The organism is Devosia lacusdianchii, assembly GCF_022429625.1.
GTDB classification, from domain to species: domain Bacteria; phylum Pseudomonadota; class Alphaproteobacteria; order Rhizobiales; family Devosiaceae; genus Devosia; species Devosia lacusdianchii.
This window is the reverse complement of the sequence record NZ_CP092483.1, coordinates 1,475,612-1,533,282: the sequence shown is the minus strand read 5'-3', so window position 1 is coordinate 1,533,282 and position 57,671 is coordinate 1,475,612. Positions and strand designations below refer to the sequence as shown.

The 57,671-nt window shown below is 62.9% G+C and carries 34 protein-coding genes (2 of these 34 running past the window's edge); 16 read left to right on the top strand and 18 right to left on the bottom strand.

Annotation, left to right across the window (positions count from 1 at the left end; translation table 11 throughout):
• Positions 1-728, bottom strand: partial view of an ABC transporter substrate-binding protein gene (locus MF606_RS07325; protein WP_240233153.1) — the beginning only. It extends 1,258 nt beyond the left edge of the window; the window shows 728 of its 1,986 coding nt (coding positions 1-728); the start codon lies at positions 726-728; its stop codon lies off the left edge, out of view.
• A 234-nt stretch (positions 729-962) separates the two neighbouring features.
• Here MF606_RS07325 and MF606_RS07320 point away from each other — a divergent pair, with 234 nt between their 5' ends.
• Together MF606_RS07320 and MF606_RS07315 are read left to right on the top strand one after the other, a co-directional pair.
• Positions 963-1,991, top strand: a complete 1,029-nt coding sequence (locus MF606_RS07320; protein ID WP_240233152.1) for a LacI family DNA-binding transcriptional regulator — start codon at positions 963-965, stop codon at positions 1,989-1,991.
• 230 nt (positions 1,992-2,221) lie between these two features.
• A complete protein-coding gene (locus MF606_RS07315; protein WP_240233151.1) occupies positions 2,222-3,490 on the top strand; it encodes an HAD family hydrolase in 1,269 nt (422 codons plus the stop codon).
• Between the two features lie 5 nt (positions 3,491-3,495).
• Here the strand turns inward: MF606_RS07315 and MF606_RS07310 are convergent, their stop codons facing one another.
• From MF606_RS07310 to MF606_RS07285, 6 genes are all read right to left on the bottom strand, one after another.
• A complete protein-coding gene (locus MF606_RS07310; RefSeq protein WP_240233150.1) occupies positions 3,496-4,590 on the bottom strand; it encodes a pyridoxal-phosphate-dependent aminotransferase family protein in 1,095 nt (364 codons plus the stop codon).
• 2 nt (positions 4,591-4,592) lie between these two features.
• On the bottom strand, positions 4,593-5,372 hold the full coding sequence (locus tag MF606_RS07305; protein WP_240233149.1) for an ATP-binding cassette domain-containing protein: 780 nt from the start codon (positions 5,370-5,372) through the stop codon (positions 4,593-4,595).
• Complete coding sequence (locus tag MF606_RS07300; RefSeq protein ID WP_240233148.1) at positions 5,369-6,139, bottom strand: ABC transporter ATP-binding protein; 771 nt, start codon at positions 6,137-6,139, stop codon at positions 5,369-5,371. The genes MF606_RS07305 and MF606_RS07300 overlap by 4 nt, the downstream gene beginning before the upstream one ends.
• The gene (locus MF606_RS07295) at positions 6,136-6,960 is read right to left on the bottom strand and encodes an ABC transporter permease (protein WP_240233147.1); all 825 of its coding nucleotides are present in this window, start codon (positions 6,958-6,960) and stop codon (positions 6,136-6,138) included. Before MF606_RS07295 ends, MF606_RS07300 begins: the two co-directional genes overlap by 4 nt.
• Positions 6,957-7,946: an ABC transporter permease gene (locus tag MF606_RS07290; RefSeq protein WP_240233146.1), complete on the bottom strand. Its 990-nt coding sequence runs from the start codon at positions 7,944-7,946 to the stop codon at positions 6,957-6,959. The genes MF606_RS07295 and MF606_RS07290 overlap by 4 nt, the downstream gene beginning before the upstream one ends.
• Positions 7,947-8,143: 197 nt before the next feature.
• Positions 8,144-9,754 (bottom strand): ABC transporter substrate-binding protein, encoded by a 1,611-nt coding sequence (locus MF606_RS07285; protein WP_240233145.1) that lies wholly within the window; start codon positions 9,752-9,754, stop codon positions 8,144-8,146.
• 158 nt (positions 9,755-9,912) lie between these two features.
• On the opposite strand from MF606_RS07285, the gene pdxY reads away from it, so the two are divergent.
• Positions 9,913-10,740 (top strand): pyridoxal kinase, encoded by an 828-nt coding sequence (gene pdxY / locus MF606_RS07280; protein ID WP_240233144.1) that lies wholly within the window; start codon positions 9,913-9,915, stop codon positions 10,738-10,740.
• Here the strand turns inward: pdxY and MF606_RS07275 are convergent.
• Positions 10,737-11,771, bottom strand: coding sequence for a LacI family DNA-binding transcriptional regulator (locus MF606_RS07275; protein ID WP_240233143.1), 1,035 nt, complete (start codon positions 11,769-11,771; stop codon positions 10,737-10,739). The two genes, pdxY and MF606_RS07275, sit on opposite strands and share 4 nt — an antisense overlap.
• A gap of 258 nt (positions 11,772-12,029) precedes the next feature.
• On the opposite strand from MF606_RS07275, the gene MF606_RS07270 reads away from it, so the two are divergent.
• The 7 genes from MF606_RS07270 to MF606_RS07240 all read left to right on the top strand — a co-directional run bounded on the left by MF606_RS07270 (position 12,030) and on the right by MF606_RS07240 (position 19,242).
• Positions 12,030-13,064 carry a Gfo/Idh/MocA family protein gene (locus tag MF606_RS07270; RefSeq protein WP_240233142.1) on the top strand — a complete coding sequence of 345 codons (1,035 nt, stop codon included), beginning with the start codon at positions 12,030-12,032 and terminating at the stop codon, positions 13,062-13,064.
• Positions 13,065-13,075: 11 nt separating this feature from the next.
• A complete protein-coding gene (locus tag MF606_RS07265; RefSeq protein ID WP_240233141.1) occupies positions 13,076-13,978 on the top strand; it encodes a sugar phosphate isomerase/epimerase family protein in 903 nt (300 codons plus the stop codon).
• A gap of 70 nt (positions 13,979-14,048) precedes the next feature.
• A complete protein-coding gene (locus MF606_RS07260) occupies positions 14,049-15,275 on the top strand; it encodes an ABC transporter substrate-binding protein (RefSeq protein ID WP_240233140.1) in 1,227 nt (408 codons plus the stop codon).
• Between the two features lie 72 nt (positions 15,276-15,347).
• Positions 15,348-16,250 (top strand): carbohydrate ABC transporter permease, encoded by a 903-nt coding sequence (locus MF606_RS07255; protein WP_240233139.1) that lies wholly within the window; start codon positions 15,348-15,350, stop codon positions 16,248-16,250.
• Positions 16,247-17,074, top strand: coding sequence for a carbohydrate ABC transporter permease (locus tag MF606_RS07250; protein WP_240233138.1), 828 nt, complete (start codon positions 16,247-16,249; stop codon positions 17,072-17,074). The genes MF606_RS07255 and MF606_RS07250 overlap by 4 nt, the downstream gene beginning before the upstream one ends.
• Positions 17,071-18,138, top strand: coding sequence for an ABC transporter ATP-binding protein (locus MF606_RS07245; RefSeq protein WP_240233137.1), 1,068 nt, complete (start codon positions 17,071-17,073; stop codon positions 18,136-18,138). The genes MF606_RS07250 and MF606_RS07245 overlap by 4 nt, the downstream gene beginning before the upstream one ends.
• A gap of 267 nt (positions 18,139-18,405) precedes the next feature.
• Positions 18,406-19,242 carry a Crp/Fnr family transcriptional regulator gene (locus tag MF606_RS07240; protein WP_240233136.1) on the top strand — a complete coding sequence of 279 codons (837 nt, stop codon included), beginning with the start codon at positions 18,406-18,408 and terminating at the stop codon, positions 19,240-19,242.
• Positions 19,243-19,278: 36 nt separating this feature from the next.
• Here MF606_RS07240 and MF606_RS07235 read toward each other — a convergent pair whose 3' ends face one another.
• The 5 genes from MF606_RS07235 to MF606_RS07215 all read right to left on the bottom strand — a co-directional run bounded on the left by MF606_RS07235 (position 19,279) and on the right by MF606_RS07215 (position 32,670).
• Entirely contained in the window at positions 19,279-19,941 is a 663-nt protein-coding gene (locus MF606_RS07235) for a response regulator (protein ID WP_275693133.1), read from the bottom strand.
• 134 nt (positions 19,942-20,075) lie between these two features.
• Positions 20,076-21,416 (bottom strand): HlyD family type I secretion periplasmic adaptor subunit, encoded by a 1,341-nt coding sequence (locus MF606_RS07230; protein WP_240233134.1) that lies wholly within the window; start codon positions 21,414-21,416, stop codon positions 20,076-20,078.
• Positions 21,417-21,440: 24 nt separating this feature from the next.
• Positions 21,441-23,717 carry a calcium-binding protein gene (locus MF606_RS07225; protein ID WP_240233133.1) on the bottom strand — a complete coding sequence of 759 codons (2,277 nt, stop codon included), beginning with the start codon at positions 23,715-23,717 and terminating at the stop codon, positions 21,441-21,443.
• Positions 23,714-25,420, bottom strand: a complete 1,707-nt coding sequence (locus tag MF606_RS07220) for a type I secretion system permease/ATPase (protein WP_240233800.1) — start codon at positions 25,418-25,420, stop codon at positions 23,714-23,716. Before MF606_RS07220 ends, MF606_RS07225 begins: the two co-directional genes overlap by 4 nt.
• A 113-nt stretch (positions 25,421-25,533) precedes the next feature.
• Positions 25,534-32,670 (bottom strand): peroxidase family protein, encoded by a 7,137-nt coding sequence (locus MF606_RS07215; RefSeq protein ID WP_240233132.1) that lies wholly within the window; start codon positions 32,668-32,670, stop codon positions 25,534-25,536.
• A 413-nt stretch (positions 32,671-33,083) separates the two neighbouring features.
• Here MF606_RS07215 and MF606_RS07210 point away from each other — a divergent pair, with 413 nt between their 5' ends.
• A complete protein-coding gene (locus tag MF606_RS07210) occupies positions 33,084-34,472 on the top strand; it encodes a sensor histidine kinase (RefSeq protein ID WP_240233131.1) in 1,389 nt (462 codons plus the stop codon).
• 15 nt (positions 34,473-34,487) lie between these two features.
• The gene (locus tag MF606_RS07205; protein WP_240233130.1) at positions 34,488-35,138 is read left to right on the top strand and encodes a LuxR C-terminal-related transcriptional regulator; all 651 of its coding nucleotides are present in this window, start codon (positions 34,488-34,490) and stop codon (positions 35,136-35,138) included.
• 14 nt (positions 35,139-35,152) lie between these two features.
• Here the strand turns inward: MF606_RS07205 and MF606_RS07200 are convergent, their stop codons facing one another.
• From MF606_RS07200 to MF606_RS07185, 4 genes are read right to left on the bottom strand one after another with little or no spacing between them, the layout of a single operon-like run.
• On the bottom strand, positions 35,153-35,752 hold the full coding sequence (locus tag MF606_RS07200; protein ID WP_240233129.1) for a hypothetical protein: 600 nt from the start codon (positions 35,750-35,752) through the stop codon (positions 35,153-35,155).
• A 30-nt stretch (positions 35,753-35,782) separates the two neighbouring features.
• Entirely contained in the window at positions 35,783-37,177 is a 1,395-nt protein-coding gene (gene pelG / locus MF606_RS07195; protein ID WP_240233128.1) for an exopolysaccharide Pel transporter PelG, read from the bottom strand.
• Between the two features lies 1 nt (position 37,178).
• A complete protein-coding gene (gene pelF, locus MF606_RS07190) occupies positions 37,179-38,702 on the bottom strand; it encodes a GT4 family glycosyltransferase PelF (RefSeq protein WP_240233127.1) in 1,524 nt (507 codons plus the stop codon).
• 50 nt (positions 38,703-38,752) lie between these two features.
• The gene (locus MF606_RS07185; protein WP_240233126.1) at positions 38,753-39,412 is read right to left on the bottom strand and encodes a hypothetical protein; all 660 of its coding nucleotides are present in this window, start codon (positions 39,410-39,412) and stop codon (positions 38,753-38,755) included.
• A 176-nt stretch (positions 39,413-39,588) separates the two neighbouring features.
• Here MF606_RS07185 and MF606_RS07180 point away from each other — a divergent pair, with 176 nt between their 5' ends.
• The 4 genes from MF606_RS07180 to glmS all read left to right on the top strand — a co-directional run bounded on the left by MF606_RS07180 (position 39,589) and on the right by glmS (position 48,947).
• Complete coding sequence (locus tag MF606_RS07180) at positions 39,589-40,527, top strand: MJ1477/TM1410 family putative glycoside hydrolase (protein ID WP_240233125.1); 939 nt, start codon at positions 39,589-39,591, stop codon at positions 40,525-40,527.
• A complete protein-coding gene (locus MF606_RS07175) occupies positions 40,511-41,200 on the top strand; it encodes a tetratricopeptide repeat protein (protein WP_240233124.1) in 690 nt (229 codons plus the stop codon). The genes MF606_RS07180 and MF606_RS07175 overlap by 17 nt, the downstream gene beginning before the upstream one ends.
• 12 nt (positions 41,201-41,212) lie before the next feature.
• Complete coding sequence (locus MF606_RS07170) at positions 41,213-46,966, top strand: cadherin-like domain-containing protein (RefSeq protein ID WP_240233123.1); 5,754 nt, start codon at positions 41,213-41,215, stop codon at positions 46,964-46,966.
• A gap of 157 nt (positions 46,967-47,123) precedes the next feature.
• Positions 47,124-48,947, top strand: a complete 1,824-nt coding sequence (gene glmS, locus MF606_RS07165) for a glutamine--fructose-6-phosphate transaminase (isomerizing) (RefSeq protein WP_240233122.1) — start codon at positions 47,124-47,126, stop codon at positions 48,945-48,947.
• Positions 48,948-49,073: 126 nt separating this feature from the next.
• Here the strand turns inward: glmS and MF606_RS07160 are convergent, their stop codons facing one another.
• Positions 49,074-57,671, bottom strand: partial view of a DUF5801 repeats-in-toxin domain-containing protein gene (locus MF606_RS07160; protein ID WP_240233121.1) — the 3' portion only. Its footprint extends 4,932 nt past the window's final position; 8,598 of the gene's 13,530 nt are visible here — the last part of the coding sequence; its start codon lies beyond the right edge, outside the window — the gene reads right to left on this strand; it ends in the stop codon at positions 49,074-49,076.

The window sequence follows — 57,671 nt, the reverse complement described above, 5'->3', positions numbered from 1 at the left end:
CCAGCGGCAGCCATCAATTCGGCGACGCCTTCCGGGTTCAGATCGATATCGAACTGCTCCAAATAATGCTTGGGGAACTGCACGGCGCGCTGGCCGTAAGGGCCGGCCATCTGTTGCAGGAACAGGCCATTAGGCTTGCTCCAGGAGAAGCTCACCGCATAGTCGTTGACCTTGGTCACAACCGGGATTTCGCCATCGACCTTGTACTCGTTGCGCGGGCCGCCGGTGATGACTTTGACATTGTTCTCGACCCGGTCCCACCAGAACAGGATGTCGTCGGCGGTGAAGGGGTGGCCGTCGGACCACTTCATGCCTTCGCGCAGGTGGAAGGTGTAGGTCTTGGCGTCGTCGCTGATTTCCCAGCTCTTGGCGATGCCGGGAACGACCTGCGAGCCATCGACGCTCCAGCGCACGAGCGGCTCATAGCCGAACTGACGGATATCGGCGAGGTTGCCACCACCCCAGCTATCGATGAACTGACCGCCATAGACGCCCTTGCCCTCGGCCGGCTGGATGACCAGCGGCTCGAGCGGCAGGCGCTCGGCGGCCGGCGGCAACGTGCCGGCGTCGACCTGCGCCTTGAGCTGCGGCGCTTCAGTGTAGCTCGCGCAGGCAGCGGCGTCCTGAGCCTGCGACGGCAGCACGATGGCGCCGGGCAAGGCCGCGGCGCTCAAGAGCGCCGACGTCACCGCCAGCAACCGGGTTACGCCGAGAAATTGGTTCTGCATATGCTTCCCTCCCACGAAATGAAAACTTCGCATCCTCCGAGGTCCGGTCGGTGGGTTGAGCCGGAAGCCTCATTCCAAGGGTGCTGACGCACCTCGTAATTAGTACCCACGTTTAGCGGTTCAATGACGCTATCTTGTAAACGTTTTCAAAACAAGATATGAAAACCGACATGGTCGAAAGCGCGAAAAAGCGTTATCCGACAAGCCCCTTAGGTGACGCGAAATGTTAGCAGTGTGGTAACAATCAAGGACGTGGCGCGGGCCGCCAATGTGTCGATCGCGACGGTGTCGCGCGTGGTGAACGGGTATGCCCATGTGCGCCCCGCCGTACGCGACGCGGTGAGCAAGGCCATCGCGGAATTGGGCTATCGACCCAACGGCCTGGCAAGCTCGTTCCGCACGCAGCAATCCAATATCGTGGGCGTGCTGCTACGCCAGCAGCGCACGCCATTCAGCAGCGCCCTGGCCTATGCCATCGAAACAACCATGTTTGACCAGGGCTATCGCGTATTGCTCTGCTCGACCAACGGCGACGCCGATCGCGAACAAGCCTATATCGAAACCATGCTCGACATGCGCGTTCAGGGCATCATCATTCGCCCCTCCTCCGCCACGGTCCGCACAACCAAGCAAGTCACCACCCTGCGCGAACGGGGCATTTCCGTCGCCTTTGTCGACATGAGGCCCAAGATCGCCTCGATCAGCTCGGTGGTTTGCGACAACTTTTCGGGCGGTTATCAGGGCATGCGCCACCTGATCGAGCTCGGCCATCGCAAGATCGGCATCATCGCCGGCAGCATTGCCCAGCGCGGCGGCGGCCAGGATGTCGGCAGCGAGCGCGTTCGTGGCATTCGCCAAGCGGCTACGGATCTGGCCGATGATGTGGAGCTCCTATTCTCGCACCCCTTTGAGAACGCCAGCTTCGATGTGGGTCGCGAGGCGGGCCACGCGATGATCACCGGAAACCCGGGCATGACGGCGGTTTTCGGCACCACCGACATGCTCGCCATCGGTGTGATGCACGCCGCGCACGCGCTAAATCTCGACCTGCCCCGAGATCTGTCGATCCTGGGCTATGACGGCGTACTCGAATCGACCGTGACCTTCCCGACGCTGTCGACCATCGCCCAGCCCATCCATGAAATGGGCCAGCTCGCCGCCACAACACTGATCGATCAGATGACCGGCGTCAGCAAGTCGCCGCGCCAGGTGGTGCTGGAAAACACGCTGGTCCAGCGTGGCTCCACCATTCCCCTACCCTGAACATTCCCATCCATATGTGCGGCGCGATCTGACGGAGAGCGGGACCATCTTGAGCCTATCAACGTTCGCCGTGCGCGACGGCATCTCAGGATGGATTCCGGCCTTCGCCGGAATGACATCGTGGGCGGGGACGCCTGCCGGGCAAAATTACAGTACAAGGCGGCTTGCGGCGAAAAGCTGAAAACGATTACAATATCTGGAACAAGTCCAGAGTCCCAGGAAACGTTGAAATGCCGTCATCCCTTCGCGCCGCCGATGTCGAAAGCACAGCTCAGCTTAGCGACGCCGATCTGGCTCTGGCCAAGCGGCATGCGCCCATCATCCAATTTTGCGACAACGAACCGTTCCTGCCCTCACGGGTCGGGGTTTCAGTGCTGACCGAGGCCGGGCAGTCCCCCTCGGCGCCGCTCGCGATCACCTTCGACGCCGGCGTCACCAAGGTCATCGAATATGCGATCTGGTGGGACTGGGATATTCAGCACCTCTACGAGCTAGAGCATATCTGGGTAAAGCTGGGTGCCAGCGACGAGGTTGTCGCCGTCAGTGCAAGTGCCCATGGCTCGCTGTTTGACATGCGCAATGCTGATAGCTCGCTGCCGCTGATCGACGGGCGCCCGACGCTGCTCTCCACCCCCGGAAAGCACGCCTTCACTGTATCCGTACTGGAGCAGACCAAAACTGCACAGCACACGGCGGCCGCATGCCAGGAATTGGCAGGCCGCGCCGGAATTTTGATCAACGACATGTTCCGCGACCAGCTTCAGGGCATCGGGCCGGAGGATCACCGGGCGGTGAAGCGTTATCTGCAGGCGCGCTCGTTCCTGCCCACATTCACTTTCGGGCGGCACTTCGATCTGGCGCAGGTGGAATTCTGCAGCTGGGACGATCTCGCGAGCTGGATTCCCGGACGGGTAAAGGCGGTGCTGGCCGAGGTTCGCGCCGAACAGCCGCTGCTCAAGGCGGTATTCCTCGATAGCGGCGACACGCTGGTGGACGAGGCGACGGAAAAGTTCGACGCCGAGGGCTACGTCATTGAAGCCGGGCTCATACCGGGTGCTTTGGAGATGATCCGGTCGCTGGCGGCGGATGGCTACCGGCTGGCGCTCGTGGCCGACGGGCGGGTGCGCAGCTTTGCCACCATTCTTGGCGGCCACGGCATCAGCCCGCATTTCCACGCGCAGGTGATTTCGGAGGCCGAGGGTTGCGAAAAGCCGGATCAGCGCATGTTCCAGAAGGCGATGACCGCGCTGGGCCTCGGCAGTGACGACGCGGAAGCTATCGTGATGGTGGGCAACCACCTGGAACGCGATATCGGCGGCGCCAATAGGCTGGGCATTATCAGCATTTGGCAAAGCTGGTCGAAAAAGCGCAGCCACGTTCCCGCCGACAGCCATGAAGTGCCGCGCTATACGATCCGCTCGCCGGGTGAATTGCCTGGCCTATTGGCTGATATCGAGCGGCAGATGGCGCGGGCGAAGTCTAATCCGCGGACGATCTAGGACGGTCATTCCCTGCCGTAGGCGGCGGCAACGGCGCGGGCTGCCGCGCCGAGGTCGGCTTCTGCGCCTAATGCCGACAGCGCGCCGCCAAGGGCGACGACATTGGCGAGGACCTGCTCAAACGCTGCGTTTGGACCCGTGTGGTTGAGGCGCACCAGACGTTCGGCGATGCTCCCCACGCCTGCTGAAAGACCGGGTGCGTCCCCTGCGGCGGCAAGGACCTGTGAGGCCGTGAGGTGGTCCGGCAACAAGGCCGCGGTGACCAGGTTGGAAGCGTGTTCGGGCGCAACCCAAGGGGCGAGACCCAGCGCGGCCAACCCGAGACGTGTGGCATCGGCGGCCCGGACATGGCGAGCGATGAGCGCCGGCAGGGTCTCGGCTTCGACGCGGTCGAGGGCGGCGGCAAGGGCCCAGAATTCCAGGGCGGAGGGCATGCCCGGCAAGACGCCCCTACCGGTAGCGAGCCAGAGGCGGCGGTGATCGAGCAGCGACAGAATGGAGCCGGCGGGCGTTGCCGGGTGATCGGCTAGAACCCAGGCGGCTGGGCTGAGCGCTATGGTCGACAGGCCCGGGGAGCCGCCGAGCGATTTTTGTGGGCCGGTGACGACCACGTCGAGGCCGAGAGCATCGACATCGAGGGCGTGGCCGCCGGCCGAGGCGACGGCGTCAACCACGGTGAGCAGACCGCGCCCACGGGCAAGCGCGACGATATCTTCGAGGGGATTGAGGATGCCGCTGGCGGATTCGGCGTGGACGAGAGCGAGCAAACCGGCCTGCGGATTGCCGTCGAGGGCGGCTTTGACGGCGTCGACGGCAATGGGCAGGCCTGGTTCGGCGATCACGTCAATCACCGTGGTTCCGGCGCGGCGAAGCCAGCTGGAGAACATGAGACCGTAGGGGCTGGTGACGATGTTGATGGCGTGGAGGCCGGGTTGGCCCAGGCTGGCCGCTACCGCTTCGAGGGCGACGATGGCCTCGCCCTGGACGAGGAGCACGTCGTTTTTGGTGCCAAGCAGCGCGGCGAGACGGTCGGCGACGTCGGCGTAGCCAGTGGCCGGAAATGGCGGCAGATCGAGCAGCGCGTTTGGGGCGGTCGGCATGGTCAGTCCTGTGGCTGGAGGAGGCGCGGCACGGCGGCGAGGAGCGCCCTGCCCGTCTCCGATTGTGGCGCGGCGATTACCTGGGCGGTCGGGCCGGTTTCGACGATGCGGCCGCGCTCCATGATGGCGACGCGATGCGCGATGGCGCGGACCACCGCGATATCGTGCGAGACGAAGATGTAGCTGACGCCGGTTTCGGCCTGGAGATCGACCAATAGCCTGAGGATATGGGCGCGGACGGAGACGTCGAGCGCGGAGACGGCCTCGTCGAGCACGATCAGGCGCGGCTGGGTGGCGAGGGCGCGGGCGATAGCGACACGCTGGCGCTGGCCGCCGGAGATTTCGTGGACGGCGCGGGTGGCGAGGTTTGTTGGCAGGCCGACGCGGTCGAGCAGGCGGGCGATGGCGGCGGGGCGATCGGCGCGGGTGGCAAGGCGATGGACGCGCAGGGGATCGGCGATGACGTCGGCGACGCTGGCGCGCGGGTTCAGCGCGGCGAGCGGGTCCTGAAACACCATCTGGAGGCGCTTGCGCGTGGCGCGGAGGGCAGCGCCGCGGAGGGCGAGAAGATCGATGCCCTCGAATTGCAGGGTGCCGCCATCGGCTTCGACCAGCCGCATGATCAGGCGCGCGAGCGTGGTCTTGCCGCTGCCAGAGGGGCCGACGATGCCGAGAGTTTCGCCTGACGCGATGGAGAAGCTGGCGTCGGTCACGGCGGCGAGACGTGCGCCGGAGCGGCGGAAGGATTTGCTGAGGTTCTTGGCGGTGAGAAGGTCGGTCATGCGCCAGTCCCGATCAAGGGGGGCGTGCTCAGGTCGAGATGGGCTCCGAGGAGCGCGGCGGTGTAGGGCTCGCGCGGGCGCAGGATAATGTCGGCGGTTGGGCCGCGTTCGACGAGCCTGGCCTGGCGAAACACGGCGATGCGGTCGGCGAGGCCGGAGGCCAAGGCGATGTCATGGGTGATGAAGAGCAGGGTCATGCCCGCTTCGTCCACGAGGCTGGTCAGCAGCGCGACGATTTCGGCTTGCACGATGGTGTCGAGGGCGCTGGTGGCCTCGTCGGCGATCAGGAATTTGGGGTTGGCCGCGATGGCAGCGGCGATGGCGACGCGCTGGCGCTGGCCGCCGGAGAGCTGGTGCGGATGGGCGCGGAGCAGGCTATCGGGATCGGGCAGTTTTACGCGGGCCAGCAGGTCGCGGGCGCGGAGGTGGGCGGCTTTCCAATCGGAACCGAGATGAGCGACGGCGCCTTCGGCGACCTGTTCGCCAATGGTCAGGACTGGATCGAGGCTGGAGGATGGATCCTGGAAGACCATGCCGATATCGCGGCCAAGTGTGGGTTTGCCCTGCGGCCAGTTGATGCTGCCGGATTGCCGGGCGGATGCGGGGAGAAGACCCGCGAGAGCGAGAGCGAGGGTGCTTTTGCCGGAGCCGCTTTCGCCGATGATGGCGAGGCGTTCGCCGGCGTTGATGGTCAGCGTCACGCCGTCCAGGGCGGCGGTTGCGCCGAAATGGACGCTGAGGTCGGTGATATCAGCAAGGACGGTCATAGCCGCACCCGGCGGCGGCTGAGGGCTTCGGCGAGGCCCTCGCCGAAGAGGTAGACGCCGAGGACGGTGATCACCAGCGCGAGACCAGGGATGATCGACAAGAAGGGCGAGGAGCGCAGGACCGCCCTGCCCTCTGCGATCATCGAGCCCCAGGTGACGATGTTTGGATCGCCGAGGCCGAGGAAGGACAGCGCCGCCTCGGTTAGGATGGCGCCGGCGACGATGACGGCGCTGAGGGCGAGGACGGGCGCCAGGGCGTTGGGCAGGATTTCGCGGAAGGCGATCTCGGCGGGATGCATGCCGATGACGCGGGCGGCGGCGACATAGTCGCGTTCGCGCAGGGAGAGGACTTCGGCGCGGGCGAGGCGCGCGGGGCCGGTCCAGGCGCCGAGGGCGATGGCGAGGACGACGACGGGCAGAGACGCGCCGATGACGCTGACGAAGGCCAAGGCAAGGAGAAAGCCGGGCACTGTCTGGAACGCGTCGACGATGCGCATGAGGATTTCGTCGACGAGGCCACCGGCGAAACCGGCAATGGTGCCGACGCTGGCACCGATGATGATGGCCGCGATGGTAGCGGCGAAGCCGACCAGCAGGGATGCACGAGCGCCGTGGACGAGGCCGGCGAGGACGTTGCGGCCGAGGCGATCGGTGCCGAGGGGAAGCGCCCAATCGGTGAAGGGAGCGGTGAGTGCGGGGCCGACGATGGACAGCGGATCGCGCGGGAAGAATAGCGGCGCGCCGAGAGCGATGACGATGAGCACGGCGAGCACGGCGGCGCCGAACAGGCCTTCGGGGGATTTGGCGAAGCGGGCCATCATGCGCTGGCCTCGCTGGCGCCGACGCGTGGGTCGAGGAAGGCGTAGACGACGTCCACGATGAGGTTGGTGAGGATCACCAGCACGGCGCTGATGACGATGATGCCCATGAGTAATGGGGTATCACGGCCAGAGACGGCTTCCTGGGCCAGGCGGCCGAGGCCGGGGATGGAGAAGACGCTCTCGATGACGACGCTGCCGCCGAGCATGGTGGCCGATTGCAGGCCGAGCATGGTGACAAGCGGCAATAGGGCGTTGCGGGCGACGTGGCGCCAGACGATGCGGCGGCGGGAGAGGCCCTTGGCGCGGGCGGCGAGGACGAAGTCCTGGCGCCAGACCTCGACCATGCCCGCGCGCATCAGGCGGAGATAAAGCGCGAGATAGATCAGGGCCAGCGCACCAACCGGGAGGACGAGGTGCCTGATGATATCGAGGGCGCGGTCGAGGCCGGCCTTGCCGGAGGCGAGGGTTTCGATGCCTGAGAGCGGCAGCCAGCGGAGTTGGACGGAGAACACCACCACTAGCACGAGACCGAGCCAGAAACTCGGAACGGCGTAGAGGGCGAGCGAACCGATGGACAGCAGCCGATCGCGGGCGCTGCCGGGTCGGGAGCCGGCGGCTATGCCGAGGAGCGAGCCGATGCCGAAGGACAGGGCGACCGCGCTGCCCATGAGCAGGAGCGTGTTGGGGAGGCGCTCGAGCACCACGGTCAGGATGGGGCGATTGAGCAGGACTGAGTAGCCGAAATCGAGGTGGAGGACGTTCCAGAGATAGAGGCCGAGGCGGGTGATTGGGGATTGGTCGAGGCCCCAATTGGCGCGGAGGGTTTCGACGAGGGCGGCATCGCCACCGCCGGTCGAGACGAGGTAGGCGTCGACAGCATCGCCGGAGGCGAGTTCAAGCAGGAAGAAGGTACCGACGAGCACAATCAGCAGCACCGGGATGCTGCCGACCAGGCGGCGGAGGACGAGTTTGCCGGCACGGTGCAAGGGGTTATTCCGGTGGTTTCAGTCGTCTCCCTCCCCCTTGTGGGGAGGGATCAAGGGTGGGGATATGCTTGCACGCCGGACTCGCGGAGAGATACCCCCACCCTGCTCGATTTAACGGACTTGGCTCACGCTAAGTCCTATCTCGCTTCCCTCCCCACAAGGGGGAGGGTGGACAACTGAGAGGCCGGAGCTCGGGACTAGCCGTCGATCCAGGTGTCGGACCAGTTCGAGACGGCCCAGCGGGGATTGTTGGAAACGTTGTGGACGCTGGTGCGGGCCACGGTGATGAAGCCCCACTCGGCGACGTTGATCAGCGGCAGGTCCTCGGCTGCCACGACCTGGACCTCGTTGTAGAGCGCGGTGCGTTCCTCCTCGTCGACGGCGATCAGGGCATCATCGATCAGCGTATCGAGCGCCGTGTTGCTGTAGCCGCCCTGGTTGGAGAAGGGTACGCCTTCAGCCGTCGCAGTGCGGAGAAGGATGGTGGTCGAGATGGCCGGATCGCCGCGGAAGACCGGCGGAGCGATGGCCAGATCGAACGCATGGTCGGTGTAGACCGCCTGCTGGTGGGCAGCGCTGTCATTGTTGGCGATCTGGGCGTCGATGCCGATCTCGGCCAGGGCCTGGCGGAGATAGTCGCCGAACTGGCGGGTCTCGTTGAAGTATGGCGCGGGCAGCAGGCGCAGGGTGAAGCGGTTGCCGTCGGCGGCCCGGGGGTAGCCGGCTTCGTCGAGCAGGGCGTTGGCCTTGTCGACGTCGAAGGCATATTGCGGCGTTTCGGGGTTGTAGAATTCGGGCGCGTTCTGCGGGACGATGCCGGTGGCGGCAGTGGCGTAGCCGAGGAAGATGGTATCGACCACGAACTGCTTGTCGATGGCGTGGGCGATGGCTTGGCGGACCTTGAGGTTGGCCAGTTGCTCGGTGCGGTGGTTGATTTCGACCACGAGCTGATAGGTCAGGCCTTCATAGCCCTTGGAGATGACTTCGATGCCCTCGACTTCGCCGATTCGGGCGAGGTCGGCCAACGGTACGGCGGAGAAAGCGGCGAGGTGAATTTCCTCGGCTTCCAGAGCGCCGGCAGCAGCGGCGCGGTCTGGCAGGACGCGGTAGAGGATTTCATCGAGGTTGGGCTCGCTCTCGCCCCAATAGGTCTCGTTGCGGCTGAGGAGATAATACTCGCCGGGCTTGTACTCGGTGAACTTGAAGGGTCCGGTGCCGACGAGCTGGGCATTGGCCGGATTCTCGGGAATGTCGGTGCCTTCATAGAGGTGCTTGGGCAGCACGCTCGTGGTGGCGGGCAGCGCGTTGCGGATGAGCTGGAAGGGCGTCGGCTTGGAGAAGCGGAAGATTGCGGTCAGTGGATCGGGCGTATCGACGGCTTCGAGGTTGGCGAAGACAAGGCGGCCGAGATTTTGCAGCGGCTTCCACACGTTGAGCGCCGAGAAGGCGACGTCTTCGGACGTGAAGGGCTTGCCATCGTGCCAGGTGACGCCTTCGCGCAGGGTGAAGGTGGCGGAAAGGCCGTCTTCGGAACCGGTCCAGGCGGTAGCAAGGCGCGGCGCGAGACCATTCTCACCGTCGAAAGAGGCCTCAGCCAGCGGCTCGATGACCTTGCTGGCGATGAAGAAGACGCCGTTGGACGCGACGATGGCCGGGTTGAGATTGCGCGGCTCAGAGTCGGCGGCGACGATGAGGCGACCGCCCTTTACGGCATCCTGGGCAAAGGCGGCACGCGGCAGCGCCGTGGACGCCAGTAGCGCGGCGGTCGCGCCCAACAGAGTACGCCGGCTAACGAGGAATTTGGTCATGTGCTATGCCCTTGCCAGAATTGCGTTATTGACGGTTACTCTAGTCCTTTAGTCGGGTTACGCCAGAGATGGCTTTCTAGCCATTTAGTCGTGGCCTAGAAAATTCTGCCGAACACGCCCAGGTTCGGGAACTTAGCACACACTTCGATCGGCATAAGATGAGCGTCATATCCATCCAGTCCCAGGTCATCCACGGCCATGTCGGCAATAGCGCTGCGGTGTTTCCGCTGCAGTTGGCAGGCTTCGAGGTTGCTGCCGTGCCGACGGTGCTGCTGAGCAACCATCCCGCCTATCCGAGCGTCAAGGGCAGCGTGTTGGACGCCGGTTTGGTGCGTGACCTTTTGGCCGGGCTGGAGGATCGCGGACTGGTCGAGGCGTCCCGCGTGCTGATGACGGGCTATATTGGTTCGCCTGAGATTGCCGCCGTGGTGGTGGATTTCGTAACGCGGGCCAAGGCCAGGAATCCCGGGCTGCTCTATGTCTGCGATCCGGTCATGGGGGATTTCAGGCCGGGCTTTTATGTGAAGCCAGAGGTTCGCGAGGCGATCACCAGGCAATTGGTGCCGCTGGCGGACGTGTTGACGCCCAACCGGTTTGAGTTTGACGCGCTGGTCGGACGGGCGAGTGCGGGCAAAGCCGAACTGGTGGCAGCGGCGCGGAAGCTGGGCAAGCGGGTGGTGCTGGTGACCGGAAGTCCCACCGACCAGACCATCATCACCACGGCCGTGACGCAGGATGGCGCTTGGCAGGCGACGACCCCTGCCCTGTCAACCAAGGCGTCGGGCACCGGCGATCTACTTGCGTCGCTGTTTGTGTCGGCAACGCTCCGGGGCAAAGCCACGCCAGAATCGTTGGCGGATGCCGTATCTGGGGTGTTCGGCATCATCGAGGCCACGGTGGCGCAGGATGGGTTGGAGCTTGATCTGGTGCGGCAGTCGGCGTTGCTCTATGCGTCGCATCGCCGGTTTGAGGCGGAAGCCATCTAGATATTGTCGCCGTCGCTGTCGCCCTCGACCAGTTCGAGCGGCACGACTTTGCGGACGATGCCGAGCGGATAGAGATGGGCATAGGCGGGCATAGTGGCCAGCAAAGATTCCGCGAGCGTTATGCCGAGATCGCGCAGCGACAGTCGGAAGCAGGTCAGCTTCGGATTGAGGTAATGGGCGTGTGGGCTGTCGCGGCCGATGACTGCGATGTCCTTGCCGGGAATCAGGCCGGAGTCGCGCAAGCCGCGATAAAGGCCGACCGACATGACCTCGTTGGTCAGCACGAAACCCGTCGGACGCTTTTCCGGTGGCATGGCGGCGATACGCTGACCCATCTGGTGGCCACCGCGCTCGCTGGGATGGGCGCGGAAGATCATGTCCGGGTCGAATTCTATGCCATGCGCCCCAAGCGTCTGCCGATAGCTCTCGATGGTGATGAAACCGAGATTTATATCGTCGAACGGGGCAAAGATGCCGATGCGGCGATGGCCCTTGGCGATGAGGCGCGAGACGCCGACCTGAGCCATGCCTTCGAAATCGAGATCAAGCCAGGGCTGGCCCGCATCGGTCAGACTGCGGCCAAGGGCGATGAACGGGATCTTTCGTTCAGCAAGGAAGGTGATGCGCTGGTCGTGGCGCTTGGTGGCCGAGATGATCAGGGCGTCTGCGAAACCGCGCGCGACGACGCGCTGCATATAGGCGTCCGGGTCCTCCTCGGACGAACAGAGCAAGGCGACCAGATCAAGCTGGTGACGAGCGAAGACCGTTTGCACGCCGTCGAAGACGCTCATGAAGAAAACGTCGCCCTCCCCGGTTATGTGTGAGCCGGTCTGCATCATGAAGCCAACGACGCCGGTGGAGCCCTTGCGCAGGGCGCGGCCGGCCTGATTGGGCACATAACCCATGGCGCTGGCGGCCTCGAGCACGCGCTGGCGCGTCTGCTCGCTAACATCGGACTTGCCATTGAGCGCACGCGACACAGTGCCGATCGAGATATCGAGCTGCTGCGCCAAGCGCCTGATGCCCTTCATGTTTCCGATGCCCCGCTTTTGTGCGCCGGACCGTTGGAGGTCCGTTGATTTTTTACCATTCAATGAACTCCGGGCTGCGGCTTTGCAAGCCGCGATCCACCGACTTCTCCACAAGGCCCCGACAGTTTCAGAAACGTTTACGAAACCTATTGACACCAGAAAATGAGGTACGTACCTTCGTAAACGTTTACGGGACTCGTGCGGACGATTTCTCACGCAAGATGAGACGTCAAGGCGAGGTCCAGAGGAGTTCTCATCTTGGTGTTCAAAGCCGTTCTCGCGGGTTGCGGAAGCATGTCCAGGGGTTGGTTGTCGGCGGTTGCCGAGCATCCCCTGCTTAAAGATCGCGTTCAGATCGTCGGACTGGTCGACCTCCACCGCCCCACTGCCGAAGCGCGCGCCAGCGAATTTGGGCTTTCCGATGCGGTGATCGGCACCGACCTCGACCAAGTGCTTGCCCAGACCACGCCCGACCTGCTGTTTGACGTGGTGGTGCCGTCAGCGCGGGCGGACGTGGTGGCTATCGGCCTCAAGCACGGCTGTCACGTGCTGAGCGAAAAGCCGATGGCGGCGAGCCTGGAAGCCGGGCAGCGGATGATCGCTCAAGCCAGTGCTGCGGGGCGCACCCATGCCGTGGTGCAGAACCGGCGCTTTGTCGCTGGCGTGCGCCGGATACGGCGGCTCCTCGAAAGCGGAGCACTGGGCGATTTGACGGCTTTGCATTGCGATTTCTTCGTCGGCGCGCATTTTGGCGGCTTCCGCGAAGAAATGGAAAACGTGCTCCTGCTCGACATGGCGATCCATACGCTCGACGCGGCGCGCTTCATGGCCGGCGTGGCACCCAAGGCGGTCTATTGCCTCGAGACCAACCCCAAGGGCTCCTGGTACGGCCATGGCGCCGCGGCCAATGCAATCTTCGAGTTCGATGATGGCGTGGTGTTCAACTATCGCGGCTCGTGGTCGGCGGAAGGCGCCAATACGAGCTGGGAGAGCGCCTGGCGGGTGGTGGGTAGCAAGGGCACCCTGCTCTGGGACGGCGAGGATCGTTTCGAGGCCAATGTGGCCGCGGATGGGGTCGGGTTGCTGCGTGCGCCGCAGGCGATCGACGTCCCCGAACCTGAAGACCTCGACCAGACCCATGGCCATGCCAGCGTGCTTGCCGACTTCCTCGATGCGATCGAGCAAGGCCGCGCGCCCGAGACGGCCGGCAACGACAATATCAAGAGCCTCGCCATGGTCTTTGCCGCGATCGAAAGCGCCAAGACCCGTCAGCGCGTGACCATTTCAGTCTAGGGATTTTCGACGTGACCAACCCAGCCAAGTCCATTCGCATCGGCACCATGATCCAGGCCACATCAGGCAAGGCGGCCGAGAACATCGCTGCCATCGCCGATCTGGGCTTCGAGAGTTTCGAGCCGTTCTTCTGGCAGACCACCAACGGGCAAGACCTGGCGGAACTGGGCAAGCGTTCGCTGGACGCGATCGGTAACCGCGACATCACCATTTCGACGCTGGGCATGTTCGGCAATCCGCTGGAAGACCAGGAGATGGATCGCCAGACGCTGCAGGGCTGGAAGGACTGTATCGACAACGCGCACCACTTCGGCGCAACCACGGTGGCGGGGTTTACCGGTCGCATCCGTAACAAGCCGCTGACCGATAGCCTGCCCCGCTACAAGCAAGTGTGGAGCGATCTGGCCAAGCGGGCGGCGGACAAGGGCGTCCGGATTGCCTTTGAAAACTGCGCCATGGACGGCAATTGGGCGACGGGCGACTGGAACATCGCCCATAATCCCGATGCCTGGGAGCTGATCTTCAACGAGACGCCAGATGACAATATCGGCCTCGAATGGGAGCCCTGCCACCAGCTCGTCTACCTGATCGATCCCCTGCCCCAGATCCGCAAGTGGGCGCACAAATTCTTCCATGTGCATGGCAAGGACGCGACGGTGCGCTGGGAAGTGATCAAGGAGCATGGCGTCTTCGGCAAGGAGAAGTTCGTGTTCATGCGCACGCCGGGGTTCGGTGACAGCAATTGGACCGACGTGATCTCCGAGCTGCGGCTCGCCGGGTATGAAGGCTCGATCGATATCGAAGGCTGGCACGACCCGGTCTATCGCGGCGACCTCGAAATGACCGGTCAGGTCCGCGCACTCAACTATCTCAAGAATTGCCGTGGTGGCGACTTCGTCGCTGCCGCCGGCTAGGCGCCGCATCGGCCAGGGAGGGCCGACGGCATTTTTGCAAGCAGCAAGGCTGCAATCTGGGAGGACGTCTATGAAGCTGAAATATCTCGGCCTGATGGCCGGCATTGCGTTTGGTGCCATGGGTATGGCGGTTCCCGCCATGGCCCAGACCGTGATCAAGGTGTGGTCGATCGACGGTGCCAATCAGCCCGGCATTGCCGATACGCTGAGCGCGGAGTTTAACGCGCAGAATACCGATATTCAAATCGACTATCGGATCATTCCGTTCGACGATCTGGTCAACGAAGCCCTGCGCGCCTTCGCCACCGGCCAGGCGCCAGACATCATCTCGCTTGATAATCCGGACTTCGCGCTGTTCTCGTCGCGCGGGGCATTCCTCGACATTACCGAGCGCGCGGCTGCTTCCGACATCATCGACACCAGCGTCTATTTCGAAGGTCCGCTCAATTCGGTGAGCTGGGATGGCAAGCTGTTTGGCCTGCCCAAATACACGGACACCATCGCGCTGTTCTACAACAAGGACCTGTTCGCCAAGGCTGGCATTGCCGAGCCGCCCAAGACCTGGAGCGAACTCGTCGACACGGCGGCAAAACTGACCGACCCGGCCAATAACGTCTATGGCATCACCTTCTCGGCGCGTGCCGGCGAAGAAGGCACGTTCCAGTATCTGCCGTGGATCCAGATGGCCGGTGGCGGCTATGATAACGTCAACGTCCCCGGCGCCGTCGAAGCGCTCGATGACTGGAAGGCGATGATCGACGCCAAATCGGCCAGCCAGGACGTGCTGAGCCTGGGCCAGTGGGACTCCACCGGTACGTTCAACTCCGGCAATGCAGCCATGGCCATTTCTGGTCCATGGGAACTGAACCGCATGTCCACCGACGCCAAGTTCGACTGGGCCGTGGCATTGCTGCCGACCCAAACGGAAGGCGGCGAGCGGTCGTCGGCGCTGGGTGGGTTCAACTGGGGCATTTTCTCGACGACCAAGCATCCGGACGAGGCGTTCAAGGTGCTGGAATTCTTCGTGAGCCAAGACGCGCGCATGTTCCCCGAGTTCTCCAGTCTACCAGCACGCAGCGATATCGCCCTCCCCGAGACCGGCGTGCCGCTGAAGGATGCCGCGCTCAAGGTGTTCCAGGAGCAGCTCCAGTATGCGCAGCCGCGTGGTCCCCACCCGGAATGGCAGAAGATTTCCAAGGCTATCTATGACGCCATGCAGGCCGCGCTGACCGGCCAGATGTCGGCCAAGGACGCGCTCGATCAGGCTCAGGCCACGATCAAAGGCATTGTCGGCTAACCCTCCTCCCCGACCTGGGCCGGCCGGAGCAATTCGGCCGGTCATATTGATTTTCCCCTGCGGAGGGCCGTCATGTCCCGAATTCTCAACAGCATGCGCGACGGGGTGGGTTTCGACCTGATCCTGGTCGGCGCGGCCATGCTGTTCCTTGTGGCGCTGGCGGGGCTGCCGCTGGTCTATAATGTGTTGATGAGCTTTCAGCAGGTGGACATGTTCACCCTGGGCTCGTTGATCCGGCCATTTGCGGGCATAGCCAATTATGTCGCCGTGGTGCAGCAGCCCGAATTCTGGCTGGTCACCAAGAACACGCTGATTTTCGTTTTTGCCTCGATGGCTGGCCAGTTTATCCTGGGCTTTGCGCTGGCGGTCTTCTTTGCGCAGAAATTCCCCGGGGCATCGACCATCCGTGGATTGTTCCTGGTCTCCTGGGTGATGCCGGGCCTGGTTGTCGGTGGCATCTGGAGTCTTATTCTTGCGGGCGACTTTGGCGTGCTGAACAGTGTGCTCCGGGGCTTGGGCATTACGCAGGGCACGATCTTCTGGAAATCGGACCCGAACTTTTCGCTGTGGGCGGTGGTCATCGCCAATATCTGGCTGGGGCTGGCGTTCAACATGCTGCTGCTGTCGGTTGGCTTGGCCTCGATCCCGCGCGATCTCTATGAGGCCGCCGAACTCGATGGCGCCAATGCGTTCCAGCGGTTTTGGACCATCACCCTGCCGATGATGCGCTCGACGATCGGCGCTGTGCTGTCGCTCGGCCTGATCGGCACGCTGCAACAGTTCGACCTGTTCCCTGCCCTCACCGAAGGCGGACCGGCCAATACCTCGACCGTGGCGGGTTACTGGGCCTGGCAGATGAGTTTCCAGCTTTATGACTTCGCCAAGGGGGCAACGATATCGGTGATGATGTTCGTGCTCGTGCTGTTTGCCTCGGTGGTCTATGTGCGCTCGACCCGGCATGAGGTGCGCGGATGACCCGGCCTTATGTTCCCTGGCTACTGCTGGTTGCCGCGCTAGCCTTTGCCGCAGTCTATCTGTTCCCGCTCTACTGGATGTATGTGACGAGCCTCAAATCGGGCTCGGAAATCTTCGCCAATCCACCGACCTTCTGGCCGGTGACGCCTGATCCCAGCGTCTATCCGGCGGTGTGGACACGGCGGACAATGGGTACGTTCCTGTGGAACTCGGTGGTCATCGCCTCCGGCGTGACGGCCATCACGGTGATCCTGGGCACCGGCTGCGCCTATGTGCTGGCGCGGTATCGCAGCGTCTGGGTGGATATCGGGCTGTTCATGATCCTGATGCTGCAGGTGTTGCCGGCCTCGGTGATGATCACGCCACTCTTTGTGGGCTTCAACCAGATCGGCTTGCTGAACTGGCCACGGACCGCCGTGGTGCTCGCGGCGGGAGCGAAGTCCATGCCGTTCTTCGTGGTGCTGGTGCGCGCAACCTTCATGAGCGTCCCGCGGGAACTGGAGGAGGCCGCGTTGGTCGATGGCAATTCTCGGGTCGGGGCGTTCTTCTCGATCGTACTGCCGCTGGCGCGCAACGGCATACTGGTCTGTGCGATCCTCACATTCATGGGTTCGTTCGGCGAATACATCTACTCCAAGTCGATCATCCAGGACACAGCGCTCCAGCCCGCCAGCGTTGGGCTTTCCGGCTTTCTCGGGCCGAACTCGACCGACTGGAATTCCATCATGGCCTATTCGGCCATCTACGTGACGCCGATCCTGGCCGTCTTCGTCCTCTTGCAGCGCCGTATCGTCTCTGGCCTCACCTCGGGAGCCCTCAAATGACCGCACAGATCGAGCTCAGCAATATCGACAAGCACTACGGGGCATTCCACGCGCTGAAGAATGTCAGCCTCACGATCGCAAAGGGCAGCTTCGTGGCGCTGGTGGGTCCATCGGGATGCGGCAAGTCCACGTTGCTGCGGTCCATCGCGGGGCTGGAAACGATCACCTCGGGTACGCTCCGGATCGCCGGAGAGCCCATGACCGGCGTGCCGCCGCGCAAGCGCGACGTCGCCATGGTGTTCCAAAGCTACGCGCTCTACCCGCATATGACGGTGGAGGAGAACCTGACCTATTCCCTGCGTCTGCATGGCGTGGGCAAGGCGGAAGCCAAGGCCAAGGCGGCGGAGGTGGCGGCGACCACGGGCCTATCGGCCCTGCTCAAGCGCTATCCGCGGGAGCTTTCTGGCGGGCAGCGCCAGCGTGTGGCGATGGGCCGGGCGATCATCCGCAATCCCAAGGCATTCCTGTTCGATGAGCCCCTTTCCAACCTCGACGCGGCTTTGCGCGTGCACATGCGCAAGGAAATCAGAGCTCTGCATGACCGGCTGGGGGCGACCTCGGTGTATGTTACGCATGATCAGGTGGAGGCCATGACCATGGCCGACCACGTGGTGGTCATGCGTGACGGGGTCATCGAACAGCAGGGTTCGCCGCTGGAGCTCTATGATCGGCCGGTGAGCCGGTTCGTGGCCGGGTTTATCGGATCTCCGGCGATGAATTTCGTGCCCGGCACCATTGGGGCCGATGGGCAGAGCGTGCAGCTCGACTTGGCGGGTGGCGTTTCGTTGCCGCTGGGCCGGCAGGTGTCGGCCGGGCGCAAGGTGATCGTCGGCCTACGGCCGGAGCATCTCGTCGTCGGCGGCGATGGGGCTGGCGCATTGCGGCTGCCGGTGGCGGTGGTGGAGTCGACGGGGTCGATGACCTATGTGGCGACCGCCACGACCCCGGAGCTAACAGTGGTCGAAACACGCCGCACCGACGCGAAAGCGGGCGATACCATTGCCGTGAGCATCGCGCCGGACCATTTGCACCTGTTCGACCCTCAGACCGATCACGCCATCTAAGGTCGCCGTTTTCCGTTCATTTTCAATATCTTGGCCGGCACGCGCCCTAGCGTCGCCGGCCTTTTTGCATGGCGTCGGGACTAAGGTCTGGAATTGGGAGCGACCAACGTCGTTTGCGGATGCCGCCTTGGTCTGAATCATTGACAGACCATCGTAAGTAGAAGTGTGCCGCCCTCTGGGTCCATAAGTAACATACTGACGGAACACCAGATTATCCCGGTGCCCCGCTTGGACCGAGCATTGGATATATTTGGGCAGGAGATGCGAATGGATGGCGCGTTCTCGATCGGCAACAGTCAGCAGAGATACCGGGCTGAGCCCCAGGCCAACCCCGTGCAGAAGCTCATCGCCCCGCCCCGCATTCGGCGATTTTCGCGCGGCGAGACCATCTGCGAACCGGGCCTGTCCAACCTGGTTGGCTGCGTGGTCGAAGGCACCATCAAGCTCGTGAGCTACCTGCCGGACGGGCACACCAATATTGTCGGCGTCATCGAGGCGCCCGGATTCTTCGGCCGGGTGTTTGATGTGAGCGCAGAATTCTGCGTCGAGGCCGCGACGGATGTCGTGCTGGCCTGCGTCGAACGGGCTGCTTTCGAGACGTTGCTGGCGGAGCGCCCGGAGCTGGAGCATCTGATCCATATGGAGAATCTGTGCCAGCTCGACGACGCCCATGAGCGCATCCTGGTGCTGGCGTGCCAGAACACGATGCAGCGCCTGGCAACGTTCATGGTGCTGCGCTTGCTGACGAGCGAGATACGTTTGGGGCGCGCGCGGGAAGCCGGCCTCATCCACGTGCCGATCAATCGTCGCGACTTTGCCAGCTATCTGGGCACGACGGTGGAGACCGTGAGCCGCAATTTGCAGGCGCTGGTCCGACGCGGCACGATCACCATTATCGACAGTTCCAATTTCCGCGTGACGGCGCGCAATGACCTGTTCAGGGTCGCGAGCCAGGACGAGGACGATCTGTGCGATATGATCCGCAGCCGGAGACCGGCAATGCGGGAGCTCTCGTCGCTTTTCGCGCGGAGTGTGCAAGAGCGCGGGCAGACGGTTGCCACTGTAGCACTGGATACAAGCGCAATGGCTGTGGCGGCCGAGTAAGCCGCCCTGCCCGGACAACTCGTTGAGCGCTGGAGCTTAGCGGCTCACAGCGCTTTCCATGTCCTGGTTCTGGCGGGCGGCGATGACTACCTCCACCCTGTTGCGGGCCTTCAGCTTGAGCATCAGCCCGGTCATGTAGTGTTTGACGGTCTTTTCGCTGATGCGAAGCTCGGCCGCGATCTCCCGATTGGTCCGCGCCTGCATCAGGTGTCCGATGATTTGCTTTTCGCGCACATTGAGCTTGATTGCCTCGTCGAGGGCCTGCCGGCGAGCGCGGTCGCGCAGGCCGTTCATCACCTGGCTGGCATATTGCCGGGTGACGAACATCTGGCCGGACATGACAATGTCGATGGCCTCGATCAGCTCGGACGAAGGGCTGCCCTTGAGCACGAAACCGGTCGCGCCGGCATCGAGCGCCTTGAGCGCGGATTCGATGCTGCAATAGGCGGTGAAGACGACCACCTTGGTGTTCGGCAGCGTCGTGGCGATCTGGCCGATGGTGCGAAACACGTCTCCCGGCATGCTCAGATCCATGATCAGAACGTCGGGAGCGAGGGTTGTGGCAAGCTGCAAGCTGGTATCGGCGTCGGCAGCCTGACCTACGATTTTATGCCTGCTACTGGTGGCGAACAAAGAAGTCATTCCAGCCAGTAGGACCGGGTGATCGTCAGCGATCACGACTTTAACTAAGTTCTTCATTTTATTGCAGCAAAATTGCTGCGACCCCTGCCCAAATTCAACTTAGACAACCCTACTTCTTAATTAACACTCCGTAAATTCACGAAATGGAAAATTGATTAATGTGCTTGGCTGCGTCAAGAAAATTGACACACCTACTCTTCGCGGAAGGCTCTCGTAACCTGATCGGTAAAAGGTTTTAGGAAGTAAGAGATAGCAACCTGTTCTCGCGTCTGAACAAAAACTTCGACTGGCATACCGGGCACGAGGCCACGATCGCCAAGTACGGAAAGGTCGCCGGCGACTTCGGCCTCGGCCAGATAGAAGCTCTGACCGGTGGTGGCATCGCTGGTCGCCGCAGCCGAGACTCGCGAGATCGTTGCGTCGATTTCCGGCGTCGTCCGCTGGTCGAAGGCGCTGAAGCGGAGCTTGGCGGGTTGGCCGACCTCGATCTGGTCAATGTCGTTAATCTGTACCCGGAATTCGATCTTGAGATCGGCGTCATCGGGGACGATGGTCATCAACCGCTCGGCGGGGCTGATGACCCCGCCGAGCGTCGTCACGGTGAGCTCGTTGATCACGCCGGAGACCGGCGAGCGGATTTCGGTGCGGGCCAGACGGTCGGTCACCTCCGCCAGCCGGTTTTGGAGTTCCGCGATCGTCGCATCGAGTTGGCGAAGCTCGCGCTGAGCCTCGGTATAGGCCAGTTCGTCGATGGCCAGGATTTGCACCTGAATCTCGCCGATGCGGGCATTCGAGCGCGCGATATTTGCCGTTACCTCGCCCTGGCTGCCCATCATGCGGGCCAGTTCGCGATCGGTGGCATTTATCCTGGTGGTTTCCATCAGGCCCTTTTCGGCCAGCGACCCCATGCGCGCGCGCTCTTCCTGCAGCAGTACCATCTCGCGCTCGAGGGCTGAGGCCTGAAAGTCCAGGCCGATGATTTCCTTGCGGAGCTGATCGACCTGCGACTCGAGCTGTTCGCGCCGCGACGCGCGGTTGCGAACCATGCTGTCGAACAATTGCTGCTCGCCCTGCAAAATCTGCGCGGCATTGGGATATTGGTCGAGGTAGCCATCGGGAAATGTAATGGCCGTCAGGCCGTCGCGCTCGGCTTCGAGCCGCGCGCGACGCGCAACGAACTCGGCCAATTGCCCGGTCAGGATCGCCTGTTCGGTACGGATCTGAACATCGTCGAGCCGCAGCAGGACCTGGCCTTGCAAGACATCCTGGCCCTTGCGCACCTCGATGGCTCTAACGATGCCGCCATCGGGATGCTGAAGAACCTTCAGGCTATCCTCAACCAGCACGGTGCCACTGGAAATGACTGCGCCCGACAGCTTTGCCGTCGCCGCCCAACCGCCGATACCGCCCAACAGCAACACCGCGGCGACGCTGCCGACGACCACCCTGCCCCGTAGCCCAAAATCGGATTGCTTGACGGGCCGTCCCTTGCCAGCGCGCGCGTAGGGCATGCCGATATCCATTGTACTCATAAACTGAACTCCCTGGTCGTCCCGTCAGGCGAAATGATTGCCGATGCCCAAGGGCGCGGCGACACCATCGAGAACGATGGCGAGCTCGTAGAAGTCGTTGCGGTCGATGTCCGCCTCGATGATGGTGTGATCCATGTCGTCATAGAAAGCGTGTCGGACGCGGATCGGCAGGTCGGACTCAAAGCCTTCCTCGAGAGCGTCGTAGAGCTCTTCGAAGCGCTGCTGCTCGTCCTGAGCGGCGTCGTTCCAGTGCGAAATCTCGTAATCGGCGACGTGAATGCGGTCACCGACGACGAAGTCCATGATCTGCTGGACGATCTGCTCGCTCATTGCGGCGTCGTTGACGGTGAAGATGAACAGGTCCTGCCCTTCGCCGCCGGCCATCACGGTCGCCGTCGTGCCGACGACGAAAGTGTCGTCGCCGCGCCCGCCGATAATCTCCTCGATGTTTTCGAACAGGTCCTCATCGACTTCGAGACTGGCTGCGATGCCGTCGTCAACGTGAATGTAGAGGTCGGCCGAGGTCTGGGCATAATCGAGGATATCGTAGCCGACGCCGCCGTCGATCTCGTCATAGCCGGCGTCACCCGAGAAAGTGTCGTTGCCCAGGCTGCCATAAAGCTCGTCGTCTCCGACGCCGCCGGAAATGTGGTCGTCGCCAGCGTCGCCATAGAGTTCGTCGTCGCCGTCCTCACCGAAGAGCTGGTCATTGCCTTCGCCGCCCCAGGCCGTATCGTCGCCCGCTCCGGCGAGAATTGTGTCGTCCCCATCGTCGCCACGGAGAGTGTCGTCGCCCTCGCCGCCATCCATAAGGTCGTCACCGAGACCGCCTATCAGGGTGTCACTGCCTGAGTGGCCCTCAATGGTGTCGTTGCCGGCATCGCCTCGCGCCACGTCATCGCCGGCATCGGCGACCAGCATGTCGTCGCCGTCGCCGCCAGAGAGATCGTCGTCACCTTCTCCGCCATCGAGGACGTCGTCACCAGCACCGCCGGTCATGACGTCATTTCCGGCTGCACCATAGGCGATATCAGCGCCATCCTCACCCTCGACAAGGTCGTCGCCGTCGCCGCCATCAAGGATGTCGTCGCCAGCGCCACCCATCAGGGTGTCGTTGCCCTCGTTGCCATCGATGACGTCATTGCCCTCGTCGCCGAAGAGCCTGTCGTCGCCTTCGCCGCCGCCGATGATATCGTTGCCCCGGCCGCCGAAGATGGCGTCGTCGCCTAGGCCGCCAAACAGCTCGTCGTCACCGTCGCCGCCATTGATGTGATCATTGCCAAGACCACCGACCACAGTGTCGTTGCCGGCTCGGGCATCGACGATATCGTCACCGGCCAACGCGTCGATATCGTCGTCCCACGGCGTGCCCACGAACACGTCGTCGTGCGGCGTCAGGAGCACGGTATTGCGCACCACCTGAAGCGTCGCCGTCTGGACGATCTCCACCAGCCCGTCGCTGATATTGTAGGTGAAGGTGACGATGCCGAGCATTCCGGGCACGGTCGCAAACGACCAGCCCGCCGCCGTTTGAACGAGCGTGCCACCGGTCAGCGTGATGTCGTTGATGGTCAGGATGTCGCCGTCCGGATCGATGGTGCCGAACAGCAGTTGCGAGAGACCAATCAAGACGACCTGGCCGGCAAAAACGTCGTTCAGGCGAACCGACCCCATGGTAATGGGGGCGCGATTGCCCTGGTCCGGGGTATCGTCGTCGTCATCGTCGTTGTCATCGTCATCATCATCGTCATCCGGCTCATCGTCATTGTCGGCCGGAGACGGCAGAGGCTGATTGGGATCAGCGGCGATGGATGCCAGAGGTTCGTCCGCCGGCACACTGACGGGAGCGTTGTCGTTCTCCGGCCGATAGCCGAAGGCCGCCGGGAAGAACGGGGCAATGTTCGGCCCGAAAACCTCGAACGGCGTCGCATAGGCGATCGCCACGGCATCGGGCATGACGAAGCCCTTTGGCCAGGCGACCGAATGACCGATGGCATTGTCCGGATCGTCATTGCCGATGCTGCCCGTGGTCACGGGATCAACGGGGTTGCCAGAAACGGCGCGACCGGCACGTGGTGCTTCCTGATTGCCGGGTGCCGCGCTGTCACCCCCTTGCGAGGGGTCGGTTCCACTCTGCGACATTGCTGGAAAGGCGCTCTTGATGAAGGCGCCGACGCCGGCGATCAGTAGCGCTACGAATAACGGTACCCTCGACTCCCGCTCCGGCTTATTGAGGTCGAACCGCTTGGCGGGATCGACCGGCGGGGCGGATTCGCGATTGGCCTTGGCTTCGATGATCATGCCGGTTCTCCCGCTTCCATGCGCGGCTCGACGACCTTGGGGGCGTTGAAATTGGCTTGCCGCTGGCCCGCGACGATTTCGTCCTTCGGCCCGAACGCGGTCAGTTTGCCGTTCTGGAGGACGGCAACCATGTCGACCTCGGCGAGGATGCTGGGGCGATGGGCGACTACGACGGCGATGCCGCCGCGTGCCCTGATCTGGCGGATCGCCAGGTTGAGCGCCTGCTCGCCTTCGGCATCGAGAAACGCGTTCGGCTCGTCCATGATGACGAGGAAAGGATCGCCGTAGAGCGCGCGCGCAAGGCCGATGCGCTGGCGCTGACCGGCGGAAAGCGCGGTGCCCATAGGGCCGAGTTGGGTGTCATAACCATCCGGGAGCCGGACGATCATCTCATGCACGCCAGCCGCCCTAGTGGCGGCAACGATGGCACGGGCATCGCGATCAGGGGCGAGACGGGTAATGTTCTCGACGATGGTGGCATCCAACAGGGCTACGTCCTGCGGCAGGTAGCCGACGTATTGACCGATCTTGTCTTCATCCCACTGGGTCAGATCGGCGTCGTCTAGGCGGATAGCGCCACGCAGGGTCGGCCATATGCCGGTCAGGGCGCGAACGAGGGTGGTCTTGCCGCCCCCGCTGGGACCGATGACACCGACGGCCTGTCCCGCCTTCAGCTCGAAGCCGACTTCGGTCAGCAGGACGCGGCCTGATCCGGGAGCAGCCACGGTGATCTTGTCGACCTTGAGCGACTTGGCTGGCGCCGGCAGGTCAAGTGGCTTGGTCAGGCCGGAGAGGGCAACCATAGTGTCACGCAGGCGCTTGAAGGCTTGCCGCGCCGCGACCACGCCCTTCCAATTGGCGATCGCCATATCGATCGGCGCAAGTGCACGGGAGGAAGCGACAGAAATGGCGATGATGGCGCCCGCGGACATCTGCCCCTGGATCGCCAGATAGGCACCCAGCCCGAGCAATGCCGATTGCAGCACCATGCGCAACACGCGGGAGAACGCGCCGAAGGTCCCTATGACGTCGCTGGCCCTGGTCTGCAGGGTCAGGTGATCCTGATTGGCCTCATTGAACCGGGCGACGGCGCGGGCGGAAAAACCCATCGCCTTGATGATATCGGCGTTGCGGGCATTGGAGTCAGCGACCGCGTTGCGCGACAGGAAGGCTTGTTGGGATGCCGAGGCCAGCTTGCGGGACTTGAGTTCGGTCCACACCGTCAGCAGCGTCAGCGTTATCGCACCACCCAGGGTGAGGGCGCCGAGCATGGGATGCAGGAAGTAGACGAACAGCACGTAGAGCGGGACCCATGGCAAATCGAAGAGGGCCACGGGGCCCTGGCTGCCCATGAAGGAGCGGATGGTATCGACATCACGTCCACGCTCGAGGGCTTCGCCGGTGGAAAAGCCGAAGCGAGGCATGTCGACGCTCACACGGTGGGCGATCGGCGCCAGCATGCGATCGAAGCGCGCGCCAACGCGCACGAGCAGTTGTGTGCGAACAATGTCGAACACGCCCTGGAAGAGGTAGAGGCCGATCACCAGGATCGACAGAGCCGCCAGGGTCGGAATGCTGCCGCTGGTCAGCGCTCTATCGTAGATCTGCAGCATGTAGAACGAGCCCGTCAGGGCCAGAACATTGATGATGCCGGATATCCAGAACAGGAATACAGCAACGCCCTTGAATTCCTTGCGCAACATCTCGTCGCCGCGATGTTCCGCCAACGCCTTTGTCTGTGCCACGACCCTAGACCCCCGGATTGATTGCTAAGCTGAAAACCCGGCCGGTGAGACACCGGCCGGGAGTTGGAGGCCTAGAGGTTGAAGTCAGCGTTTGTCAGGGCATGGTTGCCCGAGATGCTGATGCGGAATTCGGGGGCGTTGTCATTGCCGGACGTATTGCCGGATACCACCGTATATTCCCCATCCATGCGCGTCTCGTGAGTGACCACGATCTGACCGGGAGCCGTCGTCGCCTGCCCGCTTTCGAGGGTGAAGGCGCTGTTGCCGGCGACCCCGGTGTTGGCGTCAATGCCTGACAGGTCGATCTTGTCGCCCGCCTCGAAGCCGCGGATCGTGTCACCGTGAGCCTCGCCGGCCGAGCCGAAGATGAAGACATCCTCGCCCTGGCCGCCATCAACCACGTTGACGGCGCTGCTCATGGTAATCTGATCGTCGCCGGAGCCGGTGGTGACATTTTCGATGCCCCATAGGGCGTCAGTGCCGCTCTGGGTGCTGACCGCGCTGCCGCGACCGCCCACGCCGGTTCCCAGGCTCACCGCCACAGCGGCAGTCAGGAAGCCCAGGTCGAGGGTGTCATTGCCGGCGTCGGCCGAAACGTCACCGCCGTGGTAGCTGTCGTTGCCGTCGTTGAGCGAGCCAACGAACACGTCGTTGCCGTTGCCGCCGAAGACCGAGTCATTGCCGGCGCCGGCATCGAGCAGATCGTTGCCATCGTCGCCGAAGACGCGATCGTTGCCGTCATCGCCATAGATCATGTCGTCGTCATCGCCGCCGAACAGGTCGTCATCATCGGCATCGCCGAAGATCACGTCGCGCCCCTCGCCACCGTCGACGAAGTCGCCACCGGCACCAGAGCGGACAATGTCGGCGCCTGCACCTGCAACGATGTAGTCCGTGCCGGCGAAGCCGAAGACCAGGTCGCCGCCGGAGGTCCCCATGAGGACATCGTCCTGGGGCGTCCCGATGACCGGGCCGGAGCCCGTGTGATGGTTGCCACCGTCGTCATCGTCATCGTCTTCATCGTTGTCGCAGTCACCGCCACCGTGATTGTCGTCATCATCATCGTCGTCGTCATCATCGCCGTATTCGACAATGTGAGGCATGGCGCCGCCTTCGGTGGTGAAGGTGACGGAGTGGGTGGGGCTGGTCATGGTCACCACACCGCCCTCATCGCTGACGTCATAGTCGTCGAGCGCCGCACCGTCGGGGAGTTCGACTACGTCCTGAGGGCGCAGCGTGCCGATGATGGTGTCGTGGCCACCATTGGAGCGGAAGACGATGCGGTGAGCGGAGTCCAAGGACGAAATGTCGATAGTGTCGTCACCGGCATTGCCGTCGATGGTGATGGTGTTGAAGTTCAGGCTGGTGCCGGTGAAGTCACCGACCACCTGGATCGTATCGCCACTGTTGGAGCCACCCGTGCCCGGAGGCGAGGTGACGAGCAGGGTATTGACCCGTATCTCCTCAATATCATTCAGCTCCGCGATTACCGTGCCATTGCGGGTGATGACGATCTCGGTCAGGCTATTAAGCACGATGCCTGTAAACGCCGTCTCGGCGGCGGCTCGGCTATAGATGACGAAGGTCTCGGCACCCGCTGCCCCGTTGAGCTGGTAGGTATCGACGGCGGCGCCGCCATCGACGAAGTCTCGCCCGCCATTGCTGCCGGTCTGGTTGATCGTGTCGTTGCCACCGCCGGCGAGGATGATGTCATCACCACCCAGCCCATTGATCGTGCTGCCGGCAGCGTTGCCGATGATGATGTTGGCGCCGGCGTTGCCGGTCAGTTCGCCAGCCGTATCCCAGACGATATCGACGTCAGCGGTATCGGTCGCTGTGCCGTCGCTCACCGTGTAGGTAAAGTCGTGGTTGGACGTATTGGTCGAGGTGGCGGTAACGTCACCGGTCGCCCCATTGACGATGGAGAAGCTCCCGTCGTTTTCCGTGGCTCCCGTGACGTTGAGCACGCCACCTTCAGGGTCCTCGTCATTCGCCAACATCACCCATTCAGGGACCACGAAGGCCTCGTTGACGGCATTGGTGATGACATTGTCGGTGTTGGCGACCGGTGGATCATTGACCGCGACGACATTGATGGTCGTTGTCGCGGGCGCACTGTTGAGGAGGCCGTCATTCACGGTCACCGTGACGATCCGGTCGATAGTGGTCGGACTTGCCGAGGTATTGGTGAACGATATGGCCTGGATGGCTGCCTGGTAGGCGGCCAGGGATGCGGCACCAGTCAGGTTGACAATGATCTGGCCGGAGACCGACAGATCGATCGAAGACGAGATACCCGCCGGCAGAGTGCCGATGACGAAGGCGTCATCCAACTGGGCATTGGTCAGGACGATCCGGGCCGACGCCATCTGCGTGTCGTCATTGTCGGTGATCGATGGCCCTGAGGCAATCGCCACGGCGGCAGCACCCTCGGTGAACGTTGTCTCGTAGTTCACCGTCGGTGTCGGAACCGGCTGGACGTAGTCGATGCGGATATTGTCGATGTAGAAGTTTTCGCCGCCCTCCCAGTCACCCTCGGCGCGGAACCGTATTGCGGAGCTCGCGCTGATTTGTGCTGGCGTAAGCGCCTGAACGAAGGTGCCGTCGCCGCTGGCGGTCGAACCGCCCAAAGTGCCGATCACATTCCACGCCGTACCGTTCCAGGCTTCGACGACGACGTTCTCCACCGGGTTGCCAGGGCTGGCGGCATCCAGGCTGTCATCTTCGTAGTCGAAGCGCAGCGTTGCGGAGGTCGCCCCGGCCAGATTGACTGCGCGCTGGATCGTTTCGCCGCCGCCGATATTTTCGTCGAAACGCAGCCTGCCACCGTTGATCTCGATGTCACCGCCCGTCGGGCTATCAGTGGCGCCGTCGTTGGTCTCATCCCAGATGGTTGTCCAAGGGGTGGTGCCAGTCGTGTCGGCGGCGGTGTAGCTCGCGGTGTCGAACAGCTCGACATAGCTGTTGGCAACACTTGTGTTCAGCATCAACGAGGGCGCGCCCAGGACGAGGTCGCCGTCGGCGAAGCGAAGGATCTCGATGTTGCGCACGCGGTCGATACCATCCGACTCGAGGCCATCGGTAACGGTTGTGTGGGCGACCGAGATGCTGCCGTCCGGGTTGGCGGTGATCGTATAGTTCTCCTGGATGTCGCCGAAGACAGCGACGTCGATATCGCTGGCGTCGCCGGTCGCGATGATTTCGCGGACGATCTGGAGTTGGCCGGGGTTGATGGCACCGGAGAACATCTGGTTCGCCAGCGTCGTCATGGTTTCGTGGGAACCGATCTCGGCACCGGTGCCATCGATATTGGCACGGACGCTGATACGCACGTTCAATGACTTGTCGCCATCGATGATGTCGTCGCCGGCACGCCCGGTGATGATGTCGCTGCCGTCACCGCCCAGCAGAATATCGCCGTTGATGTAGGACGTGACGCCCGCACCAAGCACCGCCTGCAGTCCGGCGATGCGAGCAATGCCCTCAGCGTTGAGCGCACTGCCGCGATAGCCTTCGGAGCCAGTCAGCGCCGGGTCGGTGCTGAATGGAGCACGATCCGCCGCAAGCATGTCCGAGCCGGTCAGCCGGTCGTCGAAATCAGAGCCCGACAGGCCTTCGACAGCTTCATAGGCGTCAAGCGTTCCGTTGATCGGCGGGTTGGGATTTTCGTCGAAGACGATGGCCCGGGTCAGGTCAGCGTCAACCCCGAAGACATTGTCTTCATAGGTTGCCCAGTCCCAACCGGACATGCCGGCCATTTTGCCACGACCGGGGCTGCCGACCATGATGTCGTCGCCGCCTTCGGCGATGAACTCGTCAAAGCCGCCGTCGCCGAGGAATACGTCGTGGCCGTTGACCGCGTCGTGGGCGTAGACTTCGTCGAAATTGTCGCCAGGGGCGCCATCGAAGGTGCCCGTTTCGATCCAATCGTCACCCTCGTTGCCGAGGATGCGTTCGGCGTTCTTGTTGCCATAGATGAAGTCGTTGCCTTCACCGGCAAACACCTCCGAGCCCATATCGGTGCCCAGGAAGATGAAGTCCTGCCCTGCCCCGCCCATCACCAGGTCGAGGCCCGGGCCGGCGTGAACGACGTCATTGCCGGAGCCGGCCTTGATGTTGTCGTCGCCGCCGCTGTCCTTGATGATGTCGTCGCCGTCGCCGCCGTTGATGATGTCGTTGCCGAAGCCACCTTCAAGCGTGTCGTTGCCAGCATCGCCAAAAAGCGTGTCGTCGCCGATACCGGCAATCATGATGTCATTGCCGGCCGTGCCGCCGAGCACCACGTGTTCGCCGCCGGTGTAGCGCAGATAGTTGCCATCGGTGCCGGGCGTGGCCGGATTGTTGCGAATGACCAGATTGGTCAGGATGCCGCTGCCGACAGGGTCGGCGCTTTCTAGAGTGCCGTTGCCATCCAAGTCGTTGAACTGCTTGGTCTGGTCGACCTCGAGGATGAGGCCGGGCGTCGAGAACACATCGGACGGCAGATGCGTCGCATCGGTGTTACGCATGATCATGGCCGCGAAGGAGTTGTTCTCCATTTCGCCGAACAGGTGCAGTCCGTCGAGGCGCTGCAGGTAGTAGAAGCGATCGCCGCTCTGGAGCTTTTCCATCTGCATTTCGAAGACGAAATTGAAGGTGGAGCCCAGCATGCCGCCGAACGGCATGATTTCTTCGGCCAGACCACCGATCCAGAGGTCGACGTCATTGAGGCCGCCGAGCGATCCGGAATAGGCACCTGTGCCATTGAGGAAGTCGACGGCATCGCCCTGCACCGCCAAACCGCCGACGGAGACGCCGGTGATGAGGGTCAGCGCAGCATCGCGCTTGCCCTCGATCGTGGTCTGCCCGGTGATCAGCGCGTGCGTGCCATAAGCCGCGATGAAGTTGATGATCGAGGCTTCGTTCTTGAGGTGACCAGCAAAGTCGACCCAGCTCGTATAGGGCTTGAGCAAGGCGTCCTGATTGGTCGCAGCATAGAACTGGGCGCGGGCCGAGTTGAGCGATGGGACGCCCGTATCACGGCCACGCGCCAGGTTGATGGTTGCCAGATCGAGCGGCAGGCCCAGCAGGTTATTGCGCAACGCGCTGGTTACGAATTCGTCGATCTGGTTCCCGACCTGACGGGTCATGCCGCGGATGATGGCGCCGGCTGCGATGTCGGCGTCGACCGTTGCGTTGGTCCCGTTGTTCTGGAACTGCAACGGATTGAGGAAGCCCTCAATCAGGCCGATCTGGTCGGCGGTGAATGTCGGATCGAAGCGATCGATCGTTTCGGTCAACATCGAGTGACCGAAGCGATAGACGACATGGGCAAACTCAGCGACGATCGATGGATCAATGGTAACGTCAAAGCCGTCAGGAACCAGGAACACGTTGATGTTCGGCTGAATCTTGCGGGCGAACTCCTCGAACACCAGGTGCTGATACTGCATTTCCGTGCCGAACTTCGCCGCCTGGAACAGTCTCTCGCCGTCCCAAACCAGGCTGGCAACCTGGGCCGGGGTCGGGAGTGCCGCGAGGTCAACCTGTAGCCATTCGTTGATGAAGGCGAGGTCGTTGCTGGCCAGAACCACGTCCTTGGTGTGCTGGACCAGACGGTTATGCTCGGAGTGGAACACATGGTGGACGGCGGTCAGACCGACGTTTTCGTTCGCACGGCCATCGCCGGCAATGAAGTGAGCGTCGAGCAGCTCGTTGTCGTAGCCGGGCGTGGAGCCAGGGCCGTTGTTCTCAAGCCCGATTTCGATGTCGCCATCCGCGAGGCCTTCCGGAACCGCGCTGTGAGCGATATCGGCGAGGAAAGCGTGGCCGGTGCGAATGGTGGTGTAGGGCGGGATAGCAGAGGGATCGTCCATCAGGACGCCGAGGCCGCCATTGGCCGCGGGGTTACCCTCGATGAGGCCGGCCGTGGTCACCAACTGCGGATAACCGTTGGGTCCACGGATGAACTCGCCATACTGGTCCGTCGCCAGAAGTGGAACGTTGCCGACATTGGAATCGAGCAACTGAATGCCCAGCAGGTCCGCTGCCTGTGCCTTGAGGTTAGCCCAGGTGGCCATGCCGCCGTTGGTGCCCTCGATGAGCTTGCCGGTGGAGACGGGGTCGCCAGCAGCGTTCAGCGCATATTGGCGCAGAAAGACCTGATGGGAGGCGTGTGAGGTGTAGGTTTGGTTCTGATCGACAAAAGCCGTGGTCGTGTTGACGGGACGGTCGGTATCGTCGGCAGTTCCCATCACACCGTCAGCGCCCGGTCCGGACAGGGTGGCGCGGGTGAGCACCATGAAATTGGTGCTGCCGCCCTCGACGTATAGCGGGTCATCGGGCATCAGCGGAATGAACACGGTGCCGCTACCGCCCTTGGCGACCAGATCAAGACCATGATCGAAGAACTGCCCGAACAGGGTGAACCAGGAATTGAACGGCGCGGACAGACCTTCGTCGGGCGCGATGTTGGTGATCACCACATTCGGCCCGTCGAGTTCAATGCCATTGGCGGCGAGCAGCTCGTAGAGGCCGCCGGGTCCGCCGGCACCGGTATCAAGCGCCGTTTGGGCGGCCACCAGGGCCGCCGCGGTTGCGGCTGCTGCCGCTGCCAGCGCCGCATTGCCCGGATTGGCCGACGCAGCCGCCTGAGCCTGAGCATTGTCGCGCTCGGCCTCCTCGACGGCCCTGAATTCATCCGTGAGAGGCTCGTAGGCGGCGGTGATCTGGGCCGCGACGGTCATCTCGTTTTCCGGCGCGACGATACCAGCGCGCTGCAGCCCCGTGAGGATCGCAGACGGGTTTCCGAGTGTTTGATCGACAATCAGGTTAGAGATGGTTCGAACGTATGGGTCGACCACATCGCCCGGATCAGTATCGCCAGGGCTGCCGGGAGGCATTCCCGGAGTGTTGTCTACACCGGGGGTGTAGTTGATGGGGACGAGCGGACCGCCGGGGAATGCGGGGACCATGATGGTCCGGAATTCGGTGCCCAGACCTTCGGGGAACTCGTTATCGGCCGCGCCCCGCTCCGGGTAGAGCAGGTTGTTGTAGGTGCCATCCACCGTGCGCAGGCCCAAGGATAGATTGTAGGCCGGGATGGAGCCGCCGGCGCCGAACAGGGGCTTGCCCAACGTACCGCCGGACTGCGTGTAGAGTGCGTGGTCTTCTGCGATCTTGATTTGGGCCAGGATGAAGTCCAGGTCACTCTTGATGTAGGTTACCATAACAATCCCCTCGGTCGCCCCTCAGCGACGTTGACTCAACAAACCGACTGCCCAGGTACGGCGCGCCGGCCAGCGGCTCACGACGATCTACGCTGAGCCTCAGCTTGGGGATGAGTTTGCCGAAAGCCCGCGCAGGACGTCAGGTCAGAAGGTCGCCTGAACTGATGGCGCGAAGGTCGCAGCACGCTTCAGACCTTGGGCTGATGGGACCCTGTACCTTGGTCCAGCCGCACGAACGGGATGGGTAAATACAGTTGACATAAATTCGATGGCGAATGCCTGTCGCGGATTAGAAAACAACTTATTCGTTTTCAATCCTCGAAATCTTGTGTCTATTATTCGCCAATAAATAAACGCCGATGCGCTGTCATCCGGCAGCCCGTCGGAGGAATTCTGACAACTGGGGTATGATGATGATCGACTTGCTCGATCGTCTGAGGGGTTTTCGAAATCGCTGGAGGAGGCTACCGCTCGCGAGCCAGTTCTTGCTGGGGGGTGGCACGCTCATGCTGGTGGCGATGCTCCTTTGCGGCATCCTCACCACCACATTCATGACCAACAATCTTGTCCAGCGTCGCGGTAGCGCCATAGCGCTGATCAGCCAACATATCTTCGCCTTGAGCGTTGCCGCCTCGCAGGATCAAAGTCCCTCGATCGAGGACTTCAACGGCCTCGACGCCCTGTTCGCGCGGCGGGAATTTACCGCCCAGTTCCCGCACCTCGATGTCTGGCTGCCTGACGGCACCATCGTCTATTCCAATACGCCGGCGATACGCCTGCGCAACTTTCCGCTGCCCCAACCGGTCATCCGGGCGTTTGCCGGCGAGACGATATCGGAGTTCAGCGATGTGGACACAGTGGACTACCGCGAGCACGGGTTCGACACCGATTTCATCGAAGTCTACTTCCCCCTGCGGAACGAACAATCCGGCGAGATCGTGGCCGTGGCGGAGTTGCGGGAGTCGACGGCGGCGCTTGAAAGCGCTCTCTGGTCCCTGACTTTGGCCAGTTGGGCGACGGTGGGCATCATCAGCACCGTAGTGATGGCCAGCCTGTTCGGCATTGTCCTAGAGGGCAGCAGAACGATCGACCGACATCGGCGCATCCAATCCAAGCGCCTCAAGCAATCCCATGCCCGGGCGGCGCAGCATCGCCAGCTCACCGAGCAGGCCCAGCGTGCGTCCAAAGGGGTGACGGAGCTTACCGACCGCTACCTGCGGACAGTTGGCACCGACCTGCATGATGGCCCGGCCCAGTCCATCGGCTTCGCCGTGCTCAAGCTGGAACAAGTCCGCAAGACGCCCAAAGTGAGCGAACGCAACCAGGCCATAGACGAGATCGAATCCGCGCTCGGCGGAGCGCTCCAGGAGATCCGGGCGATCGCCACCAACCTGGTATTGCCTGATATCGGCGATCTCAACCTGGCTGAAGTTATCAACAGGGCTGTGCAAATCCACATCCAGCGGACCGGAATCGCCATTGCCGTGGACAGTCGGGTCGCCGGAGTCCATGTTGACCAGCAGATTAGCGTTTGCGTCTTTCGCTTCATCCAGGAAGGTCTCAACAACGCCTTTCACCACGGTCTGCCGGAGGGGCAGCAGGTGATCGCGTCGTTGCAAAAAGGGGTCCTCAAGCTATCGATCGTCAATTTGTACACGATGGGAGAGCGATCGACCCATGCCGACCATCTCGGCATCGGGCTTTATGGATTGCGCGCTCGCGTACAGAGCATCGGTGGGAATTTCGTCTTCGTGCAGAACAATGGTGTGACGCGGCTGGAAATGTGGCTCACCTCCGTCTGACGATGGGAGGCGGCTGTGGGTGTTGAGGCAATAACCGTCGCCGTTGTCGACGATCATCCGATTTTTCGCGCCGGACTGGCGCAGGCGGTGGGCATGGAAGGCGGACTTCGTGTCGTCGGCGAAGGTGGCAGCGCGGCCGAAGCGGTGCGCCTGGTAGAAAATTTGCAGCCGGACGTACTGCTGCTCGACGCGCGCATGGAAGACAGCGGCATCGAGCGCGTTGGGGACATTCTGGTCGCCTGCCCTTCAGTCAAAGTCATCCTGCTGACAGCATCCCAGGACGAGGGTGATGTTTCCCGCGCATTGGAGGCCGGCGTTTCCGCCTATGTGCTCAAGGGTGCCACAGGGCCCGAGCTGCGCGGCATCATCCGCGCCGTGCATGCCGGAGAGGGCTACCTCGCGCCAGGAGTGATCGGGGCAATCTGGTCGGCGATGAAGGGTGATACAGGCAGCGCCAAGGCGCCTCCAGAACGGCCGCTATCGCCGCAAGAGGCCCAGGTCCTGCGGCTGCTGGCGCTGGGGCTCAACAACAGGGAAATCGGGACCCGGCTGGATGTCACCGAGCGCACGGTCAAGTTTCATCTGTCCAATGTGTTCGCCAAGCTGCAGGTGCGGAACCGGGTGGAAGCCAGCACGGCCGCACGCAAGATGTGGGCCGACCTCTAGATCTTGCACATCGCTCAGCGCTTGCGGCTGGCCGCGGTGGACGCGCGTTCCTTTCGGGCGGGCGCCGACGACCTGGTTTCGCGGGTCGTGAGCGTATCGGTCAGCCCGGCGACGCTGCGCTCCAGCTTGTGGGTTCGCTGCGACAATATCTGATACTGCGTGGCGATGAGGCTCTCTGCTAGCTTGGACTGTCGCAGCTGTGCGGACGTGTCCCGCAAGGCCTTGCCCTTCCGCGACGTCACAACGCCCACCATGAGGCCGGCGGCGACCCAGGATAACGAATCCGCCCAAGCAATGCGGAAGTAAGTCGCGTAAGACATGTCGACCGGCCGCGCGGGCCAGCCACCGATATGGGACAGCATTATCGCGCCCATGGCGGCCAGGATGCCACCATAGATGCCGTATTGGGCGCTCAGCAGAACCACGGCGAACAGCATCGGATGCACTGGCCAATCGTCCATCACGATGACTCCCGCCAGGTCGAGCAAGGTCAGGCCGCCCAGCAACACCACCCCTTCGACCACCGCCAGGACGTTGGAACGTGATGACGCCGTTTCGCGATCGTCGCTGACAGCCGGGGAGATGGGGGTAGCGAGGCCAGTGGAATAGTTCATGGCGTGTTCCTTAGGTACTATGAGCGCTCATCAGCCCGAAACGGATGGATTGTTGACCACGAAGGTCAGCCGGTTGAGCGTGCCGAGCGTGTTGCGCATCGCGGCATAGGCCAGCGTGCCACTCACCATGGACGCCAAGAGATAACCCATGCCGAGATAGTCCGGATTGACCAGCATGGCGGCCGTCATGCCGGCATTGAGCGCCAAGAACAGCGCCTGCAGCCAGAAGTAGACCTTGCCGTACTGAACGAAGAGAATGACGCCGCAGCTCGCCTGGAACAGGAAGTGGAAGGCGGCACCGATCAGCGCAAGACGAAGCACCGAGATCGCGTCGTAGGCCAGGCCGAGAACGTTGGCGAGTAATGGGGCAGCGACAGCCAGCGCGGCGCTGATGGTCAACTGCACCAGGAATGCCAGGAATACGGTATCGACGGCGTCTTGCGCCAACCCCTTGCGCTGCTCGTCGATCTGCCGAAGCGTGCCGCCCGAATGAACGATATCGCGATAATGGCGGTAGTTCTCGAAGAACGTGGTTTCGAGCCACACCACCAGGATCGACATGACCGGCACGATGGAGAGGTAGGCCATGAACACCGGGCTGTCGTAGCGCGGGGCATGCAGCAGGCCGTGCGTGATGGTGACGGCCTCCGAGGAGTTCCATACCACAAGCTTGTCGACCCAGACCGCCAGACCGCTCGCGAGGCCGGCTAGCAGGAAGGTGTTCGAGACCGGCCGCAGCATCTTGAGGCGGCCAAGCGACTGCCAGAATGGCAGCAACCGGCCCGGGAAGGTGGAGAGGATGAGGTAGTTCAGGATGCCGAAGGCGATGCACAGCCCGAAGCTGAAACCGAGCAGCATGCCGCCAGGACCATGGCCAAGCGAGGCCATCGAGGTCCCAAAGACGATCGAGCAGCTCAGACCCAGCGCGAATGCCAGGGTCACCGCTGCGTATTGCTTGATGGCGGCAACGAAGGCCATGGCCAGCCAAAGATGGGAGACCTGAATCACACAGACCGTGGCCGCCAGCGCCAGTCCGACGGGCAGGCGGACGATCAACAGGAAGACAACAATACTGCCGAGGACCGACAGAATCGTGGTGACGAACAGCGCCCCCAGATAGACGCCCTGCACTTCCTCGAAATGACGTTGGAACATCACCCGCGAAACCCTCAGCGTCGCCTCGAGCGACGTCGGCGCGGTGATCACGAGCGACAGCGCAAAGCTGTAAATGACGAGGATGCTGAAAACCTTCAGTTCTTCTGGGGCGATGAGTGGCTGGCCGAGCGCATGCAAAAGCGCCAATCCGGCCATGATAACGATCCAGGGACCCGACGAGATCAGGATCGCGTGGCCGCCGGCCAGCGAGCGCGATGCCAGATTGTCCCGATTGCTCAGCTTTCTGAGCGCGAACCCGATCCCGGCCATTTTACGCTACCTTCATCTGCGCCGCGAAATTGCGGGCATAGAGTGCTCCATACGCAGCGGCGACGGCCTCTGCGCGATACTGTTCGCGAACGCGCTGCTGTAGCCGATCGCCATATTCGCGCAGGCGCTCCGGGCTTTCGAGCAGCGAGGCGATGGCCGCCGCGATGTCTTCGCTGGCGCCGACCGGGGCGACCACGCCGCCCGGGCCGGTGACGCCGGGCATATTGCTCCGGCCTTCGAGAATTTCGCGGCAGGCGCCGACGTCGGTCGCCACGCATGGGACCCCTGCCCCACCCGCTTCGAGGATGACCAGAGGCAGCGCCTCGCTGATGCTGGTCAGCACCAGAACGTCGATGCGGCCCAGATAGTCGGCCACCTTGACGGGGCCGGTGAAGGTCACTGTGTCCGAGAGGCCCCGCCGACGGACTTCGTCGACGCAACCTTCCGCGTATTCGGGGTCTTCATCCATCGGCCCGATCACCAGGGCGTCGAGATCCGGAAATTGGACACGCAGCCGCTCGGCGACGTCAATAAAGGTCTGCACGTCCTTGATGGGGGTGACCCGGCCGATGAAGGCTATTGTGGGTCGATTGTGAGGTTGGCGCTCGACCTGACCGAAGCGATCGACATCCACGCCATTGGGAATGACGCTCAGCTTCTCGGGCGCGGCGCCCAGCGCGTACTGGAACGTCTGGTTCGCCTCGTATAGCGCGACAATCTCTGTAGCGACCGAATAGGCGACATGAGCAAAGCTTTCGAAGCTGCGCGCCCAGAGTTCGCGGATATCCTTGCGATCGTCGGACAGATCGAGGTCGTTATCGATACTGTTGACGATCCAGTCGGCCATCAGAATCTCGATGCGGCGCTCGTTGGAATAAATGCCGTGCTCGGTGATCAGCGAGGCGCGCCCGGTTTCGAGTGCGGCGCGCGCGCCGATCAGGCCGGCATATCCCGTCGACACCGCGTGGTAGACGCGGGCTTGCGGTAGCGGCGCCGTGAGAACGCGGAAAAGTCCGCCGACCAGGGCGCGCCAAGCCCAGAAGTAATCGAGGAAGGCGGCATGCGGCATCGACCGGTAGTGGCGGCACATGGTTTGCCACGCCTCGGGCGAGTCCATCAGCGTATCCAGCGCGACCTTGTGCTTGGCGTCCCCCAGCAAGCCGATCAGTTCACTGAACTGGGCCGCGTTGCCCTCATTGAGCAACTGTCCGAGGAGATCGGCGACATGGTCGGGCGCCGCATTTGGCCATTGATGGACCGAGCCGAAATTGGTGTCATCCAGGCGCAGGTGATCGATCGACAGGAGGTTATCGGGCGCGGCGTAGCGCGGCTCACCCTTGGGCAGGCCGGGCAGGATGGCCAATACCGTGAAGGTAAGCTCCGGATGAGACCGGATCAGCCAATCGATCCAGGTCGAGACGCCCCCCGCCACATAGGGGTAGCACCCCTCGGCAATCAGGCACACATCGGCGATGCGATTGGGTTTGCCGCCGAGAGACAGCATCATGTTTTCGTCACGCCACATTTCAACCCCCTACTTGATAGTGCACTTCGCGCCGGGCCAAGCGGCGGCAGTCAACGCGCCGTTGGTTCCTTGGCCTGGTTGCGTCGGGCTCTCGCCCTGGTATGCGCGGCAACAGCAGCCGCCTGCACACGGACGCGTTGGTCGGGACTGCGCAGGGCCAGTACCAGCGCCGCCTCGACGAGTTCCTCGTCGCCCTGGATCGCCAGGTAGGCGAGAAGGGCCTGCTTTTCCTGCATGGTTCCGGTGTTGAGCAGCGTCTCGAACGGACGCGGCAGCCGTGATTGCTGACGCACCAAGCGGCCGTCGAGGATCTGATCGACAAGCGTGACGGCGGGCGCATCAGCCGGCGCAATCGTGTCATACCATTTGGTCAGAGTATCGGCGTTGAGCCGCCAGATCTGCTGTTCGCCAAACAAGGCGGCGGCAGCACCGACGGGGCCGCCAGCGAATGTAAGCAGGATAAAGGTCTGCAGCGCGCTGGTCTCTGCACGCGCTTGCTCCAGCGCCACGAGGATCATGATCAATCCGGCTACGATGGTGATGTGACCCAGCACCAGCAATTCCCAGGCGTGGCTGGTCAGCGCATTCGCCACCAGCAGGATTTCGGCGACGATCACCAAGACCTTCAGGACCCGGAGTGGAACTGAGCCGGCACCGCCGTCAATGTCGGTATCGGGAACGAAGGCTTGCTTGCCGACATGCTGGTTCATCTTGGTACTCCTGGCCCGGTGCCGATGGGCCTGATGCGGGTTCGATGAGCCTAGGCTAGTGGGCGCGCCGCATTCCGCATTGATGGCCGTCAATGCCTCCTCGCTCGATCCAGCCTTAACTTGGTTCATGCGCAGACCCGTGCTTCGCGCACCTCCGGCGGAACAAGATGACAGTCATGAACCTTCAGCATCGCCATCGAGACCTTGCGCATGCCGCGCCGCTTCTGGGCGCATCGATGGTCATTCTCGCGCTCGCGGCTGGTTCGAGCCCGGCAGCGCCTCCACGCGCCGGGCTCGATGCCGTGCGCAGCTGGGGCTACCAGCTGCAACAGATCGATCCGGCGACCATTGCCGCCAGCCCATACGATCTGGTGGTGATCGATTATGCGCGCGACGGTACGCAGGAATTCGCATTCGACCGGGCAACGGTGACGGCGATGCAGCGCAAGCCAGATGGAGAGCGCCGCATTGTCCTGGCCTATCTCAGTATCGGCGAGGCCGAGGATTACCGGTTCTACTGGCACCATGACTGGATGAGCTCGCCACCCGGGTGGCTGCTCGCGGAAAACCCGGATTGGCCGGGCAATTACGCCGTGCGCTACTGGGATCCGCAATGGCAGGCGATGATCTTCGGCGGACCAGGATCGTACCTCGATACGATCATTTCGGCGGGGTTCGACGGGGTCTATCTCGACCGCATCGATGCGTTCGACGTTGCGGATGCAGAGGTCCCGCGCGCAGACCGACTACGGAGGATGGCTGAGTTCGTCTCCGCCTTGGCGGGTTATGGGCGCAGCAAGGTGCCCGGCTTCCTGATCGTGGGCCAGAATGGCGAGGAGCTGCTCGCCGACCGCTCCTATGCGAGCGTCATCGACGGCCTGGGCAAGGAAGACCTGTTTTTCGGTCTCGATGGCGACGGCGTGCCCAACAGCAATGCCGAGCTGCGCGCCAGTCTCACGCCGATCCAACGGTTCCAGGCGAGCGGCAAACCCGTTTTCCTCGTCGAGTATGTCGACACTCCGGATGCGCTTGCGCTTGCACGCGAAAGGGCCGCGGCCCTCGGCGTCCCCCTGTTCATTGGCGACCGGGAGCTTGATGATGTCCAATCCCGCTGAATTGGCAATGCCTGCGCCAGCCGAGAAAACCGACCGTACTCTGTTGGCCATCGTCGTGCTGGCTGCGATTTCGTTGGCAGGCACAATCGCGTTGCTGCCCAGCTCCGAGGAAAAGGCTGCAGGGCTCGTTGCCGAAGGCCGATACCAGGACGCGATCAGCCTGCTGGTCGATTTGGATGGCGAGCGCGGCCTCAATGCTTATGAGGGTTTCATGCTGGCGCGGCTCTATGTGCTGGCCGGTGAGCGGGACAAGGCGACGGTCGTTCTTGAAGAGGAAGCAGCCTCGCAGGCCGAGAACAGTTGGGCGCTCCGCCAGTTGGCCGACCTCTATCGGCAGAGCCGAAATTTTGGCGGAGAGGCCTCGGCGCTTCGTCGTCTCTACGATGCCAATGCCAGCAACGAGCTGTTTGATCGCTTGCGCATTCTCTATCGATTGACCGGCGACGCCGAAAACGAGGCGTCCCTGATCGAGCACGCGATTGGCGCCGGCAACACGTCACCCGGCCTCGCCGACCGCCTGACTTATCTGCAGTCGGTAACGCAGCTGGGGAGCCGCTCGACCGTCTGGGCATCCGGGAGCGGCCATTTCGCCGGCCTGGCCGACGTCACCCCCGTACCGGACCTCATGCTGTCGGGTATCGCCCCGCAGTCCACCACCGTCGTCATTGAATAGGAACGCACCATCATGGCTATCACCATCGACGGAACGCTGCTGGATTGGACCGCCGCGGATCGCCTTGAGACCGCGGCGACCACCATTGCCGGCTATGCGCTTTACGGGCGGTTGGAGGCTGGCGTCTTCTATTTCGCCATGAGCAGTGCGGTGCCTATCCAGGCGACATCGACGCTGTGGCTCAATACCGATGCCAATATTCAAACAGGCTACAAGGTCTGGGGCTTTGCCAGCGGCGCGGAGTTCAATGTCAATTTCGGCGCCGACGGCGTGCCGAGGCTCTATAGCGGTGCCGATGGACAGACGTTGATCGGTCCCCTCACCTACGCCCTGAGCGGCGACAGGAAAATCCTCGAGATTGCCCTGCCCCAATCCATGCTCGGCGCCAGCGTGAGCAGCGTCGGCATCATGGCCGACATCAATAACTCGGTATTCCTGCCCGCCGATTACACCCAGGCGGCCTACACGATCACCACGCCGGTGTTCAGCCAGTTCGACGGACTGCTGACCGAATGGACGCCCGAGCAGCGCCTCGACACGCCCGCAACCGGCGTCGACGGTTATGCGCTTTACGCCAAGGTAGCCGATGGCGACTTCGTATTCGGCCTGAGCAGCCCCGTGCCCATCGGACCCGGTACGACGTTCTGGCTCAATACCGACAATGACGTCACCACCGGGTACCAGATTTTCGGCTGGTCGGGCGGCGCCGAGTTCAACGTCAACATCGGCGCCGACGGCGTGGCGCGGCTGTACAGCGGCGCTGATGGCGGCACGCTGGTTTCCAGCATCGACTACAAAATCGCTCCGAACGGATTGAGCATCGAATTCGCGGTGCCGAAGGCCTTGCTTGGCGCGGCGGTCAATTCCGTCGTATTGCTCGCCGACGTCAACAATTCGGTGTTTCTGCCACCATCCTATGCGGCGGGCGGCTATGTGATCACGGATCCGGGGACGGTTCCCGCGGGCCCCTATGATGGCCTGCTGACCGAATGGACGCCTGAGCAGCGGCTCGATACGGCGGCCAATGGCGTGGCCGGCTATGAACTCTATGGCAATTTTGCCGGGGAAGCCTTTATCTTCGCGCTCAAGAGTGCGGTGGCGATCGGGCCCAGCACGACATTCTGGCTGAACACCGACGCCAATACCGCAACTGGGCACCAAATCTTCGGGTTTGCCGGTGGTGCGGAGTTCAACGTCAACATCGGCGCCGACGGCGTCGCGCGGCTCTATAGCGGCGCGGACGGACAGACGCTTGTCGGGGAAATCGATCACAAGGTGGCGCCGGATGGCATGAGCATGGAGTTCGCCGTTCCCCGCGGCCTGATCGGCGCCGGGGTGACGGCTGTTACCCTGCTCGCTGACGTCAACAACTCGGTGTACCTGCCGGCGACCTATGCCAATGGGGGCTACACGCTGGTCGATCCAGCCTCGATCCCGGTCAGTCAGTTCGACGGGTTATTGACCGAGTGGACGGCCGGGGAGCGCCTCGAAACCCCGATGACGACCGTGGCGGGCTACGAGTTCTATGGCGAATTCGCCAATGGCAATTACAACTTCGCGCTGAAGAGCGACGTGGTGATCGGGCCCAATACGACGTTCTGGCTCAATACCGACGCCAATGCAGCGACCGGCCATCAGATCTTCGGGTTTGCCGGTGGCGCCGAGTTCAACGTCAATATTGGCTCTGATGGCGTGGCACGCCTCTATAGCGGTGGCGCGGGCCAGACGCTGGTCGGCACCATCGATTACAAGCTCGGCCCCGACGGCAAGACCATGGAATTTGCCGTTCCCCAGACCATGCTGGGCGCGGACGTGACCGCCGTGCGCATTCTTGCCGACGTCAACGACGCCGTATTCCTGCCCGGCAGCTACTCAGCGCCAGCCTACACGGTTTACGATCCGGCATCGCTGCCGGTGCCCACCGATACGGGCTCCAAGATCGCGATCGTCTTCTCCCAGACCACCGCCAACAACTACTTCAGCCAGATGGCGTATTCACAGCTGGTCATGGCCGCGCAAAGCCAGTCCATGGCTGCCGGCATTCCGTTCGACCTGATCTCGGAGACCGATCTCACCGACCTTGCCAAGATGGTCAATTACGACGCAATCGTCTTTCCGTCGTTCCGCAATGTGCCGGCTAACTACGCGGCGATCCAGGACGCGCTGACGACGCTGGTCTATCAGTACGACGTGTCGCTCATTGCGGCTGGCGACTTCATGACCAACGACGCCGCCAATGCCAGCCTGCCCAACAACGCCTATGAGCGCATGCAGGTGCTTTTCGGCCTGCAGCGCACCGGTGGCGAATCCGGCACCGTGACGCTCGAAGCCATCGATGCCGGCCACGCGATCACCGCGGGGTATGGCAATGGCGGGGCCATGCACACCTATACGGGGGCCGCGACATCGTATTTCGCCGCCGCCAACCCCAATGCCGGTTCGGTGAGCGTGATCGCCGAACAGGTGGTCAACGGCGTAACTCACAGCGCCGTGCTGGGGACTGTCACCGGCGGACGAAATGTTCACTTCGCCACCGACGCCTTCCTTGGCGACGTAAATCTGCTTGGCCAGGCCATCGATTGGGTCAACGAAGAAACCGCCGGCCCCACCGTATCGCTGCACATGACGCGCAATGCGTCCCTGTTTGCCTCGCGCAACGATATGGACCAGTCGCAGGAGACGTTCGACGTCGACGGCGGCATCTACGATGCCATGCTGCCGATCCTGCAGCAGTGGAAGACCGACTACAATTTCGTCGGCTCCTACTACGTCAATGTGGGGTTCAATCCTCCTGACCAGGAGACCAACTGGCTGATCTCCGGCCCATATTATCAAGCCATGTTGGCAATGGGTAACGAGATCGGCTCGCACTCCTACAGCCATCCGGAAGACACTAACCTGCTGCTGCCCAATGTGATGACTCAGGAGTTGCTCACTCAGCGGATCGCCCAGTATCAGGCATCACCCTCCGGTCCGGGTGTTGTTGGGCAGGCGCTTGCGTCGATGACGCTGGCGCAGGTCAACGCCAAACTCGCCCAGGTGCTTTCGTCGCCCTCGCCGGAGACACTGGACGCTACGTCCAAGGCCTTCCTGGAAGCCACCTACACCTTCCAGTTCCAATCCGCCCGGGCCGTGCTCGAGGCCAATCTGGGCGTCTCGGTTGGTGGCGCAGCCGTGCCCGGCATGCCCGAGGGGCTCTACCCGGCCCAGCAGATCATCCAGTATTACGACTATCTCAGCGGCGGCGCGTCCATGCTCGGCGCCGGCTATCCCGGGGCCATCGGTTACCTGGCGCCAGGCGCGGACGGCCAGCCCTACATCGCGCCAAACATGTCGTTCGACTTCACCCTGATGGGCTGGCTGGGACTGACCGTCGAGCAGGCGCAGGCAAAATGGGCGGCCGAGTGGACGCAGCTCAATGCCAATTCCGACATGCCTATCGTGGTCTGGCCGTGGCACGACTATGGCGTCACTGAATGGCCGCTCGACGCAGGGCAGACGTCGCCATACACCCGGGAGATGTTCACAAGCTTCATCGCCAGCGCCTATGCGGCCGGCGCTGAATTTGTGACGCTGGCTGACCTGGCCGTGCGTATCAAAGCCTTCGAACGCGCTGACTTTGGTTTTTCGGTCGCAGGGGACGTCATCACCATGCATGCCTTGCCGCAGGCGGGGACGCTGGGAACCTTTGCCCTCAACCTCGACGACCTGGGCGGCAAGGTCATCGGCTCGGTGACCAACTGGTATGCCTATGACGCGGACAGCGTCTTGCTCGATGCCGATGGCGGCACGTTCACCGTACAGCTGGCGGCGAGCGCGGCGGATGTTACCCACATCACTTCGATCGGTTCGCGGGCACAATTGCTGTCGCTGACCGGCACGGGCACCGACCTCGATTTCACCATCGCCGGCGAAGGCCGGGTGGTCATCGACGTCAAACAGGCGTCCGCGGGAATGGTCTATCAGGTTACCGGCGCCAGCGTGGTCAGCCAAGTCGGAGATATCCTGACCCTCGACCTGGGGGCGATCGGCAGCCACACGGTGGGTGTCCGCCAAGTGCCACTCAACCGCGCCGCGAGCGATATCGTGGTCAGCAACCAGATCGTCTTGCCGGAGAACACGGCCGTTCGCACGAAGATCGCCGATCTCGTGGTGCTCGATCCCGATACCGACCCGCTACTGGGCAACAACGTGGTCACTGTCTCCGACCAGCGGTTCGAGATCGATAGCGCTACCGGGGCCCTATACCTCAAGGCGGGGCAATCGGTGAACTTCGAGGCAACGCCCAGCATCGCCATGACGCTTACGGCGACGGATGGCATGCTCAGCTTCGCCAAGACACTGACTCTCACGGTCGCCAATCGCAACGACCTGCCCACCGGCGCTCCGGCGATAGTCGGGGCCGCTGTCGAGAATGTGCGGCTTTCGGTCAACAACACCGCAATCGTCGATGCCGATGGGCTTGGGCCCTTCACCTATCAATGGCAGCGCGGCAGCGGCACCACCTTCACCAACATCGCCGGGGCAACTGCCGCGACGTACAGCCTGGTCCAGGCCGATGCCGACCAGACGGTGCGCGTGATCGTCGGATATCGGGATCTGGGCGGGACACTGGAAAGCATCGTTTCGAACGCTACGACGCAGATCGTTGACGTGCTGGCAGCGACGACTTTGGCGGCGTTGCCGGCCAATAGCTCGCGTACCATTACCACCGCAGAGCTGGTGGCAGGGCGGCTTACCGGCAGCGTCACCATCAACACGCTCACCGCCTCGATCGGCACGCTGACCGCCGCAGGAGATGGTCTGTGGACCTACACACCACCGCCCAACAACTCGACCGCCGTGACCTTCTCCTACACGGCAACGGCAGGTGCCAAGTTGGCGCAAGGCACTGCCGCGATGGACCTTCTGCCGTCGAACTCGGTGATGGGCACCACTGGCAACGATAGCCTGGCAGGCCGGACCACGGCCGACACCTATCGGGCCCTCTCAGGTAACGACACGATCGTCGCCGGTGCTGGCAACGATACCATTTATGGCGACGAAGGCACCGATACGGCCCAGGGGGACGGTGGCAACGACGTGTTCATGGCCACGCTGAACGATGGCAACGATCGCTATACCGGCAGCGCCGGCACCGATACCTACGACCTCTCGGGAACCAGCGCTGCCGCCACGGTGAACCTGACGACCGGTACCGCTTCGAGCGCGCAAACCGGCTCGGACGTTCTTGCCACCATCGAGAACATTACCGGTAGTTCGGCCGCCGATGTCATCACCGGTTCCTCCGGTGCCAATGTGCTGGATGGCGGCTTGGGTGATGACATCCTTCTTGGCATGGGCGGCGCCGATACGCTTGTGGGAGGTGCGGGGATGGACCGGATCACCGGCGGCGCGGGGCGCGATGTGCTGACCGGCGGCGCCGATAACGACATCTTCCTGTTCAACGCCACATCCGAGATGGGTCGGACGCTGCTCACGCGCGACGTCGTGGTGGACTTTGTCCATGGCCAGGACGTGCTCAATTTCGCGGCCATCGACGCCAATACCAGCGTCGCCGGGGACAACGCATTCGCCTTTCTCGCTACCGCGGGCGCTGCCTATACCGGCGTTCGCGGGCAGTTGCGCTGGTTCCAGGAGGACCCGATAGGGACGGCCAGCGACAAGACCATTGTGGCTGGCGATATCAACGGCGACCGGGTGGATGATTTCCAGGTCGAGCTCACCGGCCTCATCCCGCTGACCAATACTGACTTCATTCTGTGACCCCCAGATGGCGGCCACATGCCGCCATCGCCAAATGCCCGGCTTCGGCTGGGCATTTGTGTTTTTGGGGCCGCGAGGGCCGCTATTGACCGCCGTCAATGTCCACCTGGCAAGCCTGACCTAGCCTCAATATCGACGACAAATCTGGAGGTTGGTCATGTGTGGAATTGTTGGAATTGCCGGACGCAACCCGGTGGCCGACCGACTTGTCAGCGCCTTGGCGCGTCTCGAATACCGCGGCTATGACAGCGCCGGGATCGCCACGCTCGACCGTGGCCAGATCCAACGGCGCCGTGCACCCGGCAAGTTGGTCAATCTCGCGTCGCGGCTCGATCGCGATCCACTCGCGGGCAATATCGGAATCGGGCATACGCGCTGGGCCACGCATGGCGCGCCAACCGAGGTCAACGCCCACCCCCACGCGACGCCTCGCGTAGCCGTGGTGCACAACGGCATTATCGAGAACTATCGCCCGCTGCTGGTCGAACTGGCCGCCGATGGCTATCTGCCGATCACACAGACCGACAGCGAGGTGGTCGCCATGATGGTCACCCGCTGGCTCGACCTGGGGCTGGCGCCGGCTGCCGCGGTTCAGGCGACCATCAGCCGGCTACAGGGCGCGTTCGCGCTCGTTTTCCTCTTCCATGGCGAGGACAACCTGCTGATCGCCGCGCGCCAGGGATCGCCGTTGGCGGTGGGCTATGGCGCGGGCGAAACCTTCCTCGGGTCAGACGCGCTGGCGCTGTCGCTGTTCACGGACAAGGTGACCTATCTCGAGGAAGGCGACTGGGCGGTGGTGACGCCGGACGGCGCATCGATCAGGACCCGCGAAGGCGGCGCGGTAACCCGGTTGGTCCATGTCAGCGCCACCAATTCGAACATGGTCGAGAAGGGCCCTCACCGCCACTTCATGATCAAGGAAATCCACGAACAGCCGGAGGCCGTGTCGCGGGTCATCGGGCAGTTCGTCGATCGCCGCAGCGACAGTCTGGTCGAACGCCCCCTGCCCTTCGATTTTGCCACGCTCGATCGGATGACCATTTCGGCCTGTGGCACAGCCTATCTGGCAGGCGCGGTTTCAAAATACTGGTTCGAGCGTTTCGCTCGCCTGCCTGTCGACATCGACATCGCATCGGAGTTTCGCTATCGGCAGCCTCCCATGACGCCCGGCGGCCTCGCGCTCTTCATCTCGCAGTCGGGCGAAACGGCCGACACCCTGGCCGCCTTGCGCTATTGCGCGGCAAACGAGCAGCATATTGCTGCCGTGGTGAACGTCGAGGAATCGACCATTTCCCGAGAGTCCGGAGCGGTGTTTCCGCTGCTCTGCGGACCGGAAATCGGGGTCGCTTCGACCAAGGCGTTCACCGCCCAGTTGACGACGCTGGCCTGCCTGGCGCTGACCGCCGGACGCAAACGGGGCGTCATCGATGACGCCACCTTCGCCGTACTGCTTGCTGCCTTGGCCGCCCTGCCCGGTCATCTGTCCAAGGCGCTCGCAGCCGAGCCGCAGATCGCCGAGATTGCGCGCGGGCTGACCAAGGCAAGCGATGTGCTGTTTCTTGGCCGCGGCGCGCTGTATCCGATAGCGCTCGAAGGCGCGCTTAAGCTCAAGGAAGTCTCCTACATCCACGCCGAAGGCTATGCGGCGGGGGAGCTCAAGCATGGACCGATCGCGCTTGTTGACGAGCACGTTCCCGTTGTCGTCATCGCGCCCTCCGACGAGCTCGCCGGCAAGACCATGTCGAACATGCAGGAGGTCGCCGCGCGTGGCGGGCCGATCATTCTCATCACCGACGCCGAAGGCGCCGCGCAGCACGCGGACCTAGCGGCGCAAAGCATCGTGATGCCGAGCGTGCACCCCTTCGTCGCGCCGATCGTTGCGGCGGTTGCCGTGCAGATTCTTGCCTACCACACGGCCGTCCACATGGGCGCCGACGTCGACCAACCGCGCAACCTGGCCAAGTCGGTGACGGTGGAGTAGTCCCTGAAGCGGTTGAGCCGGCGTATCGGCTCGCCGCTATGGGGTGCTCGGCCCCAAAAGGTCGCTGGCAATGTCAAGCAAATGGCTCGCCGAAGCGAGCCATTTTCATTTCGGTAGAACATTCAATCAGATCAGGAAGTTCTGGGCGCCCGTATCGTCATCGAGAATGATGCGGATGGTTTCCGAGCCACTCGTGAGATTGTTGATCGTGTCCTGAATGGTGGCAACGTCCTGCCATCCCGAACCGGTATTGACCTGAATGGTGACGTCGCCGTCCTGGGCTGGCACGGCCGAACCGGAGTCCAGTTGCCGGGTCGCGCCATTTGCATATTCGAACCGAACGTTGTCCGTGAGGTTCCCCGAGAGGCCCGACAGCAGGTCCGACAAGTCCACAACGTCCCCGGCAGCACCGGTCAGGAAGTCCTCGATGCTATCGGCATTGGTCGTACCGCTCTCGGCGAACTTGAAGGTGTCGACGCCGGCACCGCCGGTGAGAGTGTCATTTCCGGTCCCGCCAAGCAGGATGTCGTCACCATCACCGCCGGTGAGGATGTCGTTGCCAGAGCCGCCGACCAACCGATCGCTACCCGTGCCCCCGTTGAGCACGTCATTGCCCTCCTGGCCATAGAGAACGTCATTGCCGGCACCGCCGTTGAGCGTGTCGTTGCCGCCAGCCCGACCGCTTTCCTTGGCGAGCGTTGCGTGATTGGCAGCGATGTAGGCGAGCGTGTCGGCACGGGTCCAGTTGGCGCCGTCCCCTGCGGGGTCCGAGCTTTCGTTGTTCGGCCTGTTCTCCAGCGATTGCATAACGGCCCAACCTGAACCTGCCGGCAGGTTAACACCCAGTTGAGTCGCTAGGTTGTCGGTGTAGATGACGTCGCCGAAAACGATGTCGTTGCCGTCTCCCGCATTGACGACGTCGTTGGCTGCGGCCGCCAGTTGGGCGGAACCGCCCAGCACGGACAACACAGCCGCCAGTTGCTCAGCAGAAGTCACGTTGGTGGCGCTTCCCGCGCCGCCGCCAGCCACGCCGTCCTCGACATCGCTTAGCCGCCCCAACAATGTGCTATCAACATTAATGCCGATAGCGTCGATGCTATAGCCCGCCGCAATGATTTGCTGCGGTTCATTGGTGCCGTCTGAACCGAGAACCTGGTTCATTGCGTTGGCAATGTTCGTGGACGTTTCGCTGCCAGTGCCGCCCGAATTCCAATAGGTCGGGTTGCCGTCTGAAGCGAATACCACCTTGTTGACATCGGCATTGGGGTGGCCGTTGCCGTTGTTGATCCAGGCAAGAGCCGTCTGCAGCGCGGCCTCGAAATTGGTGCCACCGCCATCTTCCATGCCGTTTATGGCGTTCTTTGCAGCGGTGATCTGCGCCGTTTGGACGACCCCGTTCACGATCAAATCGAAGGTTCCGCGGTCGGAGGCCGAGGTCCAGAACTCTACGATGTTGATGCGAACGTTGTACCCGCCCGACTGAGCAAGTTCGTCGATCAGAGCAGTTGTGCCGTTCTTGAGAGCCTGCAGACGAGAGACGGTGCTGCCACCGAACGAAATCTGGTCGTTCATGCTGCCCGAGCTATCCAAGGCGAGGATAATGTTGGCAGTCTGCCCCTTCGAAATGGTCACAGCACCTGGGTCGCCGATCAACATATCGTTGCCTGAGGCACCTTCGATCGTCCCGGTGCCCGTCCCATCCGCCGCCGCGACGACGTGGGCCTCGTTGCCGCCCGACGTGTCACCAGCACCAGAGCCGACCACCAGGGAGGGAGAGGCCGACAGAGTTATCGCAAGTGAGCTCGCAACGGCGTCTCCGTCACCATCCACGATCTGTATTGGCAGATTGAGGTTTACGGGCTGGGTCGTGACGACCGAGGTACCAAAATCGCCAACCTTGAAGGTGCCGCCGCTGACGTGCGCAAGCTCCAAGCTGTTGTAGCCGCTGCTCGTGTTCACAGCGATCCGAGCATCCGACACCACACCGGAGACCGTGGCCTCGTACTGCGTGCCGGCCACCGACGGATTGTCGGCGAAGCTCACCGTGAAGTTCTGCCCGCCGACGTTTACCGTCTGCGACGAGGCCGAGTAGCTGACCAGAACGGTCGAACCGTTGTAGGAGATCGACACCAAGGTTATCGAGTCCTGCGTACCGTCACCGACCTGCGTCGGATTGGCTCCAGTGTCAGCGTCGTCATAGGCACGGAACTTGACCGAGGTCGAGCTACTGATCCCCGTGAACAGCACCGAAGCGCCGTTGACAGCGTAGTGCTGCTCGAAACCGTGGTTCTGGTTGCCTGACCCGTTGTAGTTGCCATTGTTCGGAGTGCCAGTCAGGTCGCGGACGAAGTCCATCCGCACGCCCTCGCCACTACCAACAGAATTACCGCTACCCACGCCTCCTTCATTGGCATTCGTATTCATTTTGCTGCTGGACGGGATAGGCGTCACCAGCAGGTCCTTGCTGTTGTCGTTGCCCGAGGTGCCGAAGCCCACCCACGCCGTGTTTCCGCCGGCAAAGTCATAGCCGCCGGCGTTGAAATCAACGCTGCTGAGGCTATCCACCGTACCATTCATATCGACGGTATAGGTCGAGTTCGCAGGGTTCAGCGTGACGACGTAAACAGACTGCCCCCCTGCGCTCCCGGTTAGCGTCAGTCCGTCGGCGGATACGGAGTAGATGATCGGTTGACCGCCCGATGTCTGGCCGCTCGCCTGGCCGTTCAGTGACGCCAGGAAACGCACGGTACCGGCGCCGTCGGCGCCGTAGTTGTTAGCGACGTTGGCATCGCTATCCAGCGCAAACGTTACGGCCGAACCGGGGCCATTGGCGACAGTCGCTTGGGCCGGACTGATTGCAACCGCTACGTCGTCGATGACGTCAACCTTCACACCGGTGAAGGTATGGGTGTCGTTGTCGGCGTCGGTGGCCTTGAACACACCGTCGAGGTTGATCGAGCGGACGCCTTCGACATTGTCGGCAGCGTTCTTGGCGTGGTGGTCGATGTTATCGAGCAAGGTGACTTTGAAGACGCCCGTGCTCGAATTCAGTTCGACCTTGAACACAGCGCGGTCAACGGCGGGATCAAACCCGGCGCCGCTGACATTGACGTAGCCGTAGAGGACGCCGCCATTGAGCCCAAACACGACCTGCTGGCCGTCCGAGGTCAGATTGCCGCCGCCCACAAAGGTCACGTTACCGCTTGTGGTATTGAAGCCGTAGGCGATCGCACCGTCGCCGCCATTGAGCATGGTGTCGAGGTTGCCGCTGGTAACGTTGGTCGTGCGGTTGAGATCGCCGACAACGTCGAGATCGACCGAGCCGACCGAAGCCGTGTCGTCAATGCCGCCACTGAGATGCTCTTCTTCGACCAGGCCAGTAAAGTTCTGAGCCTGAACGAACGGGGTGTTGGCATTGGCGATGTTGATCGCCTGCAAGGCCGACGACTGGTCGCCGTCGCTGTCTTGGATCGTGTAGGTGAAGTTGCCGGTGGTGTTGGCGCTCGTGGGGTTGGTCGCCGGGTCAAACGACCAATCGCCATTTGCCGAGAACACATAGGTACCGTTGGCGTTGGTGTGCGTCGTCTGGCCAACTGCGGCGATCGCAACCACACCACCAAGACCCGTGCCGAAATCGACGGAAACCAGCTTGGCACCATCGGCGCCTTGGACGTCGTTGCCCAGCAGATTAGTACCGTTCGTCAGACCATCGGCTTCGCTGACGCTCAGGATAACACCCGGCTTTGCTTCTGGCACATCGTCCACGATGTTGACCGAGAGCGTGCCATTGGCCGCCTGGTTGTCCTGATCGGTGAGGACGACCGTCAGGTTTTCGAACAGGCTATTGTTGCCCGCACCATTGGCGTGGCTCTCGTTATCCAGAAGGGTGTAGGTGTAGCTCACCACGCCGGTGGCGGCATTGTAGCCGGTTACCGTGAGCGTGTTGCCCAGCGGCGTGGTCGCCACCAGAGTGCCAGTCAGCGCGCCGTTGGAGATCACTGTTACGCCATGGATGGTCAGCGTCTTGACCCCGTCACCTGAGGTGACGGTGAAGTCACCGGTAACCGTCGTGCTTTCCTTGCTCGTGTCCGAACCGGCGCTTTCGCCGGAACCACGGGTGGCGAGCAGATCGTCTTCGTAGACCGTCACGTCGCCATTGGACCCCGACGGCGTCAGGTTGGTGATCGTGGGCGTCGAGTTACCCAGCGAGATGGTCAGCGTCGTTTGCACGAGATCACCGTCGCCGTCCTTGACGGTATAGGTGAACACGTCGCTCACTCCGCCCGGGGTACCGGCGCTGCGCACGTAGGAGTAAGAGCCGTCGGCGTTCAGCGTGAGCTGGCCGTAGGTTCCATTGACCACGGCGCTAACAGTGCCGGCAGCCTCAGCTGCAATACCGGTTGCACCCTTGACCACGCCGACCACCGAGCCGCCATCAGCGCCCAGCCTGTCGGCACCACCATCACCTTCCACGTCCGTCAGGACATTCCCGGTCGCCGGGGTATAGACACCAGCCGCGAGAGAATCGGTATCGGCCGCCAGCACCGGAACGTCGTCCACGATGTTGACCGAGAGCGTGCCATTGGCCGTCTGGTTGTCCTGATCGGTCAGCGCGACCGTCAGGTCCTCGAACAGGCTGTTAGCCCCCGCGCCGTTGGCATGGCTTTCGTTGTCGTTGAGCGTGTAGGTGTAGCTCACCACACCGGTGGCGGCGTTGTAGCCGGTGACGGCCAGCGTGTTCCCCAGCGGCGTCGTGATCGAGCCGGCGGTGAACACCCCATTGGTGATCACGGTCAGGCCGCCGACAGTCAGCGTCTTGACGCCATCCGCGGAGGTGACGGTCAAGCTACCACTCGCGGACTCAGCCGTACTGGCTGGAGTCGAGCCGGGGCCCCCCGGAGTGCCCAGATTGAGCGCGTTCTCATTGACTGTCACGTCACCACCCGACGTTGACGAGTCAAGGTTGGTGATGGTGGGTGTGGAGTTGCCAATGGTGATCGTCAGCGTCGTCTGCGCCAAATCACCGTCGCTGTCCTTGACGGTGTAGGTGAACACGTCGTTCACCCCGCCGGCCGAGCCCGGATTGCGCACATAGGAGTAGGAGCCATCGGCGTTCAGCGTCAGCTGGCCGTAGGTTCCGTTGACCACGGCACCGACTGTGCCGGCAGCCTCGGCTGCAACACCGGTTGCGCCCTTGGCAACGCCGACCACCGAGCCACCATCAGCGCCCAGCATATCGGCACCGCCGTCAGCCTCTACGTCCGTCAGGACGTTCCCGGTCGCCGGCGTGTAGACGCCAGCCGCCAAAGCATCGGTGTCGGCTACCAGCACCGGGACATCGTCCACGATGTTGACCGAGAGCGTGCCGTTGGCCGTCTGGTTGTCCTGGTCGGTCAGGACGACGATCACGTCTTCGAAGAGGCCGTTATTCCCGTTGGCGTTGGCGTGGGTCTCGTTGTCGACAAGGGTGTAGGTGTAGCTCACCACGCCCGTGGCTGCGTTGTAACCAGTCACCGTCAGCGTGTTGCCCAGCGGGGTCGTCGCCACCAGCGTGCCGGTCAGCGCGCCGTTGGAGATCACCGTCACGCCATGGATGGTCAGCGTCTTGACGCCATCCGCCGAGGTGATGGTGAAGTCGCCGTTGACCGTCGTGCTGTCCTTGGTGGCGTCCGAGCCGGCGCTTTCGCCAGAGCCACGGGTGGCCAGCAGATCGTCTTCGTAGACGGTCACGTCGCCGTTGGACCCAGAGGGCGTCAGGTTGGTGATCGTGGGGGTGGAGTCGCCGATGCTGATGGTCAGCGTCGTCTGCACGAGGTCGCCGTCGCCGTCCTTGACGGTGTAGGTGAACACGTCGTTCACCCCGCCGGCCGAGCCCGGATTGCGCACGTAGGAGTACGAGCCGTCGGCGTTCAGCGTCAGCTGGCCATAGGTGCCGTTGACCACGGCACCGACCGTGCCGGCAACTTCAGCCGCGACGCCGGTTGCGCCCTGGGCCACGCCCACTACCGAGCCGCCATCGGCGCCCAGCTTGTCGGCCCCACCGTCACCTTCCACGTCCGTCAGGACGTTCCCGGTCGCCGGGGTGTAGACACCAGCCGCAAGAGCATCGGTATCAGCGGCCAGCACCGGAACGTCGTCCACGATGTTGACCGAGATGGTGCCATACACCTTGTCGCCGCTCGAGTCGGTAGCAACGACGCTGACGCCGCTGAGGATCACGTCCAGCACCGAATTTGGTGCGAGATGCGCAAAGCTGTTGACCAAGGTCGCCGTCACGCTGACGGTTGCGTCCGCCCCAGCGGCCGCGCCGGTCGAGCCGGTCAGCGCGAGGACGAGCGCGGGCTGCCCGGCGAACGACAGGGTCAGCGTACGGCCACCGTTGGACAGGGTCCACTGGGGCGTGCCGCTCGCGAGGTTGGCGAGGGCCGGAACGTTGATCGCCGGATCGGCAAAGGCCACCGACGTGATGGCCTCGCCCGTGGCATGGAAGACCAGGGTATTGGCGTCGACGGCCGTTTCGGCGGTCGAACCGGAGGTCGTGCCAGTGGCAACACCGGCGACAAGGTCATTGATGTCCTTGGTGGTATCGAGCGCCGCTTCCTGGACCGTCAGGGCCGACACGCCGTCGGTGACTGTCGGGGTCGTATTGGCGACGACGGAGGTCGAGCCGGCCGTGGTCAGGTGCTCGTACTCGTCGGCCCCCGCCACACTCGTGATGGAGTTCGCGATTGGGCTGGTGAAGCTGCCGTAGTTGTAGTGGACGTTCACCGTCTGGTCGGGCGCGCCCTGCGGGATGACAACTGTCGTGCCGTTGGCCAGGGTAAAGGTCAATGGGCCATTAGTGGGCACCACGGCACCGGGAGCACCCGACAGGCCGATCGTGTAGGCAATCGTCACACCGGTAGCGTCGTAGACGGCTGGGCCAGCGGTGAGCGTTGCGGTTACGGTGTCGATCGTGTCGGTGACGGTTACCGTCGCGGTGTCGGTCGTATTCACAGCCTCGAAATTGTGCGCCGAGATACCCGTGATGCTCACTGGCGTGCTGCTGCCATCCTTATAGACGTCATCGCCCGGGGCAGTCTGCGAGGCGGACTGAGCCGTGAGCTGGCCGGGATTGAAGGTGATCTGTACGCCATTGCTGAGCGTGATGGTCACCGGCACCCACGTCGCGTAGGTCATGTGCGCTGTGTAGACGAACGCGCCGCCTTCACTAACGGTCACGTTGTCGAGGATGATGACGTTGGTCTGGATGGTGTCGGCCACATTGACCGTGACGATGGCCTGAGCAGTGTCGCCATCGCGATCGGTGACCGTGTAGGTGAAGTTGTCAGCTCCGTCGGAGTCGTAGGGTTCTTCGCCCTGCACCTTGTACTCATACTCGCCGTTGGCCTGGACCCGCAGCGAGCCGTGGCCGCCCACGAACCACTGCGACCAGCCACCGCTGCCAAAGGTCAGCGCCTGGCCATTGATGGCCGTCACTGCAGCGCCGTCAGCACCTGGTGAAAAGCTCAGCGTACCGGTCAGCGGCTGCTGACCTTCAATGGCGGACAGCGTCACGCCGTTGGCCGAGGGCACGTCGTCGTTGAACGCCAGGTTCAGCGTGCCGGTTGCGGTATCGGCCGGCGAGGTATCGGCGTCCGAGTCGCCCACGGTGTAGGAGATCGCGGCGGTGACACTGGCTTCGGTGCCGTCGCCCTGGGTGTGCATGACCGGCTTGAGCAGGGTCAGCGTGTAGGTGCCGGTTGCCGGATCGAGGACGATCTTGAACAGGTCCTGCCCGTTACGCGCCCCACCATTGATCACGGCAGTCAGCGTATTGGTGGCGCTGTTCCACTGATACTGCACAGCTTCCTGGCCGATCGTGCCAGCCTGATTGTTCATGCCGACGAGGCTGAACACCAAGGCATTATTGCCGCCCGAGCCGGGCAGCGCGCCGGAGAAGGTTGCTTCGTTGCTGTCCGGATCCGGCGTTACCACGACATCGCCAGGAGCGGCAGTCGTGTTGTTGCCGGGCAGGCCATCGTCGTCCACCGTCGCGCTGGCGGTGCCGGCAACGGGGATCAGGTTGGTTTGCTTCACCGAGAAGACGACGAAGCCGTCGCCGAACGGAACGCGATCGCCATCACCGTCGCGAGCGACGATGAAGTCCCCGAAATCGAGATTGACGTGGCTCGCGGTGCCATGATCGAGCGGGCTGTAGATTTTCAGCACAGCCTTGCCGTCGACAATGGTCAGCTCGAAGACCTTGGCATTGCTGGCGGTAAAGCCAGTGATCGTGGTGCCGTCGGACTTGACCTGCACCTGTTCGCCGCCGGCGTGAAGCGTACCGAAATTCTGGGGCGCGAATGCCTGGATCTGGAAGCCGCCAGCGGCATGGGCACCATCAGCACCGAAGGCCACCAGGGCCGTCAGATCGATCTGGCCAGTCTGTACGGCCGGAGCAGTCACCACCGTCTGGGTGACGCCCATATTGTCCAGAATGACGCGGCCGGCCAGCGTGCTCGGCGGCACGATCTCCAGACGGGACAGGGCAACGCCTTGGAGCGCCGTACCCAAGGCATTGAAAACCGTCGACGGCGTCTGGGCTGCATACCCCACGCTCGCCGTGTTGAAGACAACGGTCGCGACAAGGTTGCCCGCGGCGTCATAGCCCTTGAGCGTAACTTGGCTCGCACCGGAGTTCGCACCGAACAGGCCGATCGCCATGCTGCCGACGGTAAATGT

Coding starts and splice junctions, on each gene's coding strand:
- MF606_RS07315 (WP_240233151.1), top strand. CDS start 2,222: ATGCCGTCATCCCTTCGCGCCGCCGATGTCGAAAGCACAGCTCAGCTT.
- MF606_RS07310 (WP_240233150.1), bottom strand. CDS start 4,590: ATGCCGACCGCCCCAAACGCGCTGCTCGATCTGCCGCCATTTCCGGCC.
- MF606_RS07305 (WP_240233149.1), bottom strand. CDS start 5,372: ATGACCGACCTTCTCACCGCCAAGAACCTCAGCAAATCCTTCCGCCGC.
- MF606_RS07300 (WP_240233148.1), bottom strand. CDS start 6,139: ATGACCGTCCTTGCTGATATCACCGACCTCAGCGTCCATTTCGGCGCA.
- MF606_RS07295 (WP_240233147.1), bottom strand. CDS start 6,960: ATGATGGCCCGCTTCGCCAAATCCCCCGAAGGCCTGTTCGGCGCCGCC.
- MF606_RS07285 (WP_240233145.1), bottom strand. CDS start 9,754: ATGACCAAATTCCTCGTTAGCCGGCGTACTCTGTTGGGCGCGACCGCC.
- pdxY (WP_240233144.1), top strand. CDS start 9,913: ATGAGCGTCATATCCATCCAGTCCCAGGTCATCCACGGCCATGTCGGC.
- MF606_RS07275 (WP_240233143.1), bottom strand. CDS start 11,771: ATGAAGGGCATCAGGCGCTTGGCGCAGCAGCTCGATATCTCGATCGGC.
- MF606_RS07260 (WP_240233140.1), top strand. CDS start 14,049: ATGAAGCTGAAATATCTCGGCCTGATGGCCGGCATTGCGTTTGGTGCC.
- MF606_RS07255 (WP_240233139.1), top strand. CDS start 15,348: ATGTCCCGAATTCTCAACAGCATGCGCGACGGGGTGGGTTTCGACCTG.
- MF606_RS07250 (WP_240233138.1), top strand. CDS start 16,247: ATGACCCGGCCTTATGTTCCCTGGCTACTGCTGGTTGCCGCGCTAGCC.
- MF606_RS07245 (WP_240233137.1), top strand. CDS start 17,071: ATGACCGCACAGATCGAGCTCAGCAATATCGACAAGCACTACGGGGCA.
- MF606_RS07240 (WP_240233136.1), top strand. CDS start 18,406: ATGGATGGCGCGTTCTCGATCGGCAACAGTCAGCAGAGATACCGGGCT.
- MF606_RS07235 (WP_275693133.1), bottom strand. CDS start 19,941: ATGAAGAACTTAGTTAAAGTCGTGATCGCTGACGATCACCCGGTCCTA.
- MF606_RS07230 (WP_240233134.1), bottom strand. CDS start 21,416: ATGAGTACAATGGATATCGGCATGCCCTACGCGCGCGCTGGCAAGGGA.
- MF606_RS07225 (WP_240233133.1), bottom strand. CDS start 23,717: ATGATCATCGAAGCCAAGGCCAATCGCGAATCCGCCCCGCCGGTCGAT.
- MF606_RS07220 (WP_240233800.1), bottom strand. CDS start 25,420: ATGTTGCGCAAGGAATTCAAGGGCGTTGCTGTATTCCTGTTCTGGATA.
- MF606_RS07215 (WP_240233132.1), bottom strand. CDS start 32,670: ATGGTAACCTACATCAAGAGTGACCTGGACTTCATCCTGGCCCAAATC.
- MF606_RS07210 (WP_240233131.1), top strand. CDS start 33,084: ATGATCGACTTGCTCGATCGTCTGAGGGGTTTTCGAAATCGCTGGAGG.
- MF606_RS07200 (WP_240233129.1), bottom strand. CDS start 35,752: ATGAACTATTCCACTGGCCTCGCTACCCCCATCTCCCCGGCTGTCAGC.
- pelG (WP_240233128.1), bottom strand. CDS start 37,177: ATGGCCGGGATCGGGTTCGCGCTCAGAAAGCTGAGCAATCGGGACAAT.
- pelF (WP_240233127.1), bottom strand. CDS start 38,702: ATGTGGCGTGACGAAAACATGATGCTGTCTCTCGGCGGCAAACCCAAT.
- MF606_RS07185 (WP_240233126.1), bottom strand. CDS start 39,412: ATGAACCAGCATGTCGGCAAGCAAGCCTTCGTTCCCGATACCGACATT.
- MF606_RS07180 (WP_240233125.1), top strand. CDS start 39,589: ATGAACCTTCAGCATCGCCATCGAGACCTTGCGCATGCCGCGCCGCTT.
- MF606_RS07175 (WP_240233124.1), top strand. CDS start 40,511: ATGTCCAATCCCGCTGAATTGGCAATGCCTGCGCCAGCCGAGAAAACC.
- MF606_RS07170 (WP_240233123.1), top strand. CDS start 41,213: ATGGCTATCACCATCGACGGAACGCTGCTGGATTGGACCGCCGCGGAT.
- glmS (WP_240233122.1), top strand. CDS start 47,124: ATGTGTGGAATTGTTGGAATTGCCGGACGCAACCCGGTGGCCGACCGA.